Below are 57,671 nucleotides of genomic sequence, written 5' to 3'. Positions count from 1 at the left end.
CCCAAATAATATCGTAGCATCAAAAGTTGTACAGGATGACTTTGCGGGCGCTTTTCAGGCAACAAGATTTCTACTCGAAAATGGCGCCAACCGTATTGCCCATATTGCTGGTCCGAAAGACCTCAAATTTACACAACAGCGACTCAACGGTTATATTGAAGCATTGAAACAGTGCAACAGACCTTTAGAAGAGAATCTGATCGTACATTCCGGTTTCTCGCAAATTCACGGCAGTGAGGATACAACCAAACTACTGGCACTACCTCAGCGTCCCGACGCCATCTTTGCCGCCAATGACCGCAAAGCTGTCGGTGCAATCTTGTGCATCAAAAAACACAACTTGCGCGTAGGGATTGATATCAGCGTTATTGGTTTTACAAATGACCCCATCTGCACCGTAGTCGAACCCAATCTGACCACCATAGAGGAACCCGCCTTTGATATCGGAAAACGTAGCTGTGCCCTGCTGATCCGTCACATAAAAAATAAAGACTTCGAAATTCAGGATATTATACTCCCTGGAAAACTGGTGGTTCGTGATTCGGTGATAAACAAAATCACCTAATTAATTTTTATAACATAATTTGCCGGATATAAAAGTATAGTGTACCCGTATATCTTGATCAAACAGAACAATATCCGCATCCTTGCCGATACCTATCGCCCCCATACGATCGTCGCAGCCAAGTAATCTTGCAGGGTTTAGCGTCATCATCTTTATGGCCGTTATAAGATCTAAACCAGCCATATTGATCATAGTCCTGATTAGCCGATCGGCGGTAGCGACACTCCCAGCAAAAGAAGAGTAATCAGGTAGTTTAGCAACGCCACCTTCAACAATAACTTCAATTCCACCTGTAAGACTTCCCAATATACTTTTTCCTTCGGGCATACCTGCGGCCCGCATGGCGTCTGTAATCAGAATGATTTTATCATCACCCTTGATTTTATGGATCAATTTTAAAAAGGGTTCTGGCAAATGAACACCATCGGCGATAATCTCGACATCAATAGCATCTAGAAGCAGACAGCTTTCTATTGCCCCAGCATAACGATAAGCATTCCGTCGTGTCATTCCAGACATTCCCGAATACAAATGAGTTGCCAACCGATAGCCGTGTTCGACTGCAGGGAGGATTTCTTCATAGATAGCATCTGTATGAGCCAGGGCCAGTAAAATTCCATAGTCATGGACTTTCTGTCCAAAATCAAGCGCCCCCGGAAGTTCAGGAGCGGCACTCCATCGTGCAATCAGGTGATGATACTGCTCGAGAATAGGCAGATACTCATTCGGGTCTGGATTTCGAATATAACGTGGATCCTGTGCCCCCCGCTGGTTCATCGCAAAATAAGGTCCCTCCAAGTGCAACCCCAAAAAGCGCGAGCCGTGCACGTTGCGGCTTAAAGCCTGCATATAGGTATCAAACAAAGCCAATAACTCACTTGGCTCACTGGTCAGTGTCGTCGGCAACATCGCTGTGGTACCATAACGGATATGTGTCTGTGCAACTTTTAGAAAAGCATCAACCGTATTATCCATAAAATCGGCACCACCACCACCATGCACATGGATATCAATAAATCCCGGGGACAAAAAAAGCCCCTTGGCATCCAGCCATTCACCTGACTGCTCGTCCGCTGAAACTCGCTGCGTAGCGATATCCACAATTTTTCCCTCAGCAATCCTTACTGTTCCATTTTCAATGATACGATTGGGTGTAATGATGTTAGTGTTTGTAATCGTTAGCATAGCTCAATTTTGTTTATTAAATATATTCCATGTGCGTAACCTATGGCCTTTGAATGCATAGAAAACTAAATATAGAAAACAAGGTATCAATATCCAATAGGCAGACCTTACATCAACAGCATCTGCCCATAATCCATACAGCAACGGTAATACGGCATTCCCACTCAGTCCCATAATCAACAATGCAGACCCCTGTTTTGCATAACTTCCCAAGCCTTCCAATGCTAGGGGCCAAATTCCAGCCCAAATCAAGGCATTAGGTAGCCCGATCAGTACGATGAACCAAACCGAAATATCCAAATCTTTATTCAAAAAATAGACAGAGCCATGCGATGTACAAACTAATAGCGCCAGCATTAACCCAAGGATCGTACAAAATTTAAGCGCGAGTTGTTGGCTGCATATCTTTGGGATTAGCACAATACCACAGAGATATCCACAGATCGTAGCAGTTAATGTATAAGATGGCAGAGCTTTGGCTTCCAACAAGGATAACCCCATCGATCCGGCATAATTAATTATGGTATCGATCGCAATGACTTGCGTTCCCACATGCAAAAAAATTGCCAGCGCCCCAAGTACGAGGTGAGGGAACTGAAAGATTCCTTTTTTGTTTATCCTTTGTCCATCCGCTATAGGGGCTTCCTGTTGATCCAATTCTGGGAGAATGGAAAACTTGACTAATACCCCAATCAGAAACAGCACCCCACTTACGACAGTGTAAGGCCAGACGACACGTAAAATCAACTCATCCAACGCGATGGCACGGGATACCTCATCCATTGCTTCCAGTTGATTAAAAAGCGTATTGTCCTGAGGCCGCAGGATAACATATGAAAAGATCAGCGGAGCCAGTATCCCGGCTCCTTTGTTACAGATCCCCATCATGCTGATTCGTTGTGCTGCCCGCTCTTTTTCACCAATCAGTGTAATATACAGGTTAGCGACAGTTTGCAGCAACGTCAATCCGGTACCCAAAGTAAAGAGACCTACTAAAAAAATAAGGTATGTGCGTCCATAAGCAGCCGGGACGAATAACAATGCTCCCATTGCCATAATCCAAAAACCGACCATAATCCCATTTTTATAACCCAGCTTCTTTAATATATAAGATGCAGGCATCGACATCAACAAATAGGAAATGTAAAACGCAAACGCTACCAAATACGACTGAAAATTACTTAATTCACATGCGATTTTAAAATAAGGAATCAGTATCGCATTTACCCAGGAGACAAATCCAAAAATAAAGAACATCAGTCCTATGATCCCTATGGATACCAATGTTGTCTTTCGATCTAAAGCAGTTGATGTCATCGCAGCGGATTATAGTAAAGAAGCTGATTCTTTGTCGAGATAGCAAGTACTATCCGTGTGTTGCTGTAATATGCTCGCAGGGTGCCAGTTCGAGATCATCCCGGAGAGGCAGTTCCGCACCGCCTCTGCTTTTCGTTTATCTGGTACTGCACATATAATTTTTCGGGATAACATAATCTGTCGAATAGTCATACTGATAGCCTGAGCAGGAACTTCGTCAATCGATGCAAACCATCCCTCCCCCAGCTGTTGCTGCCTGCACTGTGTATCAAGGTTTACTACCAGATAAGCTCCACTGGCATCAAAATCCGCAGGCGGATCGTTGAAAGCTAGGTGTCCATTTTCGCCTATCCCGACAAAGGCAACGTCAATGGGATGTGCACCGATTTTTTTGTCGAGACGTTCACATTCAGCTTGGGGATCCCCTTCTCCATTAATGAGCACGACCTCTTTTAAAGGGGCTACAAGATTAAGAAAGCGCTCGGTCAAATACTTACGGAAGCTTGCTTTATGTGTTACCGGAATACCGATGTATTCATCCAGATGAAACATCCGTACTTTGCCCCAATCAATATCCGTCGCCGCTACCAGCGTTGCCAAAGTTTCAAACTGGCTCTGTCCTGTCGCCAGAATAATATTTACCTCACCATTTTCCGCTATTGCAGTTTTAATAGCCTCGATTCCGGCCTTTCCAGCCTCCAAACCCAGTTCTTCGCGTGTTTTAAAAGTTTTTAAGTTCACTTGATTTTATTTAGTTGATTTCAATACTTGTGTTGTTCCACCTTTTGTTAAGTTGATATCATGTACCAGATTATCTTTCCAGAGGCCATTTGTAAAATCTGGTATTTCAATCGGCTGGGAGCCATTAGCCACAGACCATTCGCTCAATGGGCCGATAACACTCCAGCTTGCGGCATCGTAGACATCCATATCGACCGGAAGCCCATTTCTAAGACAGTCGATCAATCGCCAATCCATCATAAAATCCATCCCCCCATGACCACCAATTGCTTTTGCTAGCTCGCCGATCTTGGTGATAATACCAGGAGCATACTTCTTTTCCAATTCAGCCATCTCGGTTGCTCCTAAAAAATCATCATGCCCTATGGCGATCTTTCCAGGCAATGGATATTTTTGAGCAAACGCCTTTGTACCACTCACCAGATGAATACGCGAATACGGACGTGGTGAACTTACGTCATGCTGCAACATCATCGTACTACCGTCTGAGTTCATAATGTTCGACACATTAATATTTCCGCGGAAAGGTTTATCGACATAACTTTCAAACTGCTTATCTACCTGTGCCATTTCCTTTGCTTTGGAATTAAGCATAAAGTCCTTTGAAGACATTGAGTTCATATAGTCCATTTTGTTGCCACGATTGATCCGAAGTATCTGGCAAATCGGCCCCAGTCCATGGGTTGGATATAGATTTCCGTTTCGAGCAGCATTTTCTTTGAGCCGCCAAAAATCGTATCGCTTTTTCTCATCAAAAAGGCTGTCCATGATATCATGGATATAAGCCCCCTCACAGTGGATGATATCACCGAAAAACCCCTGTCTTGTCAAGTTGAGCGTCAATAGCTCAAAATAGTCGTAACAGCAATTTTCGAGCATCACACAATGTTTTTTTGTTGCTTCGGAGGTTCTCACCAATCTCCAGCAGTCCTCCACGGTAATTGCCGCAGGGATCTCGAGTGCGACATGTTTACCCTGCTCCATGGCATAGATTGCCATATCAGCATGCATGCTCCAATGTGTAGCAATATAGATCAGATCAAATTGATCCGATTCACACATCCTTTTCCAATCTTCTCCAGTTTTAGCATAAATTGTGGCAACATGCCCTGACGTCTTAATCCGCTCTTTGGCTTCATGGGCTTTCTCCGGCCTGATGTCACAGATACCATGAATGCTGACACCAGCAATCTGGCTCATTCGTTCTACCGCCGCCGAGCCCCGGTTTCCAACACCAATAAAACCCACGCGTACAGTTTCAATTTTGGGTGCGGCATAGCCCGACATGTTAAAAATGCTGTTATATTTTTTAGATGCTTCCAGCCGGATATGATCGAGTTTAGTACCCGAGGTTTCCTTTTCCTGTGCGGTGCAACCGGTTATTAGTCCAAAACCGGCTAGACCAGACAATTTTAAAAATGATCTTCTATTTGTTCCCATGGTCACTAATTGATCTGGAGAGTTCCTCCAATGTTAAACTTTCTTTTATACGCATTTACCTTATTCAATAATTGCTTTTTATCCTTTTCTGGGCAGCTTTTACCACTCCAGGGCGTCAGCTCATCCACATTAATATCTTCCCTGCTCAATGCCAACAACAAGGGTATATCGCCCCACTTTAAAATTCCAGGAATATGGACGGCCATGTTGAAATTTTCCAGACTGCCGGTCATATCTGGCAGGTAACTGGCGGGCAATCGCCGGAGCTGCAGTATCCGTTGTTGTGGCGATAAGTCGCTGCTGATCAAGGCGGCCAAAGCAGTTTCACGATCGGCATGAACAATCAGCTTATGGTTACCGTAATGCTGCTGCAGATAGTCACTTACGAGCGTAATCTCGTTGGCCCATATTCCCATCATAGTTTGCCCCATCCAAAGCATTGAACGTGAGATGGTATGAAAACGAGGTAGCGCCCCATCAATATGTTCGGCACTGGCTGAAGCTCGCTCCCCGAGGCCAAAGAGATCTACGATCGCAATGCCCTCGCCCCTCGCGACCATCTGTTCAATTTCCGTAAGATTAAGTCCCTGGTTGCCCTGATCGGGGAATAACACGTGCATTATCTTCCCTCCTCCAGCAGGCTCCTTAACGAGCAGAGGAATCAGCTGTCGCTGAGCCGTTTCGAGGATAATTCGTAGCCATCCTGCCTCAGGTAATAACGTTCTTACCGAAAGCAGTCGATCCGATTCGACCTTGGAGAGCAGCAGGCGGAGCTCCTGCAGATAGGTTTCTGTGCTCCGCCCATTAGTGACGATTAACTTATTTTCAGCTAATTTGAACTCCCTATTCACAAAGGCTGGTATCGTCATTATTTTTTCGCTTTTAATCCCATATTGCAACACCGACAAACGACTGGTATCGAGCATATGTACCGCATTTAGCTCAATTGGTAAGGACTGACGATAATTAAAGCTTTTATTAAACCAAGAGAGCATAGCTTTATTCATTTCAATTGTATAGCTGTGCGACTCATCAAATAATTCATACGCTAATCGATCAGCCGAGTCCTGTTGTTGATATGCTAACTTGCCAAGACGATACGACTTCAGCATCTGATGAACGTTAAATGCGGCGTTCCCATCTTTTAGGGCTGTAATGATCTTTACAGCCTTAGGAGCCATCGCCTGCAAGAGCTGCCCCTCTTCAAAATGCTGCAGGCCATTAGGATGTAACTCACAGACACAGTTGCTATTCATAATATAAGAGCGGAAGGTACCTACACTGACGACCGGGACAGCAGCTTTGACGCGAGCATCCATTGCTGTTAGCCACATGGTCTGATTGCCCCCACCACTGGCACCAGTAGCGCCAATTTGCTCTTTATTCACATAATCCAAGCTGCATAGCAGATCTATAGCACGTTTATTTTCCTGAAGCTGTATCCCCATTAGGGGTGTCCCCATATCCAGTAATAATGACCCCAGATTGGCCCCATGATATTCATGTTCGTGCCGACGTCCACGTTCCCCCGCCCCCATAGCATCGATACTAAGGCATACATAGCCATTGCTTGCTAGTATTTGAGATGTCCGTTGCACGATTTCACTACGACGTCCCGGTGCCCAATGACCGTGGCTGTTTAATATCGCTGGAAAAGGCCCTTGCCCTTTGGGAACATAGAGGTTGGCTGGGACGTATACGCCCGGCAGACTTTGAAAGATCAGATTATATACCGTATAGCCACCACAGTCCAGGCTAGCAACAACCCGCATATCCAGATCGCTATCGTCGCTGTTACCCAATTGAAGATTGGTATGAATCTGATTTAAGAGTTGTCCAGGGTCTACAATACGATCCATCGGCAGTTTATACAAGAGTTCATCCGCCTGACTTTCGATTAATTCCTTGAGCGGATCAATGTCCTTTGGGATGGATAGTATTTCCGGTAGGACTGTCTGTGCAGCTACCTGCTGTCCGAATGTCATCATAAGCGTGACTGTATATAGTTTAAAATTCATCCTTATTTAACCCTTAATCCACGTCCCACCAAAGTTTAGTTGCGGCGTTATCCGCTCCACCGAGCAAGGCACGACCCTTTGTCAATTCGGCAAAGTTGTCTGTCACTTCCGTCAAAGGGTAAGGCAACCTCTTGATAAATGTTCCAGCCGGCAGGTCGGGATTGTCGGACTGTAGCACCGCATACATCTTTGGGTATCCTGAACGACGATATTCAGCCCATGCTTCCATACCGTTGGGATAGATTGCAAGCCACTTCTGTACACCAATCTGTTCACGCTGTTCAGCCTCCGTACCGCTCCATTTAATTGGAGTTACGGCAACTGCTGGAGAATTATGGTAATCGCCCGGAGCGGTCGGTCTATTCGTTGAGGAAAGGTAATTGCGGATGATTGTTTCATCATTGACACCCCATTGCGCCATACTCAGACGTATTCCTTGTTCGTAGAGCACCTGTGCTGTACCATCCATATTCCAACCATTCAGAGCGCCTTCCGCACGCAGCATAAACGATTCGGCGGCGCACATAATATGAAAATTCTGTGTAAAATTACCTTCGAGCACTTCGCCATTGTACCGCACCCAGTAGGTACCCACATTGGAATTGGCTCTCGACTGATTTCTTGGCTGCCCAAGATCGGTGGCTATAGCTCCATTACGCACACTGTTAAAGACTTTTCCACTCAAGCTGGGTTGAAAATAAATACCCAATCTTGGATCTTCATAGCCTTTGAGATATGAGGCTATCGTTGAACTCATCGAAAATTCGTTCCAAACAGCCACCTGCGACAGACCATTGGTATCGTTGCCCGAGAGTGACTTGAGCATGGTGGCATTTTGACCATTATTGGTCATCACACCTGCTGCCACCGCAGCTTCAGCTTCAAACTTTGCCTTTATGGGATCTACTTTTGATATCCGAAGAGCGAGCCGTAGGCGCATGGAATTCGCAAAGCGGATCCAATTTTCCACATTTCCGTTATACATTAGATCATATCCCTGAAAGATTGTTGTACCCGAAGACAGGGCTTTCAGCTGGTCTACCGCTGTCGTAAGACGAGTAAAAAAATCCGCATAGATCTTATCCATCGGATCGTAAGGAATGACATCGCGAGCCTCTGCTGCTGCAAAATAAGGGATCGGACCAAAATGATCAGTCAAGCGGTGAAAGGCATATACCCACATAATATTCGCGAGTGCCGCTTCCCCTGTACCAGACTCGGTATTATCCATAATACTTTTAAGCTGCGGCGCGGTATCAACATACACCACAGTCCAGAATCGCCGCTGCCAGTCAGGTGTCAGCAGGTAGCGATCCGTACTGAAAGAATTAGTTGTCAATGCAAAATACTGTCCATAGAGATCGGCGCCAAGATTCTGTACGGTTTGGTAAAAAGAACGATTCATCGCAGCCGAAGACTGTGCTTTTGCAAACATAAAGGGCAGCTCACGCTGTGTGATCACCGTGATGTTGTTGGGATCGCTGTTAATCCGATCAAAATCTTTGCTGCAAGAAATAAGGCTCAATCCTAGCAAAGCACCATATAGCATGTTTCTTCTCATGTTTACAACTGTTAAAAGGTTAATTTTAAGTTTAGCCCGAATGTCCGTACCGACGGTGGTAGTCCAACTTCCACACCCTGATAATTGCCAGCTCCCAGCGCAGCCTCGGGGTCTATCGGGTTTTTTGTCTTTCCAATTCCCGGTATATCCAGTTTGGATTTTCCGCGGTAGATGAAAAAGAGGTTACGTCCTGTTAGGGATAGCCCTGCATTCTTGAATACCGAGGTATTCTTTAAGTCCAACCTATAAGTAATGGACAATTCCCGGAGCCGCACATTAGTCATGTCATAAGTAAAAAACTCACCCCAACCATCCCGGCCATTTTGCGATACACGTGTCCACAACTGCTGCGCGGTGATGGCTTGTGTATTGGCGGCACCATTGGCATCCACAGCATCCAGTACGAGACCACCTTCGCGATACATTGAGGTGTAGTCTGCTACACCAAAGGCTGCGAGGTAGGCTGAAGTTCCTGAGACTATTTCTCCTCCAATTCTTGCATCCACTAATGTATTGAGCGTAAAACCCTTGTATGAAAAGGAATTGGACCAACCCAATAAAGCCTTGGGATTAAAGTTACCTAATTTTTGATTCGCTTCTACCACCGGCAGCCCACTACCATCTACCACAAATTTTCCACTCTGTGGATCACGTTTCCAAGCATAACCGTAGAGGTCACCATACTTCTCTCCTTCGTTTACCACAACTGTGGCATACCTGTTATTGTCGGTAATATTGGCTCGTTTTGTTTTATCGTGCAATGCGATTATCTTGTTGGTGTTACTGGCAAAATTCAACGTCGTCTCCCAAGAAAAATGTTCGCTTTTTATAGGCGTTGCCATCAGCTGCAGTTCAAGTCCTCGGTTTTCAATATCCCCTGCATTGATGTATTGCCGGCTATAACCGCTAGCCATAGGCAGCCCCAGAAAGAGTAGCTGATTTACCGTATTGCTTTTGTACAAAGTCAGGTCAAAACCTAGTCTGTTTCCAAAGAATTTCATATCAAGACCTGCTTCAAATGACTTGGTCAATTCGGGTTTTAGGTCTGGAATAGCTTTAATCGGCGAGCGGGAAATAAATCCATTTCCGGCTCCCAGTCCAAATGAATAAAGCTGTCTGAGCAAATACGGATCAGCATCATTACCGACCTGAGTATAAGATGCTCTAATTTTTCCAAAATTGACCCAAGCAGGCATCTGTAACAACTCATTGAATATCGCAGACATACCAACAGAAGGATAAAAATAACTGTGCGGTGCTTTCAATGTTGAGGTCCAGTCATTACGGGCAGTCATATCCAAAAAAATAGTATTGTCAAAGGATAGCTGTGTACTGGCATAAACGGAATTGAGGCGGCGCTCGTAGCCTGCTATAGCTAAAAACTCAGGCGTCGTTGCCATTTTCAGGCTAAACTCATTTGGAATGGATAGACCATTGGCCATATTCTGAAAACTACTGTATTTCCGACGTAGTGTACTAGCCCCGAGATTGTAGGTAATGGCGATATGTTCTGTCAACGGATTTTTACCGTTGATCAGAAAGTCAAGGTTACTTTCTTGGTACCGGGCATTGGTCTCATAATATTTCCCCCCTTTGCGCACATCGCCAACAGATACTGTACTCGCAAAAAAGGAACCATCCGTATTATCAATATATTTATCAAAGCTATATCTGCCCATGATGCTGATCCAGTCCTTAAGCTGATAAGTCGCCGAACCCAGTGCTGTAATGCGATCACGTACTTCATTGACAGATGTACGGTTGATACTCCAATAAGGATTATCGTAAATGGCCGATCCCGACCAGTATTTACGTAGGGGCTGACCTGTATTGGGATCGATGGTCTCATAATCCATCAGTTCATTTTTATCCATGTCCCGTGGAATAATATAGGCTTCAACAGGAATCCCCATATCCCCCAGACGTGGCCGGTTGTCAATCTGCTGATTGACATAATTGAGTTTGACATCCGTTTTCAATTTGGGAATAAGCTCCGTATTGACGCGCAGATTAAGGCTGTTACGTTTAAGTGAGTTACCCTGGATAATCCCGCCGATTTTGTTGTTGGCATAGGAAACATACCCCTGCAGCTTCTCTGTACCACCATAGGTGCTGATACTGTTATTGAAAGTTGCCGAATTTTCATAGAAGTCCTTAACATTATTTTTATAGGTTTGTGCCTTTGGTCCCCAACTCTCCCCGATGTTTGTCCCGCTGACACCACCATTTCCTCGGCCATAGGTATTTTGAAACTCGGTAAGTAGGTTGACCTGATCAAAGAAGGCACTTCCGTTGTAATCTATCGTATATCGTCCCGACTTTCCCTGTTTGGTCGTGATCAGAATTGCCCCGTTTGCAGCTCTGCTTCCATACAACGCCGCTGCTGAGGGACCTTTGAGTACGTTGATGGATTCCACATCATCCGGATTGATATTGGCAGCACCATCACTGGTACCGTAGTTATAGGTCGTACCAGTCGCCTGCTGTGCACTTGAATTGTCATATGGTACGCCATCGACAACGATCAGGGCATTATTATTTCCTGAAATGGATTTGTTACCGCGGAGAACCACCCGCGCTGAAGCACCGGGACCGGAGGCGGCAGTGGTAATAACAGCACCGGCCACTTTACCCGTGAGACTGCTCATGATATTCCCGCTATTGTCCCTAGCGTCATTAACGGCACTGCCACTAAGCTGCTGCGTTGCATAGGTAAGTCCTCTTGTTTCCCTTTTGATACCAAGTGCTGTTACCACAACCTCATCGATGGTAAAATTCTCCTGTGCAAGGCCAACGGTCAATAAGCCTGCTGCCGTCACAGGCAACTCCGCCGATTTATACCCGATCAAAGAGAACTTGAGTCTATCCCCCACCGCAGCCCTGATACTAAAATTACCTTCTTGGTCTGTGTGCTCCGCCAGCTGCGTGCTGAGGTTTAGCACCGTCACTCCCAGTAGCGGTTTCTGATCCGTCGTGCTGATCACCTTTCCTATCCGGGTGCTTGGCTGTGCATGAGCTCCCTTAGTAAAAAGGAAGAAATAACAGCCAATTAGCCCCACAAAAAACAAATGTTTACTGTCGATACGAGCTATCATAATTTATCGATTTAAATTGTTGGATTTTAGTTTATTTCCATTGCGTTATACCCAAAGAAAGACCTTTGGAGAAAGAAATCCAACAGATTGCCCGAATAAAGTAGCGGTAGCGTTACCGAAAATCCGCCGTCTATATAAAGCGTTCAAACGACCAACAAAACTTTTCTGACAGTTTGATCAAAGCAAATCGGACCGATAACGTTATCATTGATTTTCATTGTTGTTTTTCATAATAAACAGTAGAATTGTAAATCAGATCAAAACCCAATTGCCGCGCTAAAAACGAACAATGGAAAATAATAAAGCCACATTATCTTGGAAGCAGCTGAACGCTATAGATCCCACATGGGTCGATATCCCCGAGCTGTCTCTATTGACACTACCTGAACGGGTGATCCAATTTGGCACTGGAGCCCTTTTGCGTGGCCTACCTGACGACTATATCCACCGAGCCAATCTCGCTGGCATCTTTCAAGGCCGCATTTTAGTCGTCAAGTCGACCGATCAAGGCAGTACAACAGCTTTTGAACAGCAAAATTCGCTCTATACTTTACTTGTACAGGGGTACGAAGATGGACAGCATATCGTCTCTAGACAGGTCAATGCTGCTATTTCCCGCGTATTGTCTGCACAGCAACAATGGCATGAAATCTTAAAGACCGCCAGATCTCCCGAAATGGAGATCCTGATTTCCAATACCACCGAAGCTGGTATTGTCGGCTCCGAAGGTAAAATCCATGACAGTCCTCCAATAAGCCTTGCCGCTAAAATACTTGCTTACCTATATGCTCGTTATCGGCATTTCGATGCGGATCCGACCAAAGGGTTGGTCATTATACCTACCGAACTCATTACAGACAATGCTGTTGTACTTAAAGATATTATCCTCAATTTATGTCATCAGCAACAACTTGAAGACACCTTTATCGATTGGGTTGATCAAGCAAACTACTTCTGTAATTCGCTAGTAGACCGGATTGTCCTCAATAAGGTAGCCCCAGAGACACTGCCTTACGTGGATTCACTTGCGATAATGGCAGAACCCTACCGGCTATGGGCCATCGAATCGGATAGCAGTGTTGTACACAACAAGCTGTCTTTTGCAGCCCTGGATCCATCGATCAAAATAGTTCCAAATATCGCTAAGTACAAAGAGATTAAGCTCCGCCTGTTAAATGCGACTCATACACTCTGCTGTGGTCTGGCTATACTTTCCGGTATTGCAGATGTCAAAACATTCTTTACAGATGCAGTCCTGGACTGTTATATCCGTCAGATCCTTTTCAAGGAAATTGGCCCTAGCCTCCTGCAAATAGGAATCCTAACTACAGAAGCTGACCAGTTTGCCCATACCGTCATTGACCGTTTCAAAAATCCATTTCTGTCCCATCAATGGACTTCCATTGCCATACAATTCAGCAGTAAGATCAAGACCCGTGTGCTTCCTATACTGCCTTATTGGTATGGCCAGCATCAAGCTCCCCCCACAGGGGTCGCCATCGGCTTTGCAGCCTATATTTTGCTGATGCAGCAGACCACTGAAGAAAACGACTTTCATGACGATTACCGCAGTGCAGTGCAATTACATCTGCAACAGCCTGATCCTGTTCCATCCTTACTAGCAGACCAGCAGATCTGGGGTGAGTCTCTCCTAAACTACGCTGGACTTGCCTGCATGGTCAGTGAAATTTTACAACGTATTAAACAGTTGGGACTACGCAGCACCATAGTTGATTATCTTTTCGAACAGCAAACAGTATGAATACACTTAAAATACATCCCAAAGACAATGTAATTGTCGCACTGAGGGATTTATACGCACAGACTACCGTAAGAAACGGATCCAACACGTATTACCTCCATAATGATATTCCGGCCAAACATAAATTTTTTATAGAGGACCTGAAAGCTGGGCAAGAGGTCCTGATGTATGGTGTCGTCGTTGGCCGTTTAACGCAAGATGTGACACAAGGCAGTCTGATGGACACTGCCAATACCCAACATGCTGCGGATTCCTTTCAATACCGAGGATTTTCACAACAATGGACACCACCAGATGTCAGCTCATTCAAAGATCGACATTTTATGGGTTACCGCCGTGCAGACGGTCGTGTAGGCACTGCGAACTACTGGCTATGTATTCCAACCGTTTTTTGTGAAAATAGAAATATTGATGTCCTCCGGCAGGCCATGGAGGAAGAACTGGGTTACGGCAGTTCCAATATATATAAAAATTATACCCGGGCTCTATTGCGCGCTTATGATTCTATTGAAAACCTAGAGCAAGTGGATCTATCACCCGAAAGCACGCAACATGAAGCACGTGTTTTTGCGCACGTTGACGGCATTAAATTTTTACAGCATCAAGGTGGTTGCGGGGGAACCCGGCAAGACGCAACTGTACTTGCCCATTTATTAGCCGCCTATGCAGATCATCCCAATGTTGCTGGTGTTACTGTATTGAGCTTAGGCTGCGAGAATCTACAAGTCGAAGACTTTCGCGCTGCACTATTCCATCGCAACCCCCAATTTAACAAACCGTTGCTTGTATTTTCGCAGCAGCAAATAGGAAGTGAAAGAGCGCTTATGCAGCATGCCATTAAAGAAACATTTATTGGCATGGTCGATGCCAATAAACTGCGACGAACACCACAACCAATCAGCAAACTTACCCTTGGCGTCAAATGTGGTGGTAGCGATGGCTTCAGCGGCATCTCTGCCAATCCCGCAGTAGGTTACTGCTCGGATCTTCTGGTTGCTCTGGGAGGCAAGGTTCTCCTGGCCGAATTTCCTGAACTCTGCGGGGCCGAGCAGCAGCTCATCGACCGCATGCAAGATGCACAAACCGCTCATAAATTTATAAAGCTGATGAGTGACTACAGCTTTGCAGCTGAACAGGCTGGGTCCGGCTTTCATATGAATCCTTCACCTGGGAATATTAAGGATGGCCTTATTACTGATGCCATAAAGAGCAATGGAGCTGCAAAAAAAGGAGGTACTTCACCTGTAGTAGCTGTTCTGGATTATACCGAACCGGCAAACAAAGCTGGACTCAGTCTTGTCTGCACCCCTGGCAATGATGTGGAAGCAACGACAGGAAAAGCCGCCGCTGGAGCAACCCTCATGCTATTTACTACAGGTCTAGGCACACCGACAGGCAATCCAATCTGCCCGACGATCAAAATAGCCACCAACAATCGACTAGCCACCCACATGTCTGATATCATCGATATCAATACAGGAGCCATTATCGAAGGCCAGAAGACAATTGAGCAAATGGGAATAGAAATCCTTGAATATTGTATTTTGGCAGCCAGCGGAAAAATCATTCCTAAAGCAGTACAACTTCGACAGGACGATTTTATTCCTTGGAAACGTGGCGTGAGCCTTTAAGTCTTCTTTCCATCAAACAGAACTATTTTAATATCCACTTGAGAAGACTTATGATTCGCTAACCGCAACTAAATTCTCCCATTTGCATACTAAGGTGCCCATGAAGGGTTGTTCCATCAGTTCCGAACTAGAATGTATTCCTAATGAACGGCCTCTTTCGAAACAGTTCATTTCCTAAGACTTAATGTACCTTAAGTCTTAGGCTTAATCTGCTTTATTTTCCACTACAAATACGCTGCCTACCTTTAACCAAAGATTTATTATACAAATTAAAATTTTAAAATTATGGCACTTACAACAAGAATCAATGCAGATGATGTTGCATTTTTACTAATCGACCACCAGAGTGGTCTATTCCAAACAGTCAAAGATATCGAAGTACCTACATTACGAAACAATGTCGTGGCACTAGCCCAAATTGCCGCAATAGAAAATATTCCGGTCATCACTACCGCATCAGAACCCAAAGGCCCCAATGGACCATTAATGCCCGAAATCCACGAAAATGCGCCACAGGCTGTATATGTTGGTCGTACTGGAGAGGTTAATGCCTGGGATACTCCGGCTTTTGTTCAAGCAGTGAAGAATACCGGGAAGAAAAAATTAGTGATTGCGGGAGTACTGACCAGTGTCTGTGTTGCCTTCCCTGCTATTTCAGCGATCGCCGAAGGTTATGAGGTATTTGCGGTCATTGATGCCTCTGGTGATATGAGCCCGCTATCGACTCAGGTAACTCTTGCAAGACTACAGCTGGCAGGAGTTATCCCAATCACAACTACCGCTGTTATCAGTGAAGTATTAAAAAGCTGGCAACACAAGGATGCGGCGAAATATGCCAAAGCACTTTCCATGGTCATGCCAAATTACCAGGCCTTGATTGAAAGTTACTACAAAGCGCAGGAAGTTGCACTTGAGAATAAATAATAACCACACATTAGACTGTCGTAAAAATTACGACAGTCTAAATAAAAAAAGACTAATCTCACGACTAGTCTTCCTATGAAACAACAAATTTAAGTGCTTATGTCGTCTCGAAGATAAGCCTTATTTAGAATAATTACAAATAATAATATATTTATTTATTCTATTCTTTGCGATTATCGAAATTGCTTTGGTTTCATTTGGCAGGCCGCCTGTTCTGCAATCTCCACGATCCGTTTGTTTCGGGTTTCAGGGCGCTTCGCTAACGCAATCCATTGCAGCAACATTTTTTTTGCTGATTTACTCAAACCGGCAAAGAATGCTTCAGCCTCGGGATAGCTCTTCAATGCACTGTCCAGATCTTCCGGAATAAACAGTTCCTCTACACTATCGAGAGCGGACCACGAGCCGTTTTCCTGGGCCAATCTGATTACTTCCAGTCCAGCTGGAGTCATCTGTCCATTCGCAATAAGCTTCACTATTTTTTCCTTGTTGACCCTAGACCAAGTTCCCTTGGACTTACGTCTGCTGAATAACTGCTTAAAAGAGCCTTTCTGAATTGTTTTTCTTGTACTATCAATCCAGCCGAAACACAATGCTTCATCCACCAATTCACTCCAGGCTACAGCCGGCTGACCCGAATTCTTTGTATGACAGATAATCCACACGGATTTCTCCACAAGATGGTTATCCACTAGCCACTGCCGCCATTCCGCCTGTGTATGAATACTGATGGACTGCACTTCCTTAACCTGTTGTATCTTATTCATTTGTAGTTTATTTATTATTTCCGGATCTCGGCGGGATTATCCCCACAGAAATATTTCTACAGGGTTCAGCATTTTACTGCATTATCAACCCGCCCCCCTATTACTGGTATATAAAATTAGTAAAACAAAAGACAACAGTTTGTCAGTACGGAATAATTCTACAGGATTACTTCGGAGATGAATCGCTTTAGATGGGGAGTGTAGTCAATTTAGGTACCGCAAAAAAGCAGGTAAAACCTTATTTTTTCTATCCAAATTAATATTATATTTAATAAACCGATTATTGATGGTTTTCCAGAGAAATAACAAGATACCGTCTAAAACTGAGCATTATGAAAAATATTAAAATTGAGATCAAATGGGCTATTTTTTTCACACTGATGACTTTAGTGTGGATGCTATTAGAAAAAGTGTGTGGGCTCCATGGCAAGTATATTGACTATCACCTTTATCTGACCAATCTTTTTGCTATCCCAGCAATCCTATTTATGGTTCTGGCCCTGAAAGATAAGAAGACAAATTTCTACCATGGTAATATAAGCTATATCCAAGGATTAATTTCGGGCTTAATGCTTTCTGCTATTATCGCTTTATTAAGTCCGCTGACACAATGGATTATTTCTTATATCATCACGCCCGAGTATTTCCCCAATGTCATCAAGCGATCGGTCGAAATAGGCTATTATAAAACAACAGCCGAAGCGGAAGCAAATTTCAACTATAAGAATTATGCCATTAATTCTACTATTTTTGCTTTCATTTTCGGTGCAGTCACAACGGCGATCGCGATGATTTTTATTCGTACAAAAAAGTGATCCATACGATGGGTAACAATATGCTGACGAATTATCTGTTTTAATATTTTTAGTTTCGAACGATTGGACTATGGTCAATAAAGGTTTTGGTTTAGCTTTAACTGGAATTCCGACAGAATTTGGAGATCTAGCAGCATTGGACGATTTTACATTTCCAAATGGAAGAAGCTTTCCCACATCTTATAAAGAATTTGTATTAACATACGGATATGGATTAGCGTTGGCAGAATTCCATATTTATCTACCAATGGGCGAGTATGGTGATTCTTTATTTGTGCGAACAGCTGCAATAAAAAACACTTACATTGCCGATGTTGGGCTTGGGGATATCTGGTTTGACATCGCGCCTGACGGATCTCCCGAATTATTAAAACGACTGTTCCCCTTTGCTTGCAGCGACAATGGCTATTATCTTTTTTGGGATTGTGACTCCGCATCAGCTCATGAATTCGACATCTATCTAACAGACTTTGGAGGGGTGGGATTTCGAAAAGTTGGCCGGTCATTGTATGAACTCGTCGACAACTTAACCAGTCATCACAAAGCGTTTCTACCTTTTTCCAGTGATCCCCTACCCAGGACTTTTAAATGTCTGACCAAAGTTGAATAACAAAAACCTATAGGTCAGTATCACTTTTCGATATGGACCACAAGAAGTCAATAAACATATTGAAAACAACAGATCACCAAATAAAAAAAGCAACTGATCCTGCTTAAATTAACATTCGAGCAGGATCATTCTTTCCAATTAAAATTCAATCTCTTTTATTGCAAATTGATTGTTCCCAAGATATTAATCAGATATTTAGACTGAGGATCCCGCCAATGTTGTATTCCACGATTTGCAAAACGAATGGCATATTCAGCATCATACTTTAATGCAGTCTCAGCATCGGGTAACCACACCCCTAGCTTATACTGTCCCACGGGAAGACTGATTGGCAGTACAACCTGTTTCGTAATCAAGTATGAAGCTGTATTTGTAGATACATTCCAGTTTCGTGCATCCTCTTGAAGGGAAAACGTTGTTACTTCGTTGTTACTATCGATTAAAGCTAAATACAGGTTGCGCGAATTAATCAGATTTGAAAACCCTAGATTGGTCAATAGGATCTGAATATCAAAATTACTCCCGCGCGTCACATTTCCCTGGAAGCGAGCTTCCCTTATCTGAAACCGATAACCTAAATGATCACGGATGAAATCGTAGTAAGAACGTGTTACAAGCTGTCCATTAGCATTCGTAAAATACGCCGTATCCCTTGGTATACTGGAATAACCAGAGTTAACAATATCAGCCAGCGATACTTGTTTATTTCGCCAAATCTGCAGGTTGTTTTTACTTCCGCCATTGAGCTGATCCCGCATACTAAATGAAGTATATCTATGTTCACTCAATATCCGCAATACCGTCATTGAATTCATCTCTTTATTAAAATCATAAGGACCTGAGCCATTGGAAAAATAGGGAATTTCACCATCCATCCATAACCCCTTAGCATTCTCATTCTTAATCTGAGTATAATCAGCTGAACCTATTGTAAAATCAGAGCCAGGAGCCTGTAGTCCCGTCGTAAAAAAATCATTATTAAATGCGATCCGATTATAATCAGCTGTCGTAAAAGGCAACCAGGTGACACTCCCCGAAAGCGCATTATTTTTAAGTCTAGGGTATCTCGCCATCACTTGGCGTTCATTGCTCATTGCATTCAAAATAGACTTAAATATAACAGAAGTAGCATCAGCATAATTCGTGTGGTTATAATAGGAAGCACCCCACTCTCCCCAATCACCGACAAATCCAGCCTGTATAACAGGGACCTGTCCCTTATTCACTGTAAAAGTTGGTGTTAGCTGCTGTAAATGCCGTTGTATATGCTGTACGGTGTAGGGAATCTTTGTTGTTATCAGCGGTGATCCATCATAGGAAAACCGAAGCAGTGTTTTGATATGTGCATTCTTTAATTCATCAAAATAATATTGTATGTTGGCTAACGAGATCGTACTTAAATCTGTCTGTGCCTCTTGTGTCAGGTAAATATAAAACTGTGTTAATGTTAGACTATCACTTGAAGAACCTGTAGGAGTCTGTCCCAGTGGATAGGCTGTGATTGCATTTCCCAATCCGCTGGTATAATTCTGTCCGTTGAACACCCCTTGTCGATTATTCGCATAGACAAAAAATTCACTTCGGTAGCCTCGTTCAGGATTTCGTAATGGATCACTGAACTGTTCCCCAGCGTGTAGACCTAAATAAGTATGTGCGGGACCAGCAGCTGACACCTTGAGTTTTTTTGCTTCTAGTAAAGGTTCTACTTCCTTAACAATGTTCTTGCCACAGGAGGCAAGAGATACAAGCAGCCAGGCAAAGGCAAGCCTCTGCAAGTTTCGCATTATTATTCTCATAATTTTATAGTTTGGATTGTGTTATTGGCGGATTAAAAGTCCGCAATGATATTAATTCGTCCATATGTAGGATGGTTGGTAATGATGCCCATATCATCATTGGCAAATTGGATATCGTATGCAGGTTTACCTGCCAGCTCTTCCTCTGGGTCTGGAAGCCACAACCCCACAGAGCCGGATCTTACACTAGACAAAGGCACTTCCATTTGAATATGATGGAGTAAAGCGATATCTTCCTTTCCGTTTGGATCATAAGGTTGCCAATGACGTGGATCGACAGATAATCTCTTCTTTTCCACTATTTTATTATCTTTATCTAATACGATAAGGTATACCGGCCTGGGGTTGTGAATAGTCGAAAAACCTACGTTTTTGACAACAATGTCGACAGCCAACTCCTTGTTATGACGTTGAACTATTGTATTGGCACGGTCTATATAAAGCCTATAACCTAGGTGATCCCTTATAAAATCATAGGCTGATCGAGCTACAGCATGTTTGTTTTCTGTAAAGTAACTCGGATCAAACAAGATCCCCATAGACTGGAGCATATCAGCTGTCAATGCTGTTTTTTTCCAGTTCGCGATATTCAGTTCATTGTTTTGTGTAATATCAAAGAGACTATAATGATGTTCCTTCAGGGCTTTGAGGCTATTCTGTACCGAAATTAAGCTGTGTAACCCCCACTCAGTCGCTTCGGCATAAGGAATCTCCCCCATTACCTGCACATAAGGCGATTCTCGTTGGACCTGTTCATAAGCCTGACTTCCAAATGTATAATCATTATCAGGTGCTTTGGGGTGTTCTGATGCCGTAAAATAATCGTTGTTATATCCTATTCGATTTAAATAAGCAGATTCCAGCTTAAGTTTTGTCTTTTGATTGGGGTAACGGATTGTTGTCTGTCTATCTGCAAAAATATCCAGTATGCGCCGCACCATTTTTGCTTTGTTGACATCATCGGAACTCATTCGCGAACTATGCCCCTCTCCCCAAGCGCCAATAAATCCAATCTGCCAAATATCAATTAAACCTATATTTTTTTTGATCAGCGGCTCCAACTGGTTTATATGCCGAAAGACATCATCAAAGTTCGCTTTGGTACTTCCATAATCGACATCATAAGCAAACCGCAACACCACCTTAAAACCTTTCTTTTTAACCTCGTCAAAGATAAATTGCATCTTGTCTAACCCTTCTTTCGCAATATCGCTCCCTACATAATCCGTGAGATAAAAGTATAGCTGCAACACCGAAATATTATCATCGGGACTCCCATAGCGACTAATCTGTTCGTCTATCCACCCTTTTGGATAGGCAACTTTGTGGAAAGGATTATATAAATTATGCGCAAAATAGTTGGACTCCAGATGATAACCCCGCTCAGGATTATGGATCGCACTTTTGGCAACAATTTGCATATGCTGATCTTTTTGTTGTAAGGTATCTGTCGAAACACCTCCGAAAGCCTGATGTATGGGCGCCAATAGCGCCCATACCAAAGTCAGCTGTTTGATTGTTTTTTTCATATTCCCATTTTTTTCAAAAATGAACCTTAGTAACCAGGATTTTGCTGAATTTTCTTATTTTCATTGATTGCCCACTGCGGAATGGGAAACAGCAGTCTACTTTCATCTGAATAAGATGCTCCACGTTTCTTAGCTTCCGAAAGATACTTCCCATGCCTAATCAAGTCCTCCCGACGATGCCCTTCCATAAATAACTCTCTAAATCTTTCATCCAATATAAAGTCATTTAAAGCATTTTCTCCGACAAAATCTGAAGCAATAATAGCTGTTGTTTTTGCACGGTTACGTACCATATTAATCAAACCTACCGCTTCACTACTAAGTGGCGAAATATGATTTAAGGCTTCGGCTCGAAGTAGCAGCACATCTGCATAGCGATATACTACCCAATCATTCCCGTGTGCTTCGCCTGTCGAAGCAGGATCAGCAGGATATTTATAGGGTACGGCACCCATCTGTGCCCACGACTCATTGATTGAGCGCAAATCGACCATGCCCTTGCTGGTATTGATACTGCCCCAGATTGATTTCAGGCGCTCATCACCAGTTTTAAACTTATCAAACATTGCCCAAGGGACTTTATAACCGCCCCATTTTTGTACGGGTATACCATTGGGTTCGACATACTCAGACGGCAACACATGGGCAAGCCAGTTATTATAGCGATCGTTTACAGTCAAACATGGAATAGCAAAGATGATTTCTGAATTCATCTCATTATCCACAGCAAAGATGGATGGATAGGATACCTGCAACGAATACTGTTTCAAATCCATGATCTCCTTCGAAATTTTAGCAGCTTCAGTCCAGTCTTTTTCATGCATCGCCAGTTTGAGGAGCACCATCAATGCGGTTCCTTTGGTAATACGACCATAATCCTGTGACGAATAGGCAACTGGGAGCTTATCCGCTGCATCCCGTGCTGTAGATTTGATAAAATTCAACATCCATGCTTTCGTAGGTCTTTCCGGTTGAAAGTTCGTGTTTGGATCCAGGGTTATTGCAGGATCTGTCACTATAGCTGTTGGTCCGTAGAAGTCATATAAGGTGTAGGCTAACAAAGCTGTTATCCCTTTTAGTTCAGCGCGATAACGCGCTTTGAGTTCGGCATCCATGCTAATAGGCTCAAGCTGCTCAGCAATATTGACACAATTGGTAATTGCTTTAATGTAGGGACCATAGGTTTTGGCCGTCACGTGTTCGCTATTCGAATTCCAGAGAAACTTGGCATACGTTTCCCAGACACCACCACCCCAATAACAGACAAACTCGTCGGTAGTAGCTGTATTCATCACCCAGCGTGATTGCCAGGATATATCCGAAAATCCACCATATGCTCCCCGGTTGAGAATACCATAGACTCCCGTGACCAACGTACGTGCGTCTTCTTCATTTTTCGGGTAATTCGATGGGCTCAAGCGATCGAACACTTGTGGTTCAAGATTCTCGCAGGAGTAAAACAAGGAAGCTCCTAGCAACAAAAGAAATATTTTTTTCATTATAATAAATGTATTAAAGCCAGTAATTTGATTAAAATCCAACGCTAAGTCCCAGTGTAAAGGATTTCGCTGGTGGATAGATACCCGTAAATTCAGGATCTATACCTTTGAAGCTGGTAAAAACAATAGGATTTGAAGCATCTACGTATACCCGAAAGGTGTTGAACCATTTTTTGTGAAACAACGGGTTGAGATCATAGCCCAATGTAATGTTGCGCACCCGAACGAAATCAGACTTTTGCAGTAAAAACTGTCCCGCACCCGGAAATGGATTGACAACAAATGGATTCGGATATTTTCCTTGCGTATTACTGCTCGACCAAAATTGATCGACCATATTGGGAATATTCCAACCCCGGTTGATATTGGGATTCATCTCCGTCACATAGCCCATGTAATCATTGTTGCGTCTCGTTCCAAACATACCATATATATGGATATTGAGGTCAAAACCTTTGTATCGAAAGGTATTACCGAAGCCCATGATGAATCTAGGATCAGCATTGGCAAGTTTGACGACATCGGCATCATTAATCTTACCATCGGGTTTTCCTGTCAGTTGATTGTTTTCATCGTAACCATTGATATCTTTGACTTTTTGCACGCCAGGCAATGCTCCCGGCATATGAGGGATCACTTCTCCTGGTTGCACCAGACCATCCAGTAAATATCCCCAATGCACGCGGATAGGATCTGTAGCTGATTCGTAGGATCGAAGAACCACATCTGGACTTCTCTCTTTCCAGCGATCACGATATGCAGACAGCGTCAATGTACTAGTCCATTGAAATGCACCTGTAAGATTCTGTGTATTCAAGGTCACCTCAAAACCTTTACTAGAGGTTTTACCAAGATTGGCCGCTACCTTATCCAAGGGAAGATAAGTCTTCAACTGCCTTTCACCCAGTAGGTCGGATATCGTTTTGGAAAACAATTCTGTCGTTACACTGATGCGTTCATCAAATAAGCCAAAATCCAGCCCGAGATTATACTCCGTTGTCGTTTCCCATTTCAGATCAGGATTGGCATAAGAAGAAAGGTAAGTACCCGTATTGACGGTATTTCCAAATAGATAATCGCTTCCGAAAGAATAGAAGGCAAAGGCGCCAGAAATATTGCTGTTACCCGTTTGACCAGCACTCAGACGCAATTTGGCACTTGAGATCCATTTTGCATCAGACATAAAAGATTCCCGATCAATCTTCCATGCAAATGCCCCGGATGGGAAATATCCAAATTTATTTCCTGCTCCAAAACGACTTGAGCCATCAGCACGCATGGTAAAAGTAAAGAGGTACTTATCCATCAGACTATAATTTAACCTTCCGAAATATGACGCAAGTTCATTAATGCTCTTGTAAGACCCAACTGTTGGACGTACCGATTCTCCGGCGCCGATGTTGCTCGTGCCAAAGGCATCTGTCGGAAATTTATTATTGGATAAATTATGACCTGAGCTTCCCATGGATTGCCATTCGTAACCGAGTAACATGCTTAGGTCATGTACCTCATTGAGCACTTTTCTATAGCTGACGGTCGTGTTAAATAATTTATCAAAACGATTATTCTGCCCAATTGTCGCCTGTCCTCCTACAGCCTCTCCATATAAGGTGGACTTCGGAAGATAGGTGTTGTTCACTGCATCCTGCTTGTCGAATCCTAACTGGGTACGTATTTTGAGATCTTTGAACGGTTCAATTTCAGCAAAGGTCTGCACCATCAAACGGTTCTGCTCGGTGACATTGCTAATATCGAGTAAGGAAACAGGATTCGGGAAGAACGTAGAGTTCGGAACAATGGAATAACTTCCATCCTGAAGATAAACCGGTAGTGTAGGTGTAAATTTAAGTGCCGACTCCAGTACACCGGTGTTCTCAGCTCCCCCAGTTCCCAAGGCTGGGTTATTGATATCTATACGGCTTCCACTCGCCCTTACACCCGCCTTAAGCCAGCTATTTACCTCCTGAGTGATATTTACTCGCCCAGTATAGCGATTGAAATCATTCTTCTTGACAATACCATCCTGTCCAAAATAATTAAATGATATGAGATAATTTGTCTTATCATTAGCACCGCTGATACTCAAGTTATGATCCTGAATACGTCCTTTTCGAGTAACCTCATCGATCCAGTTTGTACCCGTACCAGCAGCATTAATTTCATCTTCGGTATATGGGGCAGTAAATGCTGGTACAGTTGAGGGATCTTTACCACCGTATACACCAACTTTGTTATTGACCATCCAAAGTTCATATAGATAATTACTGCGCGCACGCATCCACTGACTGGCATCCATCATTTCCCAGGGTTTCTGAACACGTTGCATACTCGTTTTCAGATCATAGGAAACCCTAGCGCGCCCCTGTTTGCCGGATTTTGTAGTGATCAGAATAACCCCATTTGCAGCGCGGGCACCATAAATTGCTGTTGCGCTGGCATCCTTTAACACCTCGATGGACTCGATATCATTGGGATTAATCGAATTGAGTGGACTTCGACTACCGATGGAATAGCGGGTATTTGTTCCAGGATCCACACCGCCTGTCACTGGGAACCCGTCAATTATATATAGCGGTGCGTTTCCTGCTCCTGTTGAAGCTGCACCCCGAATCAACACCTCGACTCCTCCTCCAGGCTGTGCATCGGTTGACCGTACTTGTACCCCCGCGGCTTTACCTGCCAACATCTGTTCCACCGAAGCACTGGCAGCTTTCGGAAGATCTTCTGCTTTGATGGAACTGATGGCACCTGTAAGATCAGCTCTCTTCTGTGTTCCATAACCGATCACCACAACTTCTTCCAATTTACTATCTCCGGCTGGAATCATAGTAATAGTTGTCATCCTATTTGATCCAACGGCCACAGTACTGGACCTAAAGCCGATGTATTTGAACTCCAGCTGATCTCCAATATTGGCTTTAATTTCATAATTACCCTGTTCATCTGTGGCCGTAGAGATTCCTTTTCCGATGACATTGACCGATACACCAGCCAAGGGCTGATTATCTGCCTGAACTACCTTTCCACGCACAGCAGTTTGTTGTACGACAATCGAATTTCGAGAAATCGTTACTGTCCCATCATAGATACGGTATTCAAAAGGCTGATCTTTGAAAGCAATTTCCATGACCTCGCTCAACGGGGCATTTTGTAGATCAAGATTCACTGGTAGAGATTTTTCCAAAATACCCTTTTTATACATAAAGCGATAGTTTGTCTGCTTTTGCAATTCAGTTAGCAATGCTTTTAAAGTGATATTTTTCTTTTGAAGGTTTACTTTTTGCCCCAAAACACTGGCATGAACGCTTACTGTCAATGCAAGTGAAAACGCTAAAGAAAGTTTCATGACTAATACTGTTTTTCGAAGGTTAATGCCATAACGAGGCTCGTCTGGGTATTGCCTTAACCAGATTTTATACATAATTTTGAATTGATTAGGTTATTAAACTATTTGTTGCTACACATTTGGTATGCCGAATTACTTCCGGAGATATTTGCAGTATCTCCGGATTTCTTATACCATCATCATTTAGGTCAGTTTATTTCATTTTTCCTCCTTTATTTTTTTTGACAATTAATTTCTTTCCATTGATTTCGAACGCATATTGGGACATATCCGTCAGCATCTTACAGATCGTACCTAAAGTGTTCGAGCGTTTTGCGCCACCCATATACGTAGTTTGATCCAAACTTATCTGATAGTCGAGGCTGACATCATACCATCTTGATACTTCGCCAAGAATTTCCGGGAGAGTCTTTCCATCAAAGTAAAAAAAACCATCACGCCAGGACAACGCTTCGTTAATATCTGCCGTTTCTGTCTGCAGGGACTCCCCTTTATTAACCACGGCCTGCCCAGGAAATAGGCTAGCACGTGCCTGCTTACCAATTACGTCTACTTTACCTTCAGTCAATAAAGTTTTAACAATATTATTCTCATAATTATTGATATTAAATGCTGTACCTGTTACATGAACTGCATATCCCTGTGTTTCTACAATAAATGGTTTTTGTTTGTTCTTGGCCACCTCAAAAAAAGCTTCTCCAGAAAGCAACTTTATGCGTCGTTCGTTAGCAGAAAACTGGCTTGGGAATTCGATTTCGCTATTTGCGTTTAACCATATTTTGGTACCATCAGCCAGAATAGTCTGAAAAGTTCCTCCTTTTGGCGTGTGGATACGATTGGCCTTATATTCATTGGCATTTGCTTGATTCCTAAATTCAACAGAACCATTGGAAATATGAATCATATTTGTATCAATTACCATTCCCTGCTGGTTTGTTGCCCCCAATTCTACAACACGTCCATCAGCTAGCGTCAATATAGCCCCCGCATGCCCAGGTGTAACGTCATTTTTATAACCAAATTGATGGTCCGGAATAATCGATGTATGGGATTCGATTTGACGGTTTAAAAATAAGGAAAATGTAGCAATAAGTATCGCCGCAGATGCCGATAACCAAATAATCAAGGTCGATACACGTTTACGAGGTGATGCTTTTGTTGCCCCTCTTTCTTCAAAGTTAGCCCACTGCTGCGCAAGATCTATTTTGCCCAATTCTTCAAGGTCTTGATCAAGCAGATTAGCTTCGCTTAGGTCGACAAGTATTTCACTGACTTGCGGATTTTCGTCCATATATTTTTTCAATCTCACGATTTCCTCTTCAGATGACACTCCCTGAATGCACTTCGCTAAAAGTCCGGCAAAATAAAGGTGTTCTCCATTTTTATCCATACGGTAACTTAGGTTTTTTAATACTATGTACCATTGCTAATAAAAAGGGGTGAAAAGAAAATAAACTTTTTTTTAGTGACAAAGGTAAATACATAGGAGGGCGAAAGCTTGGGGAGAGATTTTGTCCCTTAAGAGTTGGAGCGCACGTTTCTTTTGCGTCTTGACGGTATTAATGCTTACACCCAACATATCAGCTATCTCCTGATTTTTAAGTCCTTCTAAATAGCCTAATTTACATATTTACTTACAGCCCTGTGGCAGAGATTCCAAGGCAAGGTAGAGCTCAGCGATAACTTCCGACCGAAAAAGCTTCTCAAAAACAGCCGCATCTTCCCACTCCTCTACCTTCTCTTTACGAAAAAAAAGTTGAGCCGATTTTTGTTTTCTGATATTTTTGGAAGCGAGGTTTCTGACCGTTGTATATAAAAAAGATTTGATGACAGGAGGAGCATCCGAGGTCTTCATATTAGCATGTATCAACACCATAAAGCTATCTTGAACAAGATCATGTGCGATCTCCGCATCGTTTACCAAACTTTTAGCAAAAAGATACAAGCGATGGTAATTCAGATCGAAATAGACCTTTATTTCTTCATTGGATAAATTTCCCATATTGAATCCGTTTTTCAGGTATTAAACACAAACGATGTCAAAACAATTGGTGTAATAAATCAAAGTTAGAAGTTATCGCCAATTATCCAAATTTAATTTATAGGTGTAAAAGATTTAAAAAGACAATTGTTTCCTATTCTAACACAATATTCCCCAAAGGAGGATGACGTAAAAATAGCCTAATTATTACTGAGTTATCATAACTGATAGCATTCGTTTTATGGCAGTTTTGATTGTTGGTTTATAAACTTCAACATGTCATTTTTTACCATTTTTTCTGCACTCTGCCAAGACTAGCTTGATTAGCCTTAACTTTTAGAGCAAGTCTATTCTTCCAAACCGAGCTAACTTTTCGGCCCATTTTTCACTGTATGAATTTTTTAAGTTATGCAACTCTCCCATTGCCGAAGTTCGCACCGGAGAAATATGACACCTTTCAAAAACATCCTTCTTGATGCTCATAAAGTTTGTTTTCTTAAACTGACTATATTCATGAAAAAGCTCATTATCCAATATACTGACAATACGTGCAGATTTCCCATAAAAGTTATTGTCAATGCGATTAGGGTCTAAGTTGCTCTGATTGGACAGGAATAAACGATCAAAAAATCCTCTTATTTTAGAAGGTATATAAGAGCGATAGACTGGGCAAAATAAGACAATATGTTTGGCCCAATGTAGCTCACGCAGTGCATCCTGAAGATCAATCTCTAATGGACTTGAGTAGATGGACGGAAGTTTGATATTATAATTAAAAAGCAAGTCAACGATTTTCAGATCATGCACAATACCATCGGCTTGGTAAACACCAGCGCGGTAAGCATCCATCAAAAAATCAGTGGACGCTGTTTTAAAGAGGTCTCCGTTGATTAACAATACGTTCTTCATCTTCTGCTAACATAAGCAAAAAAATAAAGATTCAAAGGCCTTACTTATTAAAATAATAAATATGTTAATCTAACAAAGACCAAGTACGTCTTGTCTGCACTTCCTGAACAACCTTCTGCTCCGCAACAACAATATTTTCCCGTCGCTGACCGATATATTCCAATGTCGCTAATTTGCCCCATAGCGATACCATAACATCCATAAAATCAGCAACACAGCTCATGGCCTCAGCAATCTCAAAATGATTATACCGCATTTCAATGAGATTGGATAGGCGTTCCTCAAAATTACCTGGTGTCACATCTTTCCATTCATAGAAATATTTAAGCATTTCTTCCCGTTCAGCAGGTTCAACTAAACGTACAGCATTAAAAAATACATGGGCAAAATCAGAAAAATATTTTAACAGATATATTGGTGCCCGTTGTGGGAGAACAGATCTATATTCAAAAAATGTCGTAGCCATATATTCCAAGATCTTTTCAGTAATAAAGCGGATATTCAGCCCCAATTCCGTGATTTTAGGTCTGTTAACTGTTTTATCCATGATCTTATAGGCAGCCGTTTGAAATTCATTCAGCAAGCGATAGAAGCGATTGTGATAATCCATCAATAGCGGATGACTCTCGACGTACATACTTGGAATAATGTATTGCTGTATCAATATGGTCTCCTGTGCTTCTTGAAACAACTTACCAATCGGCAGAAATGATCCTGTCACTTGCCTTTGATTGATATCAGATTTACTCACAATATCGATTGTATACTCTTTTTTAACATAGGGATAACGGAGCGGAGACTCTTCCGGATTAGGTTCGCCAAAAGCTGATCTTTTAAAGGGATTTACATGTAAAACCACATAATGCTCGCCGAGGGCCAATTTAGAAACATCCATATAGGCACTGAAACTTGCTTCAACTGCTCCTTGCTGATATGCTATGTTGATTCGGTTACCATCGCTGGTCACCGCATTACAAAATCGAACTTCAACTTCCAGATAACTTGTCGTTTTTTTGGTAAGCGATATATCGTATGAACGTTCATATCCTGCGAAAGCTGGTAATAAACCAAAATTAGTACCATTCAGCCCCACCGAAATGCTATCGCGTACGAGATCCTGCGTAAAAAGATCCGTATGAACAAAATCCCCGCTGGAAAGTTTCATACCATCAATCCAGTTGATGCCTTCGTAATTTAATGGTTTTTGCATATCCTTCTTTGTTATCCTATTGTTTCTGAAACACGCTTAGCGTGTATGGTCATTTTTTCTGTAATCTGATTTCCCGAAATATCCAAACTTGGATCGATATAGACATTTCGCTTGAAAACAGACCGTTTCACAACAAATATCCATTTCTGATATTCTCCGCCAATATCGGAATAGCGAACTGGCGCATTGGGAAATTTACTATTGTAATCTTCGATAAATTTTTGAAACCACAACCCGAAATTCATCTTTTCAGGGGCTTTTACCTTTACACGTAATGGTTCGACATCTTTGCTATCCTTGTATAATTCCAGTTCCAATACCAGCAATTTGTCAAAATCCAGGTGGTCCAAATTAATTTCTTCAGGAAACCGTGGATACTCCCAGACCCGATGGATCTCCATCGGAATAGAAAGCAACGCAATATAAGTCCACCAAAAAAACATTGGCACAAAGAAAATCGAAACGCTAGTCGCTGCCCACCACCCTAATCGGAAAGGACTCATCCAATCAAAAAATAGTTTATAGATATATAATCCGAGCAGTAGCATTATCAACATCACAAAAAATACAAAAACCTTTCTATTTTCTAAGCTATTCAAATCCCATTTGCTCAGCAGATATACCCATAAAACACCGACCCCAAATGCATAGATCATTGTCATGAAATAGCCCCAGGGCATAAATGCAAAACCCAAAAACCCGAAAAAACCAGGCAATGCCAATGCCAATCCTCCCAACAAGATCGAAATGATAAGCTTCTTATTACTCAGAAGACTATTCTTCTTATTCCAGACCGACATTACAATGGCCGAAATAAATACTAATAAAGGCGCAAGGATGTACCTTAAAAAAACTGTTTGAACTTCCATTTCAACTGATGCACTATTCACAAACAAATATACTATCTTTAAACAAAAAAATTTACAATACTGATCACTCATCTCAGTTAAATTAGCTGATCGAGTTTTAGGGTTCAAGAAATAATTCTTTCAATGAAAAAAAAGGACAGTTTATTTTCAAGCAATAGTATGGTTTCGGATATCAAAGCAAGCCAAAAAGCCGCCGACTTGATTCAGCGCGGTGTTGATCCAGATCACATCATTTTTCGCTGCGCGGGTTCGAGCCGTCGCCCTTTCTCGACAGAAATCCAACAGGTTGACACCTATCTATCTGAAAGCAGCAATGAAGAGTTTGTCCGAATCAATATGAACCGGGAAGGACTTTATGATATGCTTCCAGAAGGTCTCTTTCATACCCTACATGCGGGCAGTGAAATCCTTGACGAAGATGTTATGATTCAGGATGTGCGCAACAAAAGACGCCAAGAACAAAATGCAAGAAAATTCTTCGCTCCATTTGAAAACGAATTATTTTATTTACGTACTCTTTTAGATCAATATGAAAGCCGTCTTGACATGCAGACAAGCCATCAAGAAATGAGTGACCTGCTTTTGTCCAACTGGCCTGAACTACAGAAACTCAATGCACGCCAACGTGTGATCTGGATGCATTTTATTCCTGAAATTCATACCCATAAAAATGATCTCGGCTATGCACAACAGCTCTTGCGCAATCTGCTCAATATCCCCATCGATCTCAAGCTATCAACGCGTGACCGTGTCCTAGATTGGCATGAGATAAATATATCTTCCGGCCTGCTAGGTCATTGTCAGCTTGGAGTTGATAGTTTAACGTCCATGCAATATGAACTTAATGAAACTTATCTCGCGATTCTGATAGGTCCTTCCTATCCCCAACTATTAAAGAACTATTTGCCTAATGCCAAGGATGAATATATTATTCATCTTGTCCTAGACCATCTATTCCCCGTTCAATTAAACGTTCATATTACATATGATCTTCTACCCGAAGTAAAACACAGCTACTTAAGTGACAAACATGGCCACAATCAAAGTATCCTCGGGCATACATCATACTTATAACACTTAGGCTATTTCACCAACAACCTATAGTGTACCTCCATACTGCTGCGTACCTGTAATTTCCCCAGCACTTGGGCTAATAATTCCTTCCATTCCGAGCCTTCTAAATCAAAAGCCAGATCCGGTTCTACATAGATATCCGTTGTCTTTTGAAATCCTCTCCTCGGATCACTGTCCATAACCACTCCAGGCTTTATTTCAATACGTTTTACCACATTGCCAAGTTCAAGCTTGATAAAATTGATGATATCGTTTTTACTGACAATACGATCTCCAGTAGTTACATTGTATTTGAAAGCTTGTAAGCTATCTCGCCGGTTGAGTCTAGAGCGACCACCTTTACTATTGGTCAACAATACTAGCTGTTCATAATTTTTTGCGGCCCCCAGCTGTAGCTGCAATTGACTGCCAACACTGATTCCGTTTGCCAATTCAGCATGTGTCAGCCACATTTTTGTGAACACGAGATCACCGTCATTTTTGGCGTTCATAACAATATATTGTTTAAACTCATTCTGGCTCAAATGCAATGCTTTACCCTTTTGCTGGATTAACGCTAGGTTTTTATCCAACTCACGAAGTATAGTATTCAGAAAATCAGCATTATATGATGCAAATGCCGCTTTCTCATCTCTAATCAACTCAAATAAGTAATCCAATAGGTCTTTCGCTGTCCGACCGTCCAATCGCTCAACACCGCCCTGCCGCACGGTATAAAATCCAGCATCGGCATGTACCCCAGACCGGTTGTAAGGTACTTCGCTATAGCGTTCGCCCTCCTGATCCACGACATCCTCTACCGTGAGCAGCTGTTCAAGTTCGGCAGTTTCTATTGCGACAATATTTTTAAGCGCCTTCACGCGGTGTTTGCCTTCAACCAGACGTTTATTAACAACTGGAAACGCATTTATCTGTACATGTAGTTCCTCCAAAAGCTGATTTGGGAGCGAAGTAGGCATATCAATTCTGATCCAGTCCAGATCCTGATCCAGTTTGCTGACGATCTGCGCATCAAAATTAGCCGTAATTCCCTCAGGTATACTTTGTTCCTTTCCAAAACAGGTCTCGTCCAGATCATCATCCAACGTCAAAAAATGCTGTTGGTAGTACCCTTCGATATCTTGGCTCAGATTAAAAAGATAATTTTTACGGCCAAAGAGTTCCTCCTCTGATCGCCAACTTTTCTTTAGAAATCTATTCTGATGATGCTTCACTGGGACTCCATTGAGATACCATTTTCCCAAGTTCAGTACTTTGTACATCTCTCGGTTAACTTGGTAATTTCCCCAGTCAAAATAAAAATTCAATCCTTCAAAAGATTTCATCTTATGCTCCTCCAAGCATTTGATCCCCAAATAGATGGCATGTTCTGTTGTCAGGTGTACCGATTTCCCCAATACTTTTTTCGAGTTGGGCTGCACTTCGTACAATTGGCGGGCCGTAGCCATATAACGGATCTTTCCATGAAACAGATCAACCTCCTCCAAACTTGAAAAATTCATTTCCATCATCTTCTCTCCTTTTGAGCCCCCAGCTGCAATTTTCTTCTTCATGTTCATCTGAAGATAAGGGCTTACACACACCTCATTTTCATTGGGTTGATAAAATAGAATAGCATGAGCGGGAAGCGGAGCGACAAGATAATCCGGTGCCAGCAGACGACCGATCTTATCGAAAATTCTGTTTTCAAAATCGTGCACATCATTGGAAACCTGAAAAATCTCACTACTCAGTACCTCCATTAATAGCAGAACTAAGGGATCGAAGTCAAAAACCTTTTGAATCCCCCAAAGTTCTTGTGCTTTCTTGATGATCCTGTTCCGAATCTCCTCTTTGCTCGAATAAAAAATATCGTTCATTTAAATCACACTATTTAGATAGTGGACTTAGAAAAAGCGAAGTGCTGAACGCATATCGTTCGCCCGTTTCCACCATCTTTCCTTCCACATAGATCATCACCTTCTTTTTAATTTCAGCCACATTCCGTTTTGGAAAAAAAGTCTCCACTTCAGAAATATTGACCTGTACCGTAACCTGCTGAATACGCCATTCATATCGCGTGATCGAGTCCAGCAACGATTTTCGGAACTTCTCTTCCCAGAGGCTTTCGCTGACAATAAGCTCAAAATCAAGATCCCAGATTGCACAGCCAAAATCGGCGTTGAATCGGTGTTCACCTTTACGTGTAAATATGATCAGCTCCAGGTAGTTTGAAATGGATCTCCCCAGGTCAGCCTCTTTTAAGCGTTGACTTTGAACCGGAAGGTCCAGCTGCAGTGGTTTATCTAAGTAAAAATCCATTTCAAATCACTTATTGTTGGTTATATTCACTTGCCCAAGTTGTGCTTTCATCCTCCCCTTTATAACCATCAAGTTTTACCATAAAACTTTTTGCCGGAAAATAAGGGGTGATGTGGATGTCCAAGTGAATCTTATCTTTCTGCTGATCATCACGTTCAAAACGCATAATCTTAAATCGTTCAATTAGTCTGTCTGGCCCTTGGATACTGTCCAGAAACTTAACGATCTGTGCACGAAGGTCCTTTTCGGTTTTGGTTGTCCAATTCTCAAAAGCTCTTCTGTTTAAGAAATCAAACAAGACTTTGGTGACATAATCAAATACGCGGACAACCGAATAAGTTTGTAGACCAATATTATCGCCATTGAACAATGTTTTGGCCGAGAAAGCCATTACTTTACCATATTCATTGACCATCGGTACTAGACCGATACGTTCAAGATGGGAGATCTCACTTTTTTTCAAGTCGAATTTTACACCATCGACCTCATTGATTGTACCGTGTTTTTTACCAGCAGTCACCTGTGACATCAATGTGTAGTACATTTTCCCCGCCAAAGCAGCAGAGCCTGGTACAGTCAGATCCTCCTCTTCGCCAACAGTGGTATTTTTTTCACGCCCGATCAACCAATTGGTTGTCATAATGACATTCGACTTATAGGCTTCAGCACTGGTATAATTACCTGAAGTAAACAGATCGATGACATCATCAGGTTGATCCAGATCCGCAAAGTCTGTTACCAGCATTGCTTTATTGACATTAGCAATCTTTGCCCAACGGTCCAACACCTTATTGGAACCTAAATAGCCGGGGACCACTAATAGCGAATAATTATCCCGAAGATCCAGACGATCATAATTTTGTTTAAATTCTTCGGAAACATATTCGATAAATCGAGGATTGTCCAGGTCCGTCAGTTGATCCATACTTGCATTCATCAAGACCACGTTGTCCAGTTTATCCGACTCCGTATTTTTGTAGAATAAATGTACCGAACGGTAAGATTGCTCCAGTTCGCGGCTAGCTTCCAATGCCACCCCCAAATTACGATTCAAGGTCTCTTCAGCAACTTTTAATTTTTCAGCACTTTTCTCCACCATTCCAGCAACAGAATCCGAGTTCTCCAAAAGATCCACCCATAACTCCATCTTCTTCTTCAGCTGCTCCCGTTCTTTCTTTTTCTGATCATCACTCAAAAAAATCTGCTTCCGTGCCTTCCTTTCAGGATTCAAATTCTGAATCCCGTCCACAGAGGCTTCCAAAAGATCAAAACCACCGACACGAACCAATTTATCCAAGCTATCTTGCAGGTTTTCTTTCGCTGACCTATCTTTTACTTCTTTATATCCGGCAGCGGTACCCGCTTGCGCCGCTTTTTCTTGTTGTGTATTTGCCATCTGTTTCCTATTTATTTGCTTCCAATTCTGCGATGAAATTTTTTAGCACATTAATAAATGCTTCTTTAGTTTCCGCGTTTTCAATCGCTGATTTCAACGTTTTATTTGACTTCAGCTGTTTGATTACACTCGCAGAAAGATCTTTCTGTACACTAATGTTAGATAAAAAATCGCTTTGTTGCGTTAGATTCTTGGCCGAAAAATCGCCAAGATTTTGAAACTTCAAATTCTCGTTTACTGCCGCTCCATCTTCGTCCTCAAACGATACATCCACATTAGGTTTAAAATGGGCAAAGACATCATCTACTTTCTTTAGTCCTTCAACTTTTTCAGGGCGTAAAGGCTCATTGTCAGTCAGCTTCTGAATAAACATCGTTTTATTGAACGAGATGTCCACAATGGACTCCGAAGTCTCTACTTTTCTTTCGTTTCCACCAATTTCGTACTCAAACATATTTCAAAAAATTAAGTTTATACTTATTTAAATTTTTCCTATTTTATATACAATATAACAAAATATTGGTAAATATTCATTATTTACGCCCGCTATTCCGCTGTCCTAAAACGACATACAGGTTATTTCTGTTTTATATCCCAGATCAATTTTTCTTCCTTTTCATCCCAGTCCACCGTCAACAGATCGCCCCGGTTCAGTTCTCCCGCGATCAGCATTTTGGAAATGGGTCTTCGCAGTTCATTTCTGATTCCTGCAGCAAGTTGTCGTGCACCATATTTAGGTGTAAATCCTTTCAGCGCAATCGCCTTTTTCGCCTCTTCTGTCAATTGCAGTGCTACAGCCTGCTTATCCAATAGTTGGATAAGCTGTCGCAATTGTATATCAAATATCTTCACAACATTACCTTCAGAAATAGGCGCAAAAGGCACAATTTCAGATATTCTGGCCAAAAACTCAGGTCTAAAATGAGCGGTCATAATATCCATGAGCTGATTATGTTTTGGAAAGCCCTGCCCTGATTCAATTTGCCCTGCAATCCATTCACTACCGATATTGGAGGTAAACAAGATCAGCGCATTGCTGAAATCACCTTCTTTACCCAAACGATCATGCATAAGCCCCTCATCCAATATTTGAAGAAAAGTATCAAATACCGACGGATGCGCTTTCTCAATTTCATCGAACAATAATACAGAATAGGGCTGCTGTCTAATTTTGTTGACCAATAGTCCACCCTCCTCATAGCCCACATATCCCGGAGGAGCACCATACAGCAATGCGGCACTATGCTCTTCCTTAAATTCGGACATATCAAAACGAATCATTGCTTTTTCATCATTAAACAAAAATTCAGCAATTGATTTAGCGAGCTCCGTTTTTCCCGTTCCAGTCGGTCCCAATAAGAAAAAGGAACCTATCGGCTGACCTTTTTTATTCAGCCCACTTCTTGATTCCAATATCGCTTCGGACACTGCTTTCACAGCCTGATCTTGTCCCACAACACGTTTTTGGAGGTAACTTTCGATCTGTAGCAGCTTTTCCTTTTCTCCAGCCTGCAGTTTACCCATCGGGATCCCTGTTTTATAGGCCATCACCGCCACAATATCCTGTTTAGTCACTGTGTCTGCTAGTTGCTGCGCCTGCTCCTTTAACAAGGGGACAATCCGCGTCAGATATTCATTGTATTGTGCTACGGAGTCAAAATCTTCAAAACTTGTTTCCTCGGTCAGCAAGCCCAACAGAATCGGACTTAACTTATTAAAAAGTACCTCCGTCAGCCATTTGTAATCATTCAAGAGCTGAATCTCATTTTTATGCTGCTGACCCGATTTCAACACTTCAAATTCGTTATCGGCATTTTCAAGAATTTCCAATGAACCACTTTGTGCCAACTTTAAAGCCGCCATACTACGGTCCATGAGGTCAAATGCAGAATCTGGCAGATGCCGATCCTTCATGTAGCGCTTGGCCAGCGTCACGACGACAGGAAGTGCATCCAGCTCGACTTTTAAGCCATGGTGCTGTTCGTATTTATCCAGCACTTTCTCGAGCATCTTGATGGTTTTTTCCTCCGAGGGCTCCGCTACCTGGAGCAGCTCAAAGCGTCGGTTAAATGCCTGTTCAGGTTCGATGATCTTTCGGTATTCATCCAAGGTTGTTGCTCCTATTACCGTGATTTCACCCCTTGCCAATTCGGGCTTCAGCAGATTTCCGGCACCAGAGCCTATCGGTCCTTTATTGTCTAACAACGTATGGATTTCGTCGATAAACAAAATCGCCTTATCAAAACCTTTTATTTCCGTGATAATTTTTTTTAAGCGATCTTCGATTTCCCCCTTGTAACTTGCCCCTGCGATCAAAGCCCCCAAATCCAGTTCGAATAGTTGAGCATCTTTCAACTGTGCCGGCACATTTCCATTCACAATATCAATCGCAAAACCATCTACTAGCGCAGTTTTACCCACCCCAGCTTCACCAGCAATAATAACATTGGGTTTGTTGCGCCGACAGAGGATCTCCATCATCATCCGGATCTCCTTATCCCGCCCCACAATCGGGTCAGATTTACCTTCACGCACCAATTGCAGACGATCCACACAATACTGATACAATGCTCCCTTTACCGCAGCGCTACTCGTTGTATCGCTGTTTTCATTTCCACCTTTCGAAACAGCCTGACCGATTTGATTCTGATCTACGTAGAGATCATATATTTCTTTCTCCTTGATCGGAAAGGATTTTAATTGATTGACATCAAAAGCAATTCCTGCCTTTGAGATGGCTGTGAGCAAACAGATGGGTGTGATTAAATCAAGCCCGAGTTTGATCCTGACGAGATCAGCCTCATCCAGCAAACGAATGACACCTTCATTTCCTTTTATTTCTTCGGCTGGAACCGCAATATTCGATCGTTCCAACTCGTCCATACGAATTTCGGCCCACTCAGCAATATATTGATCATCTTTATGAATAGACTGAACAAATTGTCGCAAGCCAACATCCTTATGCATCAACGCTTTCAGCAAATGAGCTGGACCAAATTGGTTCTGATGATATTCCTCTGCTAAAGCTTGAGCAATATGAATGGCTAATTTAACGGATTCACTAAAGTTGCTGATCGTCATTTGCTGGTTGTTTGAGGTGCATTGATATTAAAGAAACTACCACGGACACGGTAATATTGCTCCCCATTGGAGAAAAATTTACCTTGATTTTGAGCATACGATCTAGTCATTGCCATCACCTGCTGCAGATAAACAATATAAGCTTCAAAAGTTTCCAGTGTCATTTCCTTCTTATTTTTTAATGCTTCCACTTTCATATCTGTAAATGTATTGTGGATAATAGGAAGCCCTAACATAACTGAAAAATACTTTCCAATGGTCCATTTGTCGACAGCTCCAGCACTATACATTGGCCATTTCTTCTTATAGGCCTGAATGTAATTCTGATACAGTTTCTTTCTGAATGAATTATCATCTTTGACCAAATTATCTCCGGTCATGACAGACAAGGTGCTGTTGAATTCGTTGAACTCCCCCGTATTCAAAACAAGATCAAAATCCAAACCCTTTGTTAATTGGTACTGCAAGTCAGGGCTAAATTTCAGCATAGAAGCAAACTTAAAGGCATTATGTGGCATTGATTCACCGACATCCTGGTTAAACTTGCCGCCTAATGATTTGGCAACACTTGGATTGATGTTGGCATTTTCTATTCCCGTTAGGCGGAAGGCACTATCCAAGCTGTGTATATGTGAGCGTATATCCTCGCGGGTTTCATCCATGAAACGATAAAATGCGACATTGAAACTCTTGTTGTTGAGCGATGAACCGCGGGTTGGAAACACCACTCCACCCTGGATAAGGCTATTTTTCGGAAAATCCAAGTAATACGATATTGAATCCGTCAGATTAAAATCGTAGGATTGATTTCCGAAAGCCTCTCCTTTAACCAATTGAAATTTACGTCGTTCAGCAGCATAATAAGCTTCGCTGGACACCAATTTTCTTGATTGTACGATGAAATCATTGAATGTCGTCTGCGTGCTATTATACGCTTGTAACATAACCATCCGACCTTCTACATCCGCAACCCTTCGGGCAATAGACGAGATCTGACTGGGATTGGCACCGCCCAAATTGCCTGTAGATCCTACAATCACAAATAGATTCGTTTGCTTTGCCACATCTTTAACCAAGTTGGTTGCTTCGCCTATTCCTTCAAAAAGAGGTTGTTCAGAATTACCACGATCGCAGTTACTTGTGATCTTGGATTGCTCCCGCAAGAAGCCCGTCAACTTGCGGAAGTCTTCGGTAAGTTCCATTTTTGCGGTTCGTCCACCACAAGAAGAAGGGTTTCGGAAGACCACACTACCATACTTTATGTTCTGCTTGTTAAAAATCGTTTCAACACTATTTTCAAATCCTTGAATAGTATTCGTCAAGCTCGCAAAGTGGTTGCGCATGGCATTTCCACCATCGATAACAAAAATAATATTGATTTTCGATCTATTTTTAATGAGGTTAATTAACCCAGGGTAAGTCAATTCGGCGCCGTTGATCGTCAATAGTTTATTATTAGTCTTATTGAATACGTCAATGGCATAGTTTGTCACGATTCCCGATTCATCGACCGTTTGCACAGGTACGCCCAATAAAGTAATGTTTGCCGTATCGATCAGTGGGTCTATTTTGTAAGGCTCAAGCCCATCGATACGATCTTTATTGATCTTCTCCATAACAACATCAGCTTCTGGAGACTGAAAAGTATAGGGCGCAAAATACAAACGGTGGCCCCAGTTCTGAACAACAGATGAGGATACCCATCCTTTCACATATTTGCCGGCCTCTCTGGGGACAAACTGATCGGCCGAACCGATAAGCAGCTGCTTGCCATCATCCGATTTTTTAAAGACATATACATAATTATGAAGTGCAACTTTCGCTTTTCCATTTTTCAGATCTGGACCATCAAAAACATAAATCGAATCTTTTTTGTCAAAATAATATTGTCCGGCGACCAAAGGTTCAACATCATTAATAATCGTCAATGCCTTATTTGGAAAACGGGTCGCGACATCAACAAAAGAGCGTTGCCATAACAATAATTTATCTTTAGCAATCCATCCCACACTTTCTGCATGTTTTTTGTCTTTCAATTTAAGCCCACGCACCATATTCTCGCTGAAGCGTAACAGCTTTAGATAACCATCTTTTTCTTCCGAAACATAGAATGGCTGCATAAAGGTCAACTTCTCCATCATCAGTGTTCCTCCTGGCGAGGTCGTGGTGTAATTATCATTACGGTCAGAAAACACAATCCAAGGAAGATTAGATTTGCCCAGAGATAATTTGGTCGAGGTCGCAGGATTGGGTTCAAGATAAGGCACGGGTAGACCGACAACACTTCCACCAAAGGATGTTGCAGATTGTGCTTTGACAGCATCTGTACCCAGAGCTCCCCATAACAAGCCAAGGCATAAGGTATAAGGCAGGAAATATTTAGCTATACTCATAGTAAGACTTTGCTATTATTTTGATTGTTTAACTTTGATTAATGTAGGACATTCTTTTGTTGCATTTGGTGTCGAAGCACTTTCTACAGTTACCTCATTGATCGTAACACCTTTGGAAAAAGTAAGTCCCATCAGATAGGTGTAGATATCCATTTGCTTCTTTTTCCCGTCCATCTCTACATTTACCTTGACCTTTTCATCTCCACACAGATATTTTGAAAGGATATAATTATACTTTGCATTAAAATCTGCGCCATTTGCAATATCCTGTATCTTTTCTTTCAGATCATTGAGTGCATCCTGAGCTCCTTTTCCTGGAGTGACAAGCTGGTTGATATCAGCTGTTGGATCGACGATACGTATCGTGTGAAAAACAAATTTTGGGCTCTTATCCGAACGGAGCTGCACCTTATAGATACCAGGTTTTGTATAGGTATAGAGCGCAGATTTACCTATTGCATCCACTTTTCCAGTCTCTCCAAACCACCATTCAAACACTTCTCCAGGACCATTTGCTTCCAGTCGTATCTCCTCCAGTACAATGCCATTGGTCGAACCACTGATAAATAAGGTTGTATCCTGTGCCAAAGAATGAACGACACTGTCTTTCACCGACACAAAAAACTGTTCACGGAGTTTATCGTTTACCGTGAGCCTTAAGACATAGGAGCCTACAGCCGGAAAGCGATAAGTCCCTTGTTGTTTTGTCGATTTATCTCCATTTCCAAACTCCCAAACCCATTTCTTTGCACCATTGGTATTATCTGCATAGATCAGATCCTCATTCAAATAAATTTCAGTCTTGTTTATCTTGGCGCTGATCTTCTCTTCTGCTTTGGTATAGATTTTAAAGAAATATAGCAATCCCGCTAAAATCGCAATGACTAAAAAGATGATGATAAACAAATAGATACGAGGGTTACTCTTGGAAACCTTCTGTACTGACTCCTCTTCAATAAAATTATTATCCATTTAGCTATAATTGATTATTTATATGTATTAACGCGCATTCATCATATTGATGGTCTGCTGCAATTGTTTCCTGTTTACGATGCAATCATCCAGATTTTTAGATATACGGTCTATATCATTTATATTGCCTTTAAGCTCCCGACGGTCAACATAGTAATTCTCATAGAGGACTGCTGCCTGTGCAAATATGCCATATCTGTTGTCGAAACTATTCTGCGCATAAATGGCATTGACATCATTAAATGTTTTTTTAATATCATTTTCAATGAATACAGCCTGCACTGATGGATCAAATCGCTTGATCTGCAAGGAGGCACTATCCACATAGCGTAAGGCCATTTTTGCGGACTCTTCAAATTTCTGATCATCCTGGATACGCAATGCAAGGTCTTCTTTTGATATTGCAAACCGAGGACCGTCACTATAGAAAAGAACAAAGCCCAATATTGTCATTGCCAGTACAAAAGCTCCCAGCAATAAAAGAAAATGTTCACGTCTTTCAGCTAAACTAAGTTTTATCATATTTTACCTCCCTACAATCGAGCCTTGGTTTACAACTTTGTTAATTTGGTTATTCATTAGGATACAACTTTCGAGCTGCATACGTTTACTTTCAATCAGATTTTTGGTAGAAAATAATGAATCTTGTAAGCGGGAAACTAAAATCACATCTCTATTTAACTGTCGATAAAATTTCAGGCTAGCTCGGCTACTATCTGCCTTTAAACCATCAATTACTCGACTGATATGGCCCGAACTTTTGGCAATTTCATTCTGAAGCACCCGTTTTCTGGCGATAGCTGACATATCCGCATTCCCCTGACCAATATCTCTGAAATATTGATTGATCTGTGCAAATTGTCTATTGATATCCGCCCTCGAATTCATCAGATTTTCGACCTCTTCATACTGCTCTTTCAAGACCACATACTCTTTCTCAGCAGCTTTCAAGTAGAGAAAAAAACTCGATAGTGATACCAGTAAAAGCATCGTAAACAAAATAATAAACTTGCGATAAGCCGCACTTATTTCCTTTTGGTTTATTGGTTTCATAATTTCAATACTCCTTTTTCTAAAACTATCGCAATCATATATTCCAGCATTTGGATAATTAAAACAGATCAAAATAAACCTAGTGGCACAAGCATTAATCTATTCAATATATGAACTAACGTTAGTATGATACTTCAAAATACTTCGTTGAACGTAAAAGCAAAAAACAGGCCACAAATAGGTAATTATTTATACTAGACACCTGATTTAGCATATTGTAATACTGCAACGGAGAACTACAATACCTGCTTTTCCTTTTGATCACTCAAGCTAAAATGCTCAAAAAGCATAGCGATAAAACATTAATAATCAAAATCATATTCCTCAAAAAACATTCCTGCGGCACTTTGCGTATAATATCTTAAAACAGGAAAAAAAAGACAAGTTTCAATCCTTGTGTTAATTTATTATTATTATTTAAGCGGTGATTTTTTCTCATCATCTTCTTGCTTCTTCATATATCACCGCTGCCTTTTTTCTCCTAAGGTTAAGAAACACCTCGCTACTGCAACAAAATCAATGTAATATTAAGATATTGGCTGCTAGGAACAAACAACGGTTTAAAATCCGTCACATATCATCTTAAATCCGTTGGATATTTCCTTAAATTCGTATCAGCCCCCAACATCGGATGAAGATTGCTATAAAAAAGCCCAACAAATATGCTGGGCTCCCCTAAAACAGTAATTTCATCTATACTATCCTTGCAAGATATTTTTAATAGATCAGCTAAAAAAAATTGAGTTCACTACCAAATCTCAAATGTATCTTTTCCTTTGGGGATATAAAGCAATATCCGCAGAAAGCGCACACGAACGCCACCCTCCTCGGCGTTATATTTTCCCCAGATGGAAGACCGCCCCCGTAGTCTTGTATCGGTCGAACGATGTTCCAAACAAACCAGTTTACCATCGCCATAGATTTTCATCGCATAATTTTCCAATGGCTCGAGCTTAAAAGATGGGGTATCAAAATAGAATAAATCGTCCTTACCATTTTCTTTTAAATGTTCAGGCGTATAGTATTCTGACTGTAGTTGTCTCATATCACTATTGAACACCAATGAAAAATACTGATCCTTATTTTTCTCGCCTACTAACTTTCCAAAATATTTGTAGGCTTCCACCGCTTTCTCTTCCAATACCTCTTTGTCCATGGTCCTCAAATCTACGGCTGCATCGAGTGAAGGAGATTGTTCGTAGGGCACGTTGGCATTGAACTCGACAGTATATTCATAGTAGGGTAAGCCAGCTCCAATAAATGTTTTGCCGTCCTCCTTCTTTGGATTTACATGTTCAAGCACCTTGACCTGTTTATCAAAACTCGTCAGCGTGTCTGCATTATCCCTCGAATAAAGTGTTAAATTAAATCGAGTATATGGCGTCAATTCTTTAAATCCTTCACCTTGTTCACGCTCGTTATGTGGATAAAGCCGGTATGTAAGTTTCTGTTTACCTGATTTCGCAATAAAATTGTTTAATAACACAGGCGACATTATCCCCCCATCCTGAAAATAGCGAAATGCTGGAATATCATTTACCAATATCTCAAAAAAACACTGCTCATGATCCATATAAACATAGTATAATGGTTCTTTTGGAAAATGTTTGATCATCTTTTCTTTTATAGACAGGGCATTCCCCGCTGTGATTGCTGTTGGATTTGATTCGGTTATGGGTGCTTTTATCATTTTATTAGTTGTAGTTTGGCATGACATCGTCACAAAGAAAAATAATATCAATAGGTTCTTCATTTTATAAAAATTGGATTTTTGGCATTTTAAACGTGTGCTCACCAAAAAGATTAAACTCTGTATTAACGAGATTGGCTTTTTTGTTGGCGGCATCCCAAGAGTCATCAGATCCGCGATTAGAATCTACTCCCAATTGTACACTTCCTTTGATACCTGAAAAATAGATCGTGTCCTGATAATAGAGACCTTCACGGTCGCCAGCGCTCCAGGTGCGCGTGTGGTTAAAATGGGATTCCATACTTGCGGCCAGGTAAGCATCTATACGAGTGGCAAAATTACCGAAGTACCGTTGTGCAGAAAATGGATCAATAGGCACACAACCGACCAAATATACACGGCCCTTAGCTTCCAATTGGCCTTTCATCTTAATCGAAGATTCACCGATAGATTTACCGGCACTGTTATTAAAACCAGATACAAGCTGATTTTTCACCTCCACCTTACCGTCATATTGCTCATAGCTAGCCGGCGCCGAAACTTTTAGCTGATATTCCTGCTTAATTTCTCCTGAAAAGAATATACTGATTTTAGCGTCTATGCCAGCCTTATCCAATAAGGTTTGAAATCCTTCACCTATTCCATCTTTTAGCTTACCTCCGAGTTTGTTACGACCAGCTTTTTCCAGATTGTCTTTTAATAGATCATCCTTATTGATTTTTTCTTTCTTCAGAGATTCTGCTAGATCCTTATCATTCTGTATAAAGGAATTAGTCAGCAGATCTTTCAATCCCAGTTTTTTATCAAATTTGATCCCAATGACCGGATCAGCTTTAATATTAAATTGCGTTACAAAATGGACGATCTTATTGACCTTTTCGAGGTATGAGCCGTAGGTAAAAGCAACCTTGGGGAATATAAAGTCAAAACCAAGATCAGTGACCTGTTTACTGGCATCTTGAACTTTTTTTAGCCCTTTCGCTAACTTCTTAAGCTTTGGAAGCTTAGTAGCTGCCGATTCTCCCATTGTTAGCACAGCAATAATGATTTCAACGATCATTACCAAAATGGTCAGTGTCAATATTCCCTTTTCAACTAGATCCTGGTTGCCCTGTGCGTAACTCTCGTCCTTGTTAAATTTACCGCCACTGAAATTCCATTTTTTCCCGTAACCCAGCCCGTACATTTCCGCCTCAGATTTAAAATATTCGAGAATAAGTTTCAATAACTCGCCCTGAAGCGGCCCCATCATTGGAAAGTAATTCAGTACCTTTAGGTACATATCAATATAGGGCTGTGCTTTTTCCATCAGTCCGGCAATGCCCCTAACAATAGGTGTATCAACCGAAACACCGCGACAGACTAATGGATATTTTCCGGTATAGTCATAAACGGCATGTATAATCCAGACCGCATCGGTGAAGGCATTTACTACGATGGTTGTCTGTGTTTTATCGGGAAAATAAGCACAGGAATTGATGCGCAGTTCGTACCGATTTGGCGTTAATGCCACCTGCGTCGGAAACATGCCGGCCTCAAACGAAAATACTTTGATATTCATTTTTTCTCCAGCAATATCTATGTTCTTCACAGCTTCCCTGTTCTGATTTATATTCACGAGCTCCAGGTACTTGGCTTTTGATTTGTCGTGTTTCTTGTCCCCCTTAAATAAGCAGCCTGCAGTATCAAAACCTTTGACATAAATCGCAAGATCGGTCTGGTCCTCCATATTCGGGAGAATGGTATTGTAAAAAATACGCTTCAGATTTTTTAAGTCAAACGAGATAGCTGTTTTCCTGTTGATTTTATGAATAGGCCGGTCTTCATTGGTAAGGTATTCAAACTTTTTCGCTCTGGACTCACCGTACGAACCTACCGTTAATTTATTAACAACACCATTTGTATACAGGTAGCTCAGAATATGATTAGCCCTTTTATCTGTTAACTTGAAATTATAATCTTCAGTATTTCGGATATCAGCATAAGACTCGACCTTTGCGGCAATCTGAGGATTATTTTTCAGGAATTTAACAATATTATTTAATACAGGCTTTGAATTATCGGGCACCTCAAATTGGTCCGTTCCATAGAAGACATCAAATGAAAAACGATAGGTTTTCTCGGATACAGCAAAGGTCTTGGGATCTTTTTCATTAAATAATATGGCAACTTTATCCCGATCGTGGACACTGATCGTCTGGAATTTACAATGATCATTTTTTTGGGGTTTAGCCTCTTGCTCATTGACAGTAACTACCTTATTACTAGCAGGCATAATGGGTTGTAACCAAACCCCCACCTGATTTAGTATATAGAGGTGGATTGCATGTCTCTGGTCCCCTTTTTTTGTCGTATCTTTGATATACCCTGTCTGCCCTTTTACACGAATCATAATATAAAAACGCTCTTTGGGCTTTTTAAAACCCATTTTTGTTTTCCATTGCAGGGTCTCGGCCGCCGAAATTTCAAGATTCAGCTCACCGTCTTTTACTACCCGGGTATAACTACCGACAAGCTGATCGTCTGTCGCCGAAAATACATTCGCTTCACAATTATAAATCTCAACAATACATTCATAACCATTAACCCCTTCCAAAACAAGATTGAGTAATAAAGGTCGATTAAACTTAGTTGGATTTCCATTATGAATTTGAAGATTATTATTTGGCGTATTCTCCTTCCAAGAGGACTTGACCAATCTGTAAGGCGCATAAGCTCTGACAAATACCCCAGTTGTCTCTCTATCCTTAAATCCGGTTAGACTTGCTTCCAGGTAGAACCTGGTACCTCCTGCTAGACTTTTTGGAATATACAGACTGTAATCATTATATTTTTTCTTCTCCTTAAAATAATCTACACCCCTATCTTCGGACTGTCTGATCCAGAAAACGTCCCCTTTTTTTTGCGCCTCAGAAGTATCTGGAAACCAGTCAACCACCTGAAATTTCACGGCTTTATCAGCAGGAATCACAATTGTGGTGGCGCTTCTATTTATGAGCGCAGTGCCGGGAGCCACATCAATTTTTTTTACACCTTTCTTTGCCATAATTATTATTAACTGTCAATAACCTGCTCCTGGCTTGTCTGAGAGAGTTCCTCAGGTACATCCATTGGATTTAACTGACTCTGTACATTCTCATTTGCATTATTTTTATTTTCAGTAGAAGGTTCGGCTTTCTGCCCATGTTGCACGATTGAAATGCAATCCTTGCCACCGATTGGACAGGTAGCCTTCGAATCCTCCAACAGGATTTTACCTCCATTTTTTAACGTAATGTCTTCATAAAAATCCGACCACGCAGAAACCACCGCATTGCAGGGTTTATTGTTGAGCTTCGAGCAAGATCCAAACATATTTTTTTCAAATGTTGCACCAATATCGACTGTGCTTGCAATACTTTTTTTTGCAGCGTCTTTATCGTTTACAAATTCATCCGTATTAGTTAATACTTTAAGCTTGTCCGGGCTGGTACCAAATTTGCACATACACTGGGCACCTTGCACGACCACATGTTTTTCAGCCATAGTTATTTAAATAATTTATTAAAAAAACTCCCTTGCTTGCCTTTTTCTTCCAATACGATTGACGTATTACTATCCTTTATCCAATTATTTCTTGCAAAAAGCTCCGAATTATCCAATTCAAAATATTTAACCATCACCGTACTATTTTTTTCATATTCCCTGATCTGCCATTCACCTTTATAGGCGACGATATGATTATGAAAAGGGTGCAATCTGATTATTCCGTCATACACACCTGTATATTTTTGCATTGTCAGGCCCTCATCATTCTGTAATTCACCACGATGAACAAGTTCTACTGCACCCTGGTCTGTTGTATATTCGCCAATTGTTTGTTGGCAAAGAAATCCGGGGTTCGCAAAACTCAGCGGTAAAGGAAATTTTAACCAGTCTGTCAACTGTTTCTCCTGTCCATAGTCTTTGAAGATGGGCTGAAAATATGATTGCAAAAACCAGTCGCGGTAGAGAATGGCAAACATAAAACGATCATGATCTACTAAAACGGCTTCGGTCTTTGCGAGATATTTTTCAAAAAAATCCCCTTCAAAGTAGTTCTTCAAATCAGCTTTACCAGCTGGCCAGCGTTTGACGATCTCTTCATAATTCGCTATACCATATGCTGAGCCCGCAGCATCTATACGAAGTTGAAGCGGGTAAATAATCTTTCCTGTTTCATGTGCTAGTTTATCCATTACGAGATCAGGTTCTTTCTCATTGATCCAGACTTCTTCGGAACGATAGACTTCAAATAGCATATCTCCTAATACATTATCTTCTAGTCGTTTGATCGTTGTATCATACTTGATCTCATTTTGTATACCTTCCTCCGAAAATTCGATCTGCACGCCATATTTTCGAGCAGCTCCGATCGGCCACTGCAACCTCAAGTGCTGAAACTTAACCGGTTTGGAACGTGGTATATCGCTATCTGCTGTGCTTTGTACCGCAACAGTCGCCGCCTGCGGCTGAACCTCTGGGCTTGCTGCATCGTCAAACAATAGGCTAAACTTCTTTTCCATATTTACCCCTCCTTATTTCCCCTTCCGTGTACCTTTTTATTACTCGCCAATATCAGATTACCCTCCCTAGCTTCAAAATTAAGCTGGTCGGCAAGCTTCTGCACCTTACCGGCAACCTGTAAATTATAACCGGACTGAATACGTATTTTAATATTTGTTGCTTGTTTTGAAATTGCCATAGTATATTCTATTTTAAATCGCTCCAACCTGTCTCGTAAGACAGGAATATTCCAACTATGCTTGTTCGCTTTACCATAAAGGAAAATATTATTCCTTCAGTTCAACTCTCTTCCAATCGTTGTTTGGATCCATTCCAACACCTTCCCTTCGTGCCGAACGATGGAAATAACTGTAACGCAGTGTTTTTAACTCATTTAAATTCGCTGCATTCAATTCCCTGCCAGCATAGGGATAAGGAGCACCATCAAAAACATAGGCTTTCAGCTTTGCTTCCACACTGACCAAGGTAGGATGCCCTTGTATGCTATACTTGCCTTTCATTTTTTCTTGGTCTATTTGTGCATTATGATCTTTACTAAAAGATCCCATAAAATGCAATGGAATAAAGCTATACTCCTTGTATACCAACTGTTTCTCTCCACGCAACGCCCAATACCAGCCACCAGTGATTGTCAACTCCCCAGGCTTGTACCATCCATCTGCAATCAAACGGTCCCGAAGAGTTTCTAACTTTCCATAAGAGAGTTTCGCCGTTTCGATTTCTTCCTTCACCTCGCGACCGGTCAGGTAGCTCCCCCCGATATCGGAGTGCACCCCTGGCAAATCTCTTTCGAGCCCCTTTGGCGATCGGGTCAGTGAAAAATTCTCCCGCATCTCGTCCCTAGCGGTAAAATGGACTACTTGCTGTGCTTTGCCCAGCGTATTGAGGTTCAATTCGCCGATATCGTTTGAAAACCGGGGGACAGGAGTCGGCGAATAAGAAGCTACAGTATCAAAAATGCCCAGAAAATTCACTTTCACAAAAGCCGGATTTAAGGTTACCCCTTTGACTTTGAGCGCGTAACCTAAGTGTCCACCTGCGGGCATTTCTTCCCGTCCGGGCATATTGTCGCTATCGGAATAGGTTGTCACCTCTTCGGTTTCGGTTTTTCGCCCTTTATAAGCAGCCTTCCCAATTTCATAGACAAAATTCCGCGCAGCAGCGGCACCGCGACTGAAGCCATATACATTAAATATAATCTCCCGCAGCACTTTCCCTTGATTGGCATCCATTTCTTTTTTGATAATAGCGGCCGCTTGTTCACAACCCTTACGCACTTTAAACCGAATACCTGTCCAGCCCGACCCAAAAGCGTAGCCCATTGTCGAGTCACCCTTAAGGTCTGTGGTACCTATCCCCTCAATATACAATAGATTCGGATTGGTACAGTTCTCCCATAATCGGGCAACATTGGACCAGTCATTCTGGTAACTGGACTCATCGTCCGATTTACCGTATTTTTCAAATGAACTGTGATTGTTCACTCGGGCATCCGAATTACTCTTATTGTTTTTGGTGCCATCAAAAAATATATTTATCGTTACTGAATACGTTTTTTGCGTATTCCGAGGCGATGGATTATAGTCTTTAAATACAACATTTGCCATAAATTTATTAATTATCTACCGGTACCAAGGCCAGATCATATCCAACAATTTTAACCTGCTTTGAGGATGACTTCAGATAAGTATTCAATACATTTGAAGCAATATCCACCTGAATCAGAAGATCTATTTTTTCTGCAGGATCAAATTGTTCAAAAGCTTTTTTTATCACATCATATTTAAATCTTGTATCTGCAACCCAATGCTGCTGTTTGCTGTCCTGCCATTTGACAGATATATGTTCAGGGATCGCTTTCGGCAGATCCGTATTGCCATCACTTGTATTGAGCAACTGATCTCTTTCACCATTAAAGCATTCGTAATAAAAATAATCTTTGGGACCTATGCCAATACCTTCCACTGCAAATTTCCACGCATACTTTTTGTTATAATCGAGGTATAGCTTAGGATCTGGCCATCCTTTGCCCTGCAATTGCGCGTAAAGCTCAGTGCCGTATAATTTTTCCGGTGTATACGCCGCATCCCTATATTCTTGACGAAAGAAATGCTCAAAATCCGGATTTGCAGTTTCTTTGTTGATTGTAGTATCATGTGCCTGAAAAGTAGCCAACAGCACTTGCCGTGCCCCTTCGGCCCACAATGCGACATTCCCTCCGGGCGCTAAACCAACAATTAGTGTTTCAAACTCTTCTTTAGTCCCTGTTTTTACATTTAGGCTTCCCTCCTGCCAGACCTTGGAAATCTGCTCTTTATCCAATTTCCAATTTCCCGTATAGAATTTTTGTTCTTGAATAGCGTACCAAGTCATCTTTAGTTCATCCGGAAATTCAATGGGTGTATCCGGTCTACCCATACTTTTACCTGACGAACTCCAGCCCTGTTTAAGTATCCCGTAGATCGGGCCAAAGTTATAAGCGTACTCATTACTGCTCAATGCACCATTATAAATCTCTACTGGATATTCCTTGGGCGCAACAACAGCACCAGCCCACACTTGTTTTTTTTCGTTCATCTTTGATTCTTGACAACTGGAAACTACACTCAGTAACATGAATAACAACACGAATATCTTATCTGCGCAGATCGATTTCTTGCCAGACCGTTGCTGTCTAGTCGAAGGATTTATTTCAATATTCCATGTTCCTTTAATTTCCCGCATTCATTAAAAGAGTTTAGATTTCTCGACACTATTTATTTCTATGGTTTTTCCACTCTGCAGCGTCATATTCTCTTTGTTGCTGAACATGGTCATTTCAGAAGCGAGTTCATTCGATGTTTCAGATTGTCGGCTAAAATCCTTGCTGGCAATCTCGGTCCGATTGTCTGAGTCTTCAGAGATATCGCCTGTCGCCGAAAGTGAATAGTTATTTCCGGCTGTCGTAGCGATATCTTTAGTGACTGATACAGTTTGATTGTTGCCCACGGAGGTACTCTGATCTTTTCCAATCTGTACATCCATATTTTCAGTCACATTGATCTGCATATTCTTACAATTCAAGGTCATATTTTCGAGTGCAGTAATGGTTACATTGCTACCCTGGCTGTCTATATGGACAATATTCCCTTTGATATCTGTGATTTTGATCCCTTGACTGGACTGGCTGTCATCAAATTCGATTAAATGTCCTGTGCGTGTCGTGATGCTTTTTAGATGATTTTGAATCTGCGGCGTGCTATCTGCTGTACTTTGGTTATATAAGCTCCCCAGTACAACAGGCCGGGCTACACTTCCTTCTTCGAAGGCTACAATAACATGGTCGCCGATCTCGGGTATGGACATAAAACCACGGTTCATGCCACGGTCTCCGGTGCCTGCATTTGGCGTGATCACGCGTAACCATTCGGTTTCATCGTTATTTGCACATTGCCATTTGAAGCGCACACGAATTCTTCCCTGTCCACTGGGATCGTTGTTGTCTATTACGTCAGCCATCTGCATATCCGCTTGCGGGCGCTGGTAGTCACGTACAGGAATGCGTTCTGTAGTCGCCAGGATGCCATCAAAGCGGTTGGTATATCGGCCGACATCATCAAAGTGATGCTCAACATTTGTGATCAAAAACTTACCTAAAGTATCCGTTACGAAGTTGAGATCCTGGCGCAAGCTGGTTTCGATTTCCACTTGTGCACCGAGTCTAATCTGTGGCGAGTCGCTATCACATGATACCTGCAGCAACTGACCAACATTAGCTTCTTCTTGCTGTTGTACAACACGTTGCAGCTCACCTTGGCTATCCACCCGGATATCCAGTGGCTGGCTAAATACTTTACTAAAGGTTTCCGAGGCCCGTTGCATCGCAAAAACCTGATCCGGATGGCCTTCAGCTTTGATGTTACTTGTGCTTTCAAGCAGTTGATCATGTAGCGGTATATAGCTAAAACGGCAGTGATTGACAGGACGGATCTGGATTCCATAATCCAGTCGGCTCACTTCGCGGCCATAGGTCACTTTTCCAGCAGGCAATTCTGCCGGCTTCCCAAAGTGTAAACGTTCACCATCATAGAAAAACCATTCCAGATATTCTGCGGAAAGTCTATTCAGAAACTCAAAGTCGCTTTCGCGGTATTGGATCAAGTAGTCTATAGGTTCAGAACGCGTTGGATTTACATTCATATGTAGGTCGTTCTGTACGATATCTTTGGTTGCAAGCTTTACAATATCGTTCAGGGTCTTACCATAGTAGGATCCCAGATCCTTACCACGGTCGATCAAGATGGTAGGGCTATATCCTTTGATCAGCAATATCCCCTGGTAGCCATGGCTCTGCGTCAGGGACACATCTGTGATGATACCCGAAAAATTCTGCATGCTGGATTGCGCATATCCAAAGGAAATGGCCAAGGTGCGGCCCACATATGATCGGCTATCCTGCAGATTGATCAATCCCGGAATCCCCAATTTGCCATGTTCGATACGAAGTTCAAATTCGTGGTGGGCATTGAATCGCTGACGGATATTAAAAGAAAGAAAATGCGTTACCTCCTTCCCCTCAATATGCATCTCAATTATTAATTTTGGTTTATCAAAATACATAACATTACCTTTTAAAGGAGTTTATAAAAAAGACGGTCTTCAACTTGATAGACCGTCTTTCCAAATTTCATGGTCTAATCTTTAAGACTAAGCTTTAGGCCAATCGTTTTCTAATGTTGCATTTTGCATTTCCAATACTCGGGACGACAGCACCAGTGTCAATGTCATTGGTCGATCGTTTGTTATAGAGATACCCTCGTTGTACTGGATGATATAAGCGTCTTGAAATTTCAGCTCTTTCATGGTCGCATCTTCTTCGCTCTTTTTGAAAGTGATTTTACCATTGACAGTTTTGTACTGGTTGTTCACCATAGCTTCAATGACCGAAGTATCTTCTGTAGACTCAACCTCTACATTGATTGTTCCACCATATACTGAAGATGAAGGACGTCCTTTGGAGTCCACATCACGATGTAATGAAAATTTACATTGGATAACATCGTATTCTTTCCCGCCTAGGGATAATCTTGTTTTAAATGACATAATCGTAATTTTTAATGGTTACAAATCTTTGTTAAATCTCCTGGTGCAAAACCTCCTGTGGTTAAGCTTTAGGCCAATCTTGTTCGCTAGTTGCCTCGCCGATACTGATCGAGCGCGCAGAGATCACAAACTTGTAGGTCATTGCATGCGATCCTACAATATTGATTCCCTCTTCGTAGCGGATAATGTAACCATCTTCAAATCTGATTTCTTTCATTTTGGCATCTTCGTCCGGTTTTTTGATCAATAGTGTACCAGCGATCGGCTTGTATTGGTTGTTCACCATTGCCTCGATCACCGAAGTATCTTCTGTAGATTCTACCTCTACATTGATCGTTCCACCATAAACTGAAGATGAAGGACGTCCTTTTGAATCGACGTCACGTGTGAAGGAATAGTCAGCATTCAGTACGTCATACTCGTTACCTGAAAACTGGAGTCTTGCTTTGAAAGCCATAACTTGTGTTTTTAAGTTTAAAAAAAATTAGTGAAATCTTTCCATGATTCCTGTTGTTCTAAGTTACATCAAACTGCATTCCAAAGAACAAACTTATCGTTAAAAAAAATGTTAAATCCTACCAAGCCTTGCAAAAAACCGCGCTTACACTGCAAAAAAAAGCATTCATACGTCAATTATTTTTTGTGCAGAATAAATAGATATGTAACAAAATACATACATTTTTCTATCCGGCCATATATTTATTATTGTTGCACAGGAACATTTTGGGTTCCCGCTTTATCGGTATACAAGATGTACAAGACCTCTCCTGAAGTTAGATCTTTCAGCAGGATCTCATTTTCCCTTCTGTCCATTTTATATGTTTTTTCGCCCCCCTGATGGTCACTTATTCCTACGTAATAGACTGGTTTAGATACTCCTGAAGCTGTTTGTACGGGATAGTCATAACCTACTTTGTATTTAAAGAGTCTGTTATCGCACATGCAATATGCGGCATTCGACCAGCTTCTTTCGGTACATATTATCCCATTCTCCACCTTGTGGCTCCCTTTGCTCATACGCTGAAGCCTCTTTGTCGGCAACAAAGTCTGCAATAAAGATTTACTGATATCTGGCATTCCATTCTCGTTGGCCCGCCGTAGGACAAAGGTAAAATCATCCCCATTTTTCATCTTGAGGTCAATGACCGAGTCTGCCACCGTGGTCAAGGTCATATCTTGATAGTTAAAATCCTTCATTCCCAATTTAAACGGAAAATAAGATCGTGTACCCTCGTAGCGATAACTCAGAAAAGCTCCTTTTTCGTCTATTGTCAGCGCCATAGGCGAACGATCCGGCAATACCGAATCCTTGCCCAATAGGTAGTCCTCTAGACGCCTGTTTATCCATATTTGTTTGTCTTTGCGCTCTTTGTGCGAAAGCAAATCCATTGAATCTTTTGCTATAAAAGCATTCAATGCTGCCAGCGAATCAGTTCCACCAATTTTATCCTTGTTGCCTTTTGTATTGCAGGCCAAACAAAAAAGCAATATGCCACCAAAAAAAGTAAATCTTATCATCCGTTCTAGTCTTATTCTATTTCAAAAAAAACAATGGTCGTTGCGTCAAACATCTGTATATCGAATCCACTGACCAATGCAGATCCATTCCAAACTTCGATGTGCGCATATGAATGGCTACGTCGTGGTCGTTCATTTTCAATTTCGATGAAATTCTCAAAATAGAGTATGCCCGTTTTATCCCGTACAATATCATAAACACGCTGCTTTGTTCCATCATACGTTGTTCGTCTTTTCCAAAAGTGTAAGGTGCCGATATGTTTCATTAAGTTGAATGCACCAAGCACATGCTTGTGCCCGCAATAGGTCTGACCACCAGGATTGGAAAGATTCTTTACGTTATCGAGTGCGATTCCAGATTTCATTAAGGCTATACTCATCCGGATAGCACATTGATTAAAATGACCTTCGTTACAAGGCTTGGATGTATATGGCTTTGGATAATTCGCATAAATTTTTGGAAACAAAGGTTCATAATACGTCAAACTGACGCGACCACAGAAAATATTGCTCACATTATAAAAATAGAAATCATCATCATCGGCATAAAAATCAATAAACGATTCAGTCTTATCCTTGATATTATTGGCGACAATAGACAAACTGAAGCTCGAACCATAGGTTTGCTTTAGCTTGATCGAAGACTGCGCATCGCTAGGCTTTTTGCCTGGCGGAACAAATTTCAGTTTGTCCGATTTCACGGTAATATTACCCCGGTTATCGTTCGCGCCCTTATTGCCCTTATCAACTTTAAAATTTAGAATCATATGGTTTACCCTGTAATATAACTGCTCCAAATTTTGCTTCACCTTATCCGAATCCAGATAGGAAGATAGTGTTGTGATTCTCCTTTGTGGATTTTCCACATAGAAGCAATTAATTGGATCACCCCAGTTTCTATTGTGCGACACAATCGGAATAAAGTCATTTTCTACTTTCTCCACCTTTTGTGGGGAATAGCTACCAAATTTTACATTCGCCATAATTACCAAAAAC

At 41.7% G+C, this 57,671-nt stretch carries 46 protein-coding genes (1 of these 46 only partly in view); 7 read left to right on the top strand and 39 right to left on the bottom strand.

Annotation, left to right across the window (positions count from 1 at the left end; genetic code table 11):
- Positions 1 to 565 carry the 3' portion of a LacI family DNA-binding transcriptional regulator gene (locus M2408_RS10075; protein ID WP_120257273.1) on the top strand. Its footprint begins 455 nt before the window's first position, so 565 of the gene's 1,020 nt are visible here — the last part of the coding sequence; the start codon falls outside the window, past its left edge; its stop codon occupies positions 563 to 565.
- Here M2408_RS10075 and nagA read toward each other — a convergent pair whose 3' ends face one another.
- From nagA to M2408_RS10040, 7 genes are read right to left on the bottom strand one after another with little or no spacing between them, the layout of a single operon-like run.
- Positions 566 to 1,750, bottom strand: a complete 1,185-nt coding sequence (gene nagA / locus M2408_RS10070) for an N-acetylglucosamine-6-phosphate deacetylase (RefSeq protein ID WP_259181407.1) — start codon at positions 1,748 to 1,750, stop codon at positions 566 to 568.
- A gap of 3 nt (positions 1,751 to 1,753) precedes the next feature.
- Positions 1,754 to 3,067 carry a sugar MFS transporter gene (locus M2408_RS10065; RefSeq protein WP_259181406.1) on the bottom strand — a complete coding sequence of 438 codons (1,314 nt, stop codon included), beginning with the start codon at positions 3,065 to 3,067 and terminating at the stop codon, positions 1,754 to 1,756.
- A gap of 9 nt (positions 3,068 to 3,076) precedes the next feature.
- On the bottom strand, positions 3,077 to 3,808 hold the full coding sequence (locus M2408_RS10060; RefSeq protein WP_259181403.1) for a glucosamine-6-phosphate deaminase: 732 nt from the start codon (positions 3,806 to 3,808) through the stop codon (positions 3,077 to 3,079).
- Positions 3,809 to 3,814: 6 nt separating this feature from the next.
- Complete coding sequence (locus tag M2408_RS10055; protein ID WP_259181401.1) at positions 3,815 to 5,248, bottom strand: Gfo/Idh/MocA family protein; 1,434 nt, start codon at positions 5,246 to 5,248, stop codon at positions 3,815 to 3,817.
- 5 nt (positions 5,249 to 5,253) lie between these two features.
- Positions 5,254 to 7,266, bottom strand: a complete 2,013-nt coding sequence (locus tag M2408_RS10050; protein WP_259181400.1) for a S9 family peptidase — start codon at positions 7,264 to 7,266, stop codon at positions 5,254 to 5,256.
- 13 nt (positions 7,267 to 7,279) lie between these two features.
- Complete coding sequence (locus M2408_RS10045) at positions 7,280 to 8,827, bottom strand: SusD/RagB family nutrient-binding outer membrane lipoprotein (protein WP_259181399.1); 1,548 nt, start codon at positions 8,825 to 8,827, stop codon at positions 7,280 to 7,282.
- A gap of 11 nt (positions 8,828 to 8,838) precedes the next feature.
- Entirely contained in the window at positions 8,839 to 11,922 is a 3,084-nt protein-coding gene (locus M2408_RS10040) for a SusC/RagA family TonB-linked outer membrane protein (protein WP_259181396.1), read from the bottom strand.
- 289 nt (positions 11,923 to 12,211) lie between these two features.
- Between M2408_RS10040 and M2408_RS10035 the strand changes: the two genes are divergently transcribed.
- From M2408_RS10035 to M2408_RS10025, 3 genes are all read left to right on the top strand, one after another.
- The gene (locus M2408_RS10035) at positions 12,212 to 13,684 is read left to right on the top strand and encodes a tagaturonate reductase (RefSeq protein WP_259181395.1); all 1,473 of its coding nucleotides are present in this window, start codon (positions 12,212 to 12,214) and stop codon (positions 13,682 to 13,684) included.
- Positions 13,681 to 15,315, top strand: a complete 1,635-nt coding sequence (locus tag M2408_RS10030; RefSeq protein WP_259181394.1) for a UxaA family hydrolase — start codon at positions 13,681 to 13,683, stop codon at positions 15,313 to 15,315. Before M2408_RS10035 ends, M2408_RS10030 begins: the two co-directional genes overlap by 4 nt.
- Positions 15,316 to 15,600: 285 nt before the next feature.
- Positions 15,601 to 16,239, top strand: a complete 639-nt coding sequence (locus M2408_RS10025) for an isochorismatase family protein (protein ID WP_120257263.1) — start codon at positions 15,601 to 15,603, stop codon at positions 16,237 to 16,239.
- Between the two features lie 173 nt (positions 16,240 to 16,412).
- Here M2408_RS10025 and M2408_RS10020 read toward each other — a convergent pair whose 3' ends face one another.
- Complete coding sequence (locus M2408_RS10020) at positions 16,413 to 17,006, bottom strand: YdeI family protein (RefSeq protein ID WP_259181389.1); 594 nt, start codon at positions 17,004 to 17,006, stop codon at positions 16,413 to 16,415.
- Positions 17,007 to 17,338: 332 nt separating this feature from the next.
- Between M2408_RS10020 and M2408_RS10015 the strand changes: the two genes are divergently transcribed.
- Positions 17,339 to 17,821, top strand: coding sequence for a DUF4199 domain-containing protein (locus M2408_RS10015; protein WP_259181387.1), 483 nt, complete (start codon positions 17,339 to 17,341; stop codon positions 17,819 to 17,821).
- 70 nt (positions 17,822 to 17,891) lie between these two features.
- Positions 17,892 to 18,431 (top strand): SMI1/KNR4 family protein, encoded by a 540-nt coding sequence (locus tag M2408_RS10010; protein ID WP_259181386.1) that lies wholly within the window; start codon positions 17,892 to 17,894, stop codon positions 18,429 to 18,431.
- Positions 18,432 to 18,586: 155 nt separating this feature from the next.
- On the opposite strand, the gene M2408_RS10005 is transcribed toward M2408_RS10010, so the two are convergent.
- The 10 genes from M2408_RS10005 to M2408_RS09965 all read right to left on the bottom strand — a co-directional run bounded on the left by M2408_RS10005 (position 18,587) and on the right by M2408_RS09965 (position 31,591).
- On the bottom strand, positions 18,587 to 20,227 hold the full coding sequence (locus M2408_RS10005; protein ID WP_259181384.1) for a DUF4832 domain-containing protein: 1,641 nt from the start codon (positions 20,225 to 20,227) through the stop codon (positions 18,587 to 18,589).
- Between the two features lie 32 nt (positions 20,228 to 20,259).
- A complete protein-coding gene (locus tag M2408_RS10000) occupies positions 20,260 to 21,756 on the bottom strand; it encodes a DUF4832 domain-containing protein (RefSeq protein WP_259181383.1) in 1,497 nt (498 codons plus the stop codon).
- Between the two features lie 26 nt (positions 21,757 to 21,782).
- Positions 21,783 to 23,255, bottom strand: coding sequence for a RagB/SusD family nutrient uptake outer membrane protein (locus M2408_RS09995; protein ID WP_259181380.1), 1,473 nt, complete (start codon positions 23,253 to 23,255; stop codon positions 21,783 to 21,785).
- A gap of 31 nt (positions 23,256 to 23,286) precedes the next feature.
- On the bottom strand, positions 23,287 to 26,601 hold the full coding sequence (locus M2408_RS09990) for a TonB-dependent receptor (protein ID WP_259181378.1): 3,315 nt from the start codon (positions 26,599 to 26,601) through the stop codon (positions 23,287 to 23,289).
- 193 nt (positions 26,602 to 26,794) lie between these two features.
- The gene (locus M2408_RS09985) at positions 26,795 to 27,991 is read right to left on the bottom strand and encodes a FecR family protein (RefSeq protein ID WP_259181376.1); all 1,197 of its coding nucleotides are present in this window, start codon (positions 27,989 to 27,991) and stop codon (positions 26,795 to 26,797) included.
- Positions 27,992 to 28,063: 72 nt separating this feature from the next.
- Positions 28,064 to 28,231: a sigma factor-like helix-turn-helix DNA-binding protein gene (locus M2408_RS26350; RefSeq protein ID WP_409049489.1), complete on the bottom strand. Its 168-nt coding sequence runs from the start codon at positions 28,229 to 28,231 to the stop codon at positions 28,064 to 28,066.
- Complete coding sequence (locus M2408_RS09980; RefSeq protein WP_259181375.1) at positions 28,232 to 28,603, bottom strand: sigma-70 family RNA polymerase sigma factor; 372 nt, start codon at positions 28,601 to 28,603, stop codon at positions 28,232 to 28,234.
- A 315-nt stretch (positions 28,604 to 28,918) separates the two neighbouring features.
- The gene (locus tag M2408_RS09975; protein WP_120257260.1) at positions 28,919 to 29,491 is read right to left on the bottom strand and encodes an NAD(P)H-dependent oxidoreductase; all 573 of its coding nucleotides are present in this window, start codon (positions 29,489 to 29,491) and stop codon (positions 28,919 to 28,921) included.
- Between the two features lie 64 nt (positions 29,492 to 29,555).
- Positions 29,556 to 30,701, bottom strand: coding sequence for a hypothetical protein (locus tag M2408_RS09970; protein WP_259181372.1), 1,146 nt, complete (start codon positions 30,699 to 30,701; stop codon positions 29,556 to 29,558).
- Between the two features lie 11 nt (positions 30,702 to 30,712).
- Complete coding sequence (locus M2408_RS09965; RefSeq protein WP_259181369.1) at positions 30,713 to 31,591, bottom strand: TssN family type VI secretion system protein; 879 nt, start codon at positions 31,589 to 31,591, stop codon at positions 30,713 to 30,715.
- A 102-nt stretch (positions 31,592 to 31,693) separates the two neighbouring features.
- On the opposite strand from M2408_RS09965, the gene M2408_RS09960 reads away from it, so the two are divergent.
- Positions 31,694 to 32,644 carry a hypothetical protein gene (locus M2408_RS09960; RefSeq protein WP_120257257.1) on the top strand — a complete coding sequence of 317 codons (951 nt, stop codon included), beginning with the start codon at positions 31,694 to 31,696 and terminating at the stop codon, positions 32,642 to 32,644.
- Positions 32,645 to 32,652: 8 nt separating this feature from the next.
- On the opposite strand, the gene M2408_RS09955 is transcribed toward M2408_RS09960, so the two are convergent.
- The 21 genes from M2408_RS09955 to M2408_RS09855 all read right to left on the bottom strand — a co-directional run bounded on the left by M2408_RS09955 (position 32,653) and on the right by M2408_RS09855 (position 57,658).
- Positions 32,653 to 34,503 (bottom strand): type VI secretion system baseplate subunit TssF, encoded by a 1,851-nt coding sequence (locus M2408_RS09955; protein ID WP_120257256.1) that lies wholly within the window; start codon positions 34,501 to 34,503, stop codon positions 32,653 to 32,655.
- Between the two features lie 10 nt (positions 34,504 to 34,513).
- The gene (locus M2408_RS09950) at positions 34,514 to 34,945 is read right to left on the bottom strand and encodes a GPW/gp25 family protein (protein WP_120257255.1); all 432 of its coding nucleotides are present in this window, start codon (positions 34,943 to 34,945) and stop codon (positions 34,514 to 34,516) included.
- 10 nt (positions 34,946 to 34,955) lie between these two features.
- Positions 34,956 to 36,341, bottom strand: coding sequence for a DUF5458 family protein (locus M2408_RS09945; RefSeq protein ID WP_120257254.1), 1,386 nt, complete (start codon positions 36,339 to 36,341; stop codon positions 34,956 to 34,958).
- A 7-nt stretch (positions 36,342 to 36,348) separates the two neighbouring features.
- A complete protein-coding gene (locus M2408_RS09940; protein WP_120257253.1) occupies positions 36,349 to 36,795 on the bottom strand; it encodes a type VI secretion system contractile sheath small subunit in 447 nt (148 codons plus the stop codon).
- A gap of 122 nt (positions 36,796 to 36,917) precedes the next feature.
- Positions 36,918 to 39,422, bottom strand: coding sequence for an ATP-dependent Clp protease ATP-binding subunit (locus tag M2408_RS09935; protein WP_259181360.1), 2,505 nt, complete (start codon positions 39,420 to 39,422; stop codon positions 36,918 to 36,920).
- Positions 39,419 to 41,815 carry a type VI secretion system protein TssR domain-containing protein gene (gene tssR, locus M2408_RS09930; RefSeq protein ID WP_259181359.1) on the bottom strand — a complete coding sequence of 799 codons (2,397 nt, stop codon included), beginning with the start codon at positions 41,813 to 41,815 and terminating at the stop codon, positions 39,419 to 39,421. Before tssR ends, M2408_RS09935 begins: the two co-directional genes overlap by 4 nt.
- A 15-nt stretch (positions 41,816 to 41,830) precedes the next feature.
- On the bottom strand, positions 41,831 to 42,787 hold the full coding sequence (locus tag M2408_RS09925) for a PKD domain-containing protein (RefSeq protein WP_257091152.1): 957 nt from the start codon (positions 42,785 to 42,787) through the stop codon (positions 41,831 to 41,833).
- Positions 42,788 to 42,814: 27 nt separating this feature from the next.
- Positions 42,815 to 43,309: a type VI secretion system TssO gene (gene tssO / locus M2408_RS09920; protein ID WP_120257249.1), complete on the bottom strand. Its 495-nt coding sequence runs from the start codon at positions 43,307 to 43,309 to the stop codon at positions 42,815 to 42,817.
- A 3-nt stretch (positions 43,310 to 43,312) separates the two neighbouring features.
- Positions 43,313 to 43,840 carry a hypothetical protein gene (locus M2408_RS09915; protein WP_120257248.1) on the bottom strand — a complete coding sequence of 176 codons (528 nt, stop codon included), beginning with the start codon at positions 43,838 to 43,840 and terminating at the stop codon, positions 43,313 to 43,315.
- 748 nt (positions 43,841 to 44,588) lie between these two features.
- On the bottom strand, positions 44,589 to 45,530 hold the full coding sequence (locus M2408_RS09910; protein WP_120257247.1) for a hypothetical protein: 942 nt from the start codon (positions 45,528 to 45,530) through the stop codon (positions 44,589 to 44,591).
- A gap of 64 nt (positions 45,531 to 45,594) precedes the next feature.
- A complete protein-coding gene (locus tag M2408_RS09905) occupies positions 45,595 to 48,576 on the bottom strand; it encodes an OmpA family protein (protein WP_259181347.1) in 2,982 nt (993 codons plus the stop codon).
- A gap of 8 nt (positions 48,577 to 48,584) precedes the next feature.
- The gene (locus M2408_RS09900; protein ID WP_259181346.1) at positions 48,585 to 49,055 is read right to left on the bottom strand and encodes a DUF4280 domain-containing protein; all 471 of its coding nucleotides are present in this window, start codon (positions 49,053 to 49,055) and stop codon (positions 48,585 to 48,587) included.
- Between the two features lie 2 nt (positions 49,056 to 49,057).
- Entirely contained in the window at positions 49,058 to 50,074 is a 1,017-nt protein-coding gene (locus M2408_RS09895; RefSeq protein ID WP_259181344.1) for a hypothetical protein, read from the bottom strand.
- A gap of 2 nt (positions 50,075 to 50,076) precedes the next feature.
- Positions 50,077 to 50,253: a hypothetical protein gene (locus M2408_RS09890; protein ID WP_167457170.1), complete on the bottom strand. Its 177-nt coding sequence runs from the start codon at positions 50,251 to 50,253 to the stop codon at positions 50,077 to 50,079.
- Between the two features lie 88 nt (positions 50,254 to 50,341).
- Complete coding sequence (locus M2408_RS09885) at positions 50,342 to 51,682, bottom strand: DUF2235 domain-containing protein (protein ID WP_259181340.1); 1,341 nt, start codon at positions 51,680 to 51,682, stop codon at positions 50,342 to 50,344.
- 7 nt (positions 51,683 to 51,689) lie between these two features.
- Positions 51,690 to 52,652, bottom strand: a complete 963-nt coding sequence (locus M2408_RS09880) for a DUF2931 family protein (protein ID WP_259181339.1) — start codon at positions 52,650 to 52,652, stop codon at positions 51,690 to 51,692.
- Positions 52,653 to 52,802: 150 nt separating this feature from the next.
- On the bottom strand, positions 52,803 to 54,674 hold the full coding sequence (locus tag M2408_RS09875) for a type VI secretion system Vgr family protein (RefSeq protein ID WP_259181337.1): 1,872 nt from the start codon (positions 54,672 to 54,674) through the stop codon (positions 52,803 to 52,805).
- Positions 54,675 to 54,761: 87 nt separating this feature from the next.
- Entirely contained in the window at positions 54,762 to 55,157 is a 396-nt protein-coding gene (gene tssD / locus M2408_RS09870; RefSeq protein ID WP_120257240.1) for a type VI secretion system tube protein TssD, read from the bottom strand.
- 61 nt (positions 55,158 to 55,218) lie between these two features.
- Positions 55,219 to 55,614 (bottom strand): type VI secretion system tube protein TssD, encoded by a 396-nt coding sequence (gene tssD, locus M2408_RS09865; RefSeq protein ID WP_120257239.1) that lies wholly within the window; start codon positions 55,612 to 55,614, stop codon positions 55,219 to 55,221.
- A gap of 245 nt (positions 55,615 to 55,859) precedes the next feature.
- The gene (locus tag M2408_RS09860) at positions 55,860 to 56,675 is read right to left on the bottom strand and encodes a hypothetical protein (RefSeq protein WP_259181331.1); all 816 of its coding nucleotides are present in this window, start codon (positions 56,673 to 56,675) and stop codon (positions 55,860 to 55,862) included.
- 11 nt (positions 56,676 to 56,686) lie between these two features.
- Complete coding sequence (locus M2408_RS09855) at positions 56,687 to 57,658, bottom strand: type VI secretion system amidase effector protein Tae4 (protein WP_259181329.1); 972 nt, start codon at positions 57,656 to 57,658, stop codon at positions 56,687 to 56,689.
- Between the last annotated feature and the right edge of the window lie 13 nt (positions 57,659 to 57,671).

Origin of the sequence: Sphingobacterium sp. BIGb0165 (genome assembly GCF_024810095.1) — a bacterium.
GTDB lineage: Bacteria > Bacteroidota > Bacteroidia > Sphingobacteriales > Sphingobacteriaceae > Sphingobacterium > Sphingobacterium detergens.
This window is presented reverse-complemented; position numbering and strand designations above follow the sequence as displayed.

Bases quoted from the DNA above. Each gene is read 5' to 3' on its own strand.
- M2408_RS09875 (WP_259181337.1), bottom strand. From the start codon at position 54,674: ATGTATTTTGATAAACCAAAATTAATAATTGAGATGCATATTGAGGGG.
- M2408_RS10015 (WP_259181387.1), top strand. From the start codon at position 17,339: ATGAAAAATATTAAAATTGAGATCAAATGGGCTATTTTTTTCACACTG.
- tssR (WP_259181359.1), bottom strand. From the start codon at position 41,815: ATGAGTATAGCTAAATATTTCCTGCCTTATACCTTATGCCTTGGCTTG.
- M2408_RS09945 (WP_120257254.1), bottom strand. From the start codon at position 36,341: ATGGCAAATACACAACAAGAAAAAGCGGCGCAAGCGGGTACCGCTGCC.
- M2408_RS09975 (WP_120257260.1), bottom strand. From the start codon at position 29,491: ATGAAGAACGTATTGTTAATCAACGGAGACCTCTTTAAAACAGCGTCC.
- nagA (WP_259181407.1), bottom strand. From the start codon at position 1,750: ATGCTAACGATTACAAACACTAACATCATTACACCCAATCGTATCATT.
- M2408_RS09935 (WP_259181360.1), bottom strand. From the start codon at position 39,422: ATGACGATCAGCAACTTTAGTGAATCCGTTAAATTAGCCATTCATATT.
- M2408_RS09960 (WP_120257257.1), top strand. From the start codon at position 31,694: ATGAAAAAAAAGGACAGTTTATTTTCAAGCAATAGTATGGTTTCGGAT.
- M2408_RS09885 (WP_259181340.1), bottom strand. From the start codon at position 51,682: ATGGCAAATGTTGTATTTAAAGACTATAATCCATCGCCTCGGAATACG.
- M2408_RS09925 (WP_257091152.1), bottom strand. From the start codon at position 42,787: ATGGATAATAATTTTATTGAAGAGGAGTCAGTACAGAAGGTTTCCAAG.
- M2408_RS09905 (WP_259181347.1), bottom strand. From the start codon at position 48,576: ATGGCAAAGAAAGGTGTAAAAAAAATTGATGTGGCTCCCGGCACTGCG.
- M2408_RS10020 (WP_259181389.1), bottom strand. From the start codon at position 17,006: ATGAATAAGATACAACAGGTTAAGGAAGTGCAGTCCATCAGTATTCAT.
- M2408_RS09980 (WP_259181375.1), bottom strand. From the start codon at position 28,603: ATGGGAAATTTATCCAATGAAGAAATAAAGGTCTATTTCGATCTGAAT.
- M2408_RS09970 (WP_259181372.1), bottom strand. From the start codon at position 30,701: ATGCAAAAACCATTAAATTACGAAGGCATCAACTGGATTGATGGTATG.
- M2408_RS09950 (WP_120257255.1), bottom strand. From the start codon at position 34,945: ATGGATTTTTACTTAGATAAACCACTGCAGCTGGACCTTCCGGTTCAA.
- M2408_RS10000 (WP_259181383.1), bottom strand. From the start codon at position 21,756: ATGAAAAAAACAATCAAACAGCTGACTTTGGTATGGGCGCTATTGGCG.
- M2408_RS10005 (WP_259181384.1), bottom strand. From the start codon at position 20,227: ATGAGAATAATAATGCGAAACTTGCAGAGGCTTGCCTTTGCCTGGCTG.
- tssO (WP_120257249.1), bottom strand. From the start codon at position 43,309: ATGATAAAACTTAGTTTAGCTGAAAGACGTGAACATTTTCTTTTATTG.
- M2408_RS10045 (WP_259181399.1), bottom strand. From the start codon at position 8,827: ATGAGAAGAAACATGCTATATGGTGCTTTGCTAGGATTGAGCCTTATT.
- M2408_RS10025 (WP_120257263.1), top strand. From the start codon at position 15,601: ATGGCACTTACAACAAGAATCAATGCAGATGATGTTGCATTTTTACTA.
- M2408_RS10050 (WP_259181400.1), bottom strand. From the start codon at position 7,266: ATGAATTTTAAACTATATACAGTCACGCTTATGATGACATTCGGACAG.
- tssD (WP_120257240.1), bottom strand. From the start codon at position 55,157: ATGTCATTTAAAACAAGATTATCCCTAGGCGGGAAAGAATACGATGTT.
- tssD (WP_120257239.1), bottom strand. From the start codon at position 55,614: ATGGCTTTCAAAGCAAGACTCCAGTTTTCAGGTAACGAGTATGACGTA.
- M2408_RS09940 (WP_120257253.1), bottom strand. From the start codon at position 36,795: ATGTTTGAGTACGAAATTGGTGGAAACGAAAGAAAAGTAGAGACTTCG.
- M2408_RS09900 (WP_259181346.1), bottom strand. From the start codon at position 49,055: ATGGCTGAAAAACATGTGGTCGTGCAAGGTGCCCAGTGTATGTGCAAA.
- M2408_RS09955 (WP_120257256.1), bottom strand. From the start codon at position 34,503: ATGAACGATATTTTTTATTCGAGCAAAGAGGAGATTCGGAACAGGATC.
- M2408_RS10010 (WP_259181386.1), top strand. From the start codon at position 17,892: ATGGTCAATAAAGGTTTTGGTTTAGCTTTAACTGGAATTCCGACAGAA.
- M2408_RS09915 (WP_120257248.1), bottom strand. From the start codon at position 43,840: ATGAAACCAATAAACCAAAAGGAAATAAGTGCGGCTTATCGCAAGTTT.
- M2408_RS09995 (WP_259181380.1), bottom strand. From the start codon at position 23,255: ATGAAAAAAATATTTCTTTTGTTGCTAGGAGCTTCCTTGTTTTACTCC.
- M2408_RS09855 (WP_259181329.1), bottom strand. From the start codon at position 57,658: ATGGCGAATGTAAAATTTGGTAGCTATTCCCCACAAAAGGTGGAGAAA.
- M2408_RS10065 (WP_259181406.1), bottom strand. From the start codon at position 3,067: ATGACATCAACTGCTTTAGATCGAAAGACAACATTGGTATCCATAGGG.
- M2408_RS09990 (WP_259181378.1), bottom strand. From the start codon at position 26,601: ATGAAACTTTCTTTAGCGTTTTCACTTGCATTGACAGTAAGCGTTCAT.
- M2408_RS09985 (WP_259181376.1), bottom strand. From the start codon at position 27,991: ATGGATAAAAATGGAGAACACCTTTATTTTGCCGGACTTTTAGCGAAG.
- M2408_RS09890 (WP_167457170.1), bottom strand. From the start codon at position 50,253: ATGGCAATTTCAAAACAAGCAACAAATATTAAAATACGTATTCAGTCC.
- M2408_RS09910 (WP_120257247.1), bottom strand. From the start codon at position 45,530: ATGATAAAAGCACCCATAACCGAATCAAATCCAACAGCAATCACAGCG.
- M2408_RS10055 (WP_259181401.1), bottom strand. From the start codon at position 5,248: ATGGGAACAAATAGAAGATCATTTTTAAAATTGTCTGGTCTAGCCGGT.
- M2408_RS09895 (WP_259181344.1), bottom strand. From the start codon at position 50,074: ATGGAAAAGAAGTTTAGCCTATTGTTTGACGATGCAGCAAGCCCAGAG.
- M2408_RS10030 (WP_259181394.1), top strand. From the start codon at position 13,681: ATGAATACACTTAAAATACATCCCAAAGACAATGTAATTGTCGCACTG.
- M2408_RS10040 (WP_259181396.1), bottom strand. From the start codon at position 11,922: ATGATAGCTCGTATCGACAGTAAACATTTGTTTTTTGTGGGGCTAATT.
- M2408_RS09880 (WP_259181339.1), bottom strand. From the start codon at position 52,652: ATGAACGAAAAAAAACAAGTGTGGGCTGGTGCTGTTGTTGCGCCCAAG.
- M2408_RS09860 (WP_259181331.1), bottom strand. From the start codon at position 56,675: ATGATAAGATTTACTTTTTTTGGTGGCATATTGCTTTTTTGTTTGGCC.
- M2408_RS10035 (WP_259181395.1), top strand. From the start codon at position 12,212: ATGGAAAATAATAAAGCCACATTATCTTGGAAGCAGCTGAACGCTATA.